The sequence below is a fragment of the Enterobacter asburiae genome (genome assembly GCF_007035645.1).
GTDB classification, from domain to species: Bacteria; Pseudomonadota; Gammaproteobacteria; order Enterobacterales; family Enterobacteriaceae; genus Enterobacter; species Enterobacter asburiae_B.
The window spans coordinates 401,884-459,554 of the sequence record NZ_AP019632.1 but is presented as its reverse complement, the minus strand read 5'-3'; the positions used below and the strand labels follow the sequence as shown (position 1 = coordinate 459,554).

Here is a 57,671-nt window from a genome sequence, read left to right as displayed (position 1 = left end):
CCGAGCCGGCGGCACCTTTGATTTTGTGTCCTTCTTCGACGATGCCTTTTTGGTCACGAGCCGTCAGGTTTGATTCCAGCACGCTCAGATAGCCCGGCATCATTTTTTCGAACACCGCCAGACCATCGGTAATCAGTTTCGGACCCACCAGATCGATGTACTGCTCCAGCATCGCGGTATCGAGTATCGTTTGGGCTTTTGCGCTATCAACAGACGTCATGGTGCTCTCCTCTTCATCACGGGTATCCCAGAACTTCTTAATCATGGCGGTCAGAGCAGGCACCGCCAGCGGCTTGCTGAGTACATCGTCCATACCGGCATCGAGATACTCTTTTTTGTCTTTCAGCACGTTCGCCGTCAGCGCCACCAGCGGCGGCAGCTCGTCGGCCGCGTACTGACGCGTCAGCTCACGAGAGATATCCAGCCCGGTCATATCCGGCAGCTGGATATCGAGCAGAACAAGATCGTATTCGCCCGGTTTAAACATATCCAGCGCGGCCTTACCGGTCATCGCGACATCCACGCTGTTGCCCAGTTTTTCCAGCACCGAGCGCGCCACAATCACGTTCAGCTCAATGTCTTCTACCAGCAGGACGTGCAGCGCGGGCAGCGGCATGTCGTCGTTTTCAAAGGTATCCTCAACTTCCTCCGCCACCGCCGGCGCATGGACCGTCAGCGTGAAGGTTGACCCTTTGCCCGGCTGGCTGACAACGGTGATATCGCCACCCATACTCTTCGCCAGCCGCTTAGAGACCGCCAGGCCAATGCCCGTTCCTGTCGCCGGTTTCCCGCCGTTGCTGTCCTTCACCTGGTAGTACATCGCGAAAATTTTGTCCTGCTCCTCCTGCGGAATACCCATCCCGGAGTCTTCCACCTCGAAGTGCAGCATATCGCCTTCGTCATAGCGGATGCGCACCGCCACCTGCCCCTTCTGGGTAAATTTCACCGCGTTGCTGATAAGGTTCCACAGGATCTGGCGCAGACGCGTGCCGTCGGTCACCACTTTATGCGGCAGCGGCAGGGTTGGCTCCATGACAAAGCTCAGTCCCTTCTGCTGCGCCTGCAGGCCGGACAGGTTTTCGAGGTCGGCAAGGAAGCTGGTGAAATCAACCGGCTGATTATCAAGCTGAACTTTACGGCGCTCCATCTTATCCATATCAATAATATCGTTGAAGATATTACCCAGCGTGACCGCGGATACATGGATAGTCTTGAGGTATTTTTCCTGCTCTGCGGTCAGGTCGGTATCCAGCAGAATACGGCTCAGCCCGACAATCCCATTAAGCGGCGTACGCAGCTCGTGGCTGATGGTGGAGATAAAGGTAGTCTTGTCGCGGCTGGCGCGCTCCAGGGCATCCTGGTAGCGCTTACGTTCGGTGATATCGCGGCCAAAGCCCATCAGGCCGTGGCGTTTCCCCACGCGGTCATAGTAGGGCACCTTACGGATCTCAAAGCAGGCTTTGCGTCCGTCCGGGTAATCCAGCCACTGTTCATAGGTCAGCGAGACGTTATGGCGGAATACTTTTTCGTCCGTCTCCATGACCTTAGCCGCCGCCTCTTCAGAGTAAACGTCCTGCGGCTTCAGGTTAATCAGCTGCTTCTCGCTTTTCCCGGTGAGCAGCTCCATCGCCCGGTTACAGCCGGAAAACTCTTTATCTTCATTACGGTAAAACACCAGATCCGGCGAAGCATCGAGGAACGACCGCAGGAAAGAGGATTGCTGTTCAAGCTGGATCTGCGTGACCTCGCGCTCTTTCATTTCGATTTTCAGCTGCTCCAGCGTGGCCTGACGCTCGGCTTCCGCCTTCTCACGATCGGAGATCTCCTGATTCAGCTGCGCAATGTTGTCTTTAAGCTGGACGTTGAGCTTCAGGTCGCGCTCGCGCATCTCTTCCAGTTTATCGACCAGTTTTGACAGACGCTGACGGGACTCTTCCAGCTGTTCAACCACCACGGAAAGGAAATAGACCGCCCAGGGCGTAATGAGCAAGCCAAAGAAGATGGAGCGGATGACGTCGATACTCTCGACCTGACCATGCAGAACCATGGTGACGGCCATTTGTACGACAATGGCCAGAACGACCAGCGCCAGCGCAAGCAGCATGGAGAAACGCACCAGCCCAAGCTTCATCATCAGGTCGACGTAATACTGGGCAAGCATTCGAATTTGCTTCATAGAGGATCCCTTCACGACTTTATCGCTCAATAATACTCAAATTCAGGGCGAGGCGTTGAAGGTTGTGAGAAAAAGTGCGGGGTGAAACAGGAGATTAGCCTCGCTCCCGGTTAACCGGAAGCGAGGAGAGGTCAATCAGGAGCGTTTCAACAGCAGCCAGAGGCTGATCAGGAGGAAACTGGCGCTTGGCAGCAGCGCACCAATTATCGGCGGAATGCCATAAACCAGCGTCAGCGGACCGAAGATCTGATCGAGCACGTAGAACACAAAGCCGAAACTGATACCGGTCACGACGCGCACGCCCATCGGCACGCTGCGTAACGGGCCGAAGATAAACGACAGCGCCATCAGCATCATCACCGCCACGGACATCGGCTGGAAGATCTTGCTCCACATGTTGAGCTGATAACGTCCTGCGTCCTGCCCGCTCGACTTCAGGTATTTCACATAGTTGTGCAAACCGCTGATGGAGAGCGCGTCAGGATCCAGCGCCACAACACCGAGCTTATCGGGCGTCAGGTTGGTCTTCCACGTACCGGTTACCGTCTGAGAACCCGTAATCTGTTTCGGATCGGTCAGGTTAGATTCATCAACCTGGGACAAACGCCACTGTTTATGTTCGGCGTCAAATTTCGCCGAAGAGGCGTGGCGGACTGACTCCAGACGGCGCTGGTCATCGAAAGCATAGATGCTCACCCCACCCAGTTCATCATTCCCCTTTACCCGTTCGATGTAGACGAAGTTTTTACCGTCTTTCGCCCATAAACCTTGTTGAGTCGAGAGCAGCGAGCCGCCGTACATGGCCTGCGCACGGTAGTTACGCGCCATCTGTTCGCCCTGCGGCGCGACCCACTCGCCAATCGCCATGGTCAACAGCACCAGTGGGATCGCGGTTTTCATTACCGACAGCGCAACCTGCATGCGGGTAAAACCCGAGGCCTGCATAACGACCAGCTCACTGCGCTGCGCCAGCATCCCCAGCCCCAGCAGCGCGCCCAGCAGGGCCGCCATCGGGAAGAAAATCTGCACATCTTTCGGCACGCTGAGCAGGGTATACATCCCCGCGCCCATCGCGTCATAGCTCCCCTGGCCGGCTTTTTTCAGCTGATCGACAAATTTGATAATGCCGGAGAGTGACACCAGCATGAACAACGTCATCATGATGGTGGTAAAAATGGTTTTACCGATATAGCGATCAAGAACGCCAAACGCCTGCATTAGATGGCTCCTTTACGCGAGAATCGGGCACGTATGCGGCGCACAGGCACCGTATCCCACAGGTTTAATCCCAGCGCCAGTAAGATGTACAGGCTGTTGACGAACCATGTCCAGACCATAGGGTCCAGCTTCCCCTTCGCGCCGTTAGAACGAATCGAGGTTTGCAGCAGGAAATAGATCAGGTAAAGCAGCATCGCCGGCAGCATAGAGAGCACGCGGCCCTGGCGCGGGTTCACCACGCTCAGCGGAACGACAATCAGCGCCATCATAAACACGGTGAAGACAAGCGTAATACGCCAGTGGAACTCAGCACGCGCTCTGTCGGTATCGGTATTCCACAGGGTACGCATGTCCATTTGCTCGGTATCCGTTGGATCGAGCGCCACCGCCTGATGGCCGATAATGGCCTGATAGTTCTGAAAATCCGTAATACGGAAGTCGCGCAGCATGGCTGTGCCTTCGAAACGGGTGCCTTTGTTCAGCGTCACGATCTGAGAACCATCTTTGCGCTGAGCAAGCTGACCGGAGTCTGCAACCACCACGGAAGGACGCGCGTTACCTTTGGGACGTAACTGCGCCAGGAATACGTCGTTGAATTTACTGCCGTCAACGCTCTCAATGAACAGCACGGAGTTGCCGTCGGTCGCCTGCTGGAATTGCCCCTGGGCTAAGGCTGCCATGCCGGGGTTGGCTTTCGCTTCGGCCAGCACTTCGTCCTGATGACGGGAAGACATGGGACCCGCCCACATCACATTCACCGCCGCGACAATACCCGTGAACAGCGCCAGTATCATGGCCGCTTTCACCAGTACTGCTTTGCTCAGGCCACAGGCATGCATCACCGTGATTTCACTCTCGGTGTAGAGTTTCCCAAGCGTCATGAGCAGGCCAAGGAAAAGACTTAGCGGCAGGATGAGCTGCGCCATTTCCGGGATCCCTAAGCCAAGCAGGGAAAGCACCAGATTTGTTGGAATTTCGCCGTCAACGGCCGCACCGAGGATCTTAACCAGCTTCTGACAGAAAAAAATCAGCAGCAGGATGAAGAGAATCGCCAGTTGGCTTTTGAGCGTCTCCCGCACCAGATATCTTATGATTATCACTTTAAATACGCCCGTAAAAACCCGTCTCTTTGCTGGAAAATCGCTTGTTTCATGGCTTAAACGTCATTTATTCTCTTGAGTCGTCGAAATCATCGCTAAGATTAAAACATCCGGCGGATTCACGCTTCAGGACTTTTTCTGACGTGTCGAAACCGTAGTAACGTAAGATTAACACGAAGTCACCACAACAGCGGACATGAGTTACGAAAGGTTTCAATTCTATCCGTAGCTGCCGCCGTTGTCTTTAAGATTCAGGAGCGTAGTGCATGGAGTTCAGTGTAAAAAGCGGTAGCCCGGAGAAACAGCGGAGTGCCTGCATCGTTGTGGGCGTCTTTGAACCACGCCGACTCTCCCCGATCGCCGAGCAACTCGATAAAATCAGTGACGGCTATATTAGCGCCCTGCTGCGCCGTGGCGAACTGGAAGGCAAACCTGGGCAGACGCTGTTACTGCACCATGTTCCGAACGTGCTGTCAGAACGTATTCTGCTGATTGGCTGCGGCAAAGAACGCGAGCTTGATGAACGTCAGTATAAGCAGGTGATTCAGAAAACAATCAATACGCTGAATGATACCGGCTCAATGGAAGCCGTCTGCTTCCTGACGGAGCTGCACGTTAAAGGGCGTAACACCTACTGGAAAGTGCGTCAGGCGGTTGAAACGGCAAAAGAGAGCCTGTACAGCTTCGATCAGCTGAAGACCAATAAAAGCGAGCCGCGTCGTCCGCTGCGTAAAATGGTCTTTAACGTGCCAACCCGTCGCGAGCTGACCAGCGGCGAACGCGCGATCCAGCACGGTCTGGCGATCGCGGCCGGCATTAAAGCGGCCAAAGATCTCGGCAACATGCCGCCTAACATCTGTAACGCGGCATACCTGGCCTCTCAGGCGCGTCAGCTGGCCGACGCCTACAGCAAAAACGTCATTACCCGCGTCATCGGCGAACAGCAGATGAAAGAGTTGGGGATGCACTCTTACCTGGCGGTCGGTAACGGCTCGCAGAACGAATCCCTGATGTCCGTCATCGAGTACAAAGGCAATCCGTCCGAAGACGCGCGCCCGATTGTGCTCGTCGGTAAAGGCCTGACCTTCGACTCCGGCGGTATCTCCATCAAGCCTGCCGAAGGCATGGATGAGATGAAGTACGACATGTGCGGTGCGGCGGCGGTTTACGGCGTGATGCGCATGGTCGCGGAACTGCAGTTGCCTATCAACGTGATCGGCGTACTGGCGGGCTGCGAAAACATGCCTGGCGGGCGCGCCTATCGTCCGGGTGACGTTCTGACCACCATGTCCGGCCAGACCGTTGAAGTGCTGAACACCGACGCCGAAGGGCGTCTGGTGCTGTGTGACGTGCTGACCTACGTTGAGCGCTTCGAGCCTGAAGCGGTGATTGACGTCGCTACCCTCACCGGAGCCTGCGTGATTGCGCTGGGCCACCATATCACCGGCCTGATGTCGAACCACAACCCGCTGGCGCATGAGCTTATCGGTGCCTCAGAGCAGGCCGGTGACCGCGCATGGCGTCTGCCGCTGGGTGACGAGTATCAGGATCAGCTGGAGTCTAACTTTGCGGATATGGCGAACATTGGCGGACGTCCTGGCGGGGCGATCACCGCGGGCTGCTTCCTGGCACGCTTCACCCGCAAGTACAACTGGGCACACCTGGATATCGCGGGCACCGCATGGCGATCCGGTAAAGCCAAAGGCGCAACCGGCCGTCCAGTGGCGCTGCTGTCGCAGTTCCTGCTGAACCGCGCAGGTTTTAACGGCGACGAGTAAGTCAAAACGGCAGTAAACCGTAGGCCGGGTAAGGCGAAGCCGCCACCCGGCTTAAGCATTTAAAGTGAGCACAAGAAGCCCCATATATGAAGAATGCAACGTTCTACCTTCTGGACAACGACACCCATCAGGATGGCCTCAGCGCCGTAGAACAGCTGGTGTGTGAAATTGCCGCAGAACGTTGGCGCGCAGGTAAACGCGTTCTGATTGCCTGTGAAGATGAACAGCAGGCGATTCGCCTGGATGAAGCGCTGTGGGCGCGCCCCCCGGAGAGTTTTGTGCCGCATAATCTGTCGGGCGAAGGCCCGCGCGGCGGTGCACCGGTTGAAATTGCCTGGCCGCAAAAGCGCAACAGCAGCGCGCGCGATATTCTGATTAGCCTGCGGATAGATTTTGCAGATTTTGCCACCGCTTTCACAGAAGTGGTAGACTTTGTCCCTTACGAAGAATCTTTGAAACAACTGGCGCGCGAACGCTATAAAGCGTACCGCCTGGCTGGTTTTAACCTGAATACGGCAACCTGGAAATAATGGAAAAGACATATAACCCACGCGATATCGAACAGCCGCTTTACGAGCACTGGGAACAGCAGGGCTATTTCAAGCCTAACGGCGACGAAAGCAAAGAGTCCTTCTGCATCATGATCCCGCCGCCGAACGTCACCGGCAGTTTGCATATGGGTCATGCTTTCCAGCAGACCATCATGGACACCATGATCCGCTATCAGCGCATGCAGGGTAAAAACACCCTGTGGCAGGCGGGGACTGACCACGCGGGTATCGCGACCCAGATGGTGGTTGAGCGTAAAATTGCCGCTGAAGAAGGAAAAACCCGCCACGACTACGGTCGCGACGCGTTCATCGACAAAATCTGGCAGTGGAAGGCGGAATCCGGCGGCACCATTACCCGTCAGATGCGCCGTCTCGGCAACTCCGTGGACTGGGAGCGCGAGCGCTTCACCATGGACGAAGGCCTGTCCAACGCCGTTAAAGAAGTCTTCGTCCGCCTGTACAAAGAAGACCTGATTTACCGCGGCAAACGCCTGGTAAACTGGGATCCAAAACTGCGCACCGCCATCTCTGACCTGGAAGTGGAAAACCGCGAGTCTAAAGGCTCCATGTGGCACATCCGCTATCCGCTGGCCGATGGCGCAAAAACCGCCGACGGCAAAGATTACCTGGTGGTCGCAACGACCCGTCCGGAAACCCTGCTGGGCGATACCGGCGTGGCCGTTAACCCGGAAGATCCGCGTTATAAAGATCTGATCGGCAAATTCGTGGTGCTGCCGCTGGTAAACCGCCGTATTCCGATTGTGGGCGACGAACACGCCGACATGGAAAAAGGCACCGGCTGCGTAAAAATCACCCCGGCGCACGACTTCAACGACTATGAAGTCGGCCGTCGTCACGCCCTGCCGATGATCAACATTCTGACCTTCGACGGTGATATCCGCGAAAGCGCAGAAGTGTACGACACCAAAGGCAACGAATCCGACGTTTACTCCAGCGACATCCCGGCTGAGTTCCAGAAGCTGGAGCGTTTTGCCGCGCGTAAAGCCATCGTGGCTGCCGTTGACGCGCTCGGCCTGCTGGAAGAGATCAAACCTCACGATCTGACCGTGCCGTACGGCGACCGTGGCGGCGTGGTTATCGAGCCAATGCTGACCGACCAGTGGTACGTGCGTGCCGACGTGCTGGCGAAACCGGCTGTCGAAGCGGTTGAAAACGGCAGCATTCAGTTCGTGCCGAAGCAGTACGAAAACATGTACTTCTCCTGGATGCGCGACATTCAGGACTGGTGTATCTCTCGTCAGCTGTGGTGGGGTCACCGTATTCCGGCGTGGTACGACAACGAAGGCAACGTTTACGTTGGCCGTAGCGAAGACGAAGTGCGTCAGGAAAACAACCTGAGCGCGGACGTTGCGCTGCGTCAGGACGAAGACGTGCTGGACACCTGGTTCTCCTCCGCGCTGTGGACCTTCTCCACCCTCGGCTGGCCAGAAAACACCGACGCGCTGCGTCAGTTCCACCCAACCAGCGTGATGGTCTCCGGCTTCGACATTATCTTCTTCTGGATTGCCCGCATGATCATGATGACCATGCACTTCATCAAAGACGAAGACGGCAAGCCGCAGGTTCCGTTCCATACCGTCTACATGACCGGTCTGATCCGCGACGACGAAGGCCAGAAGATGTCCAAGTCCAAGGGGAACGTGATTGACCCGCTGGATATGGTTGACGGTATCTCTCTGGAAGATCTGCTGGAAAAACGTACCGGCAACATGATGCAGCCGCAGCTGGCTGAGAAAATCCGCAAGCGCACCGAGAAGCAGTTCCCGAACGGGATCGAGTCTCACGGTACCGACGCCCTGCGCTTCACCCTGGCGGCACTGGCCTCAACCGGTCGTGACATCAACTGGGACATGAAGCGTCTGGAAGGTTACCGTAACTTCTGTAACAAACTGTGGAACGCCAGCCGTTTCGTGCTGATGAATACCGAAGATCAGGATTGCGGCTTCAACGGCGGCGAGATGACGCTGTCTCTGGCAGACCGCTGGATCCTGGCGGAATTCAACCAGACGGTGAAAGCGTTCCGCGAGGCGCTGGACAGCTACCGCTTCGATATCGCGGCGGGCATTCTGTATGAATTCACCTGGAACCAGTTCTGCGACTGGTATCTGGAGCTGGCGAAGCCGGTGATGAACGGCGGCACTGAGGCGGAGCTGCGCGGCACGCGCAACACGCTGATTACCGTTCTGGAAGGTCTGCTGCGCCTGGCGCATCCGGTCATTCCATTCATCACCGAAACCATCTGGCAGCGCGTGAAGGTGATTGCAGGCATCAACGCCGATACCATCATGCTGCAGCCGTTCCCGGAATTCGATGCGGCCAAGGTTGATGAAGCGGCGTCCGCGGATACCGAGTGGCTGAAACAGGCGATCGTTGCGGTACGTAACATCCGTGCTGAAATGAACATCGCCCCAGGCAAACCGCTGGAGCTGCTGCTGCGTGGCTGCAGCGAGGCTGCCGTTCGTCGCGTCGCCGAGAACAACACCTTCCTGAAAACCATGGCGCGTCTGGAAAGCATCACCGTGCTGCCTGCGGATGACAAAGGTCCGGTTTCCGTGACCAAAATCATCGACGGCGCCGAGCTGCTGATCCCGATGGCGGGCCTGATCGACAAAGACGCCGAGCTGGCTCGTCTGGCGAAAGAAGTGGCAAAAGTCGACGTGGAAATTGGCAAAATCGAAAGCAAGCTGGCGAACGAAGGCTTTGTCGCCCGCGCGCCGGAAGCGGTCATCGCGAAAGAGCGCGAGCGTCTGGTTGCCTTCGCCGATGCGAAGACCAAGCTGATCGAGCAGCAGGCGGTTATCGCAGCCCTGTAATGCTTTTACCCCTTACGCTTCAGGGCGTAAGGGGTATCCTTCCTGAAAACTCCTCGCTTGCACTCCCCTTTCTGCGGTGCTATTAACAGCAGTTATGTGTCAATTTTTGTAATGAGTAATGCTATGAGCGTGATTACCCCCGTCGCGACGACGATGCGCCGGATCGCTGAGCAGGATAACCCGGCAATCGCCGCCGTTATCCGCACCGTTTCTGCCGAATATGGCCTGACGGCTGACAAAGGCTACACGGTTGCCGACCCGAACCTGGACGAGCTTTACCAGCTCTACAGCCAGCCAGGGCATGCCTACTGGGTAATCGAGCAGAACGGTCAGGTTGTGGGCGGCGGCGGCGTGGCGCCCCTCAGCTGCAGCGAGCCGGATATCTGTGAGCTGCAGAAAATGTATTTTCTGCCAACGGCGCGCGGGCAAGGGCTGGCGAAAAAGCTGGCGCTGATGGCGCTGGACCACGCGCGCAAGCAGGGTTTTACCCGCTGCTACCTGGAAACCACCGCTTTCCTCAAAGAGGCCATCGGCCTGTATGAACATCTGGGCTTTGAGCATATCGATGCGCCGCTGGGCTGTACCGGCCACGTTGATTGCGAAGTCAGGATGCTGAAAAGTCTGTAAGTTTCGTTCCTGCCCTCTTCTGTTAAGCGGCTGTAAACTGAATGCTCTACACTCTCAGTTCACACCACAACGGGGGAAACACGATGTCGAAGATAAAAAGCTACGCCGCACCGCAGGCGGGTGCAGAACTTGAGCTGTACGAGTACGATGCGGGCGAACTAAAAGCAGAAGACGTCGAAGTACAGGTTGATTACTGCGGGATCTGCCACTCGGATCTCTCGATGATCGATAACGAATGGGGCTTCTCGAGCTATCCGCTGGTTGCCGGGCACGAAGTCATTGGCCGCGTCGTGGCGCTCGGTAGCGCCGCGCAGGACAAAGGGCTGAAGGTAGGCCAACGCGTGGGCATTGGCTGGACGGCACGCAGCTGTGGTCACTGTGACGCCTGTATCAGCGGCAATCAGATCAACTGCCTCGAGGGCGCCGTTCCCACTATTCTGAACAAGGGCGGTTTTGCCGACAAACTGCGCGCCGACTGGCAATGGGTGATCCCGCTGCCGGACAGCATTGATATCGAATCCGCAGGTCCGCTGCTGTGCGGCGGTATCACCGTCTTCAAACCTCTGCTGATGCACCACATCACCGCCACCAGCCGCGTGGGCGTCATTGGTATTGGCGGCCTGGGGCATATCGCCATCAAGCTGCTGCACGCGATGGGCTGTGAAGTCACGGCGTTCAGCTCCAACCCGGCGAAAGAGAAAGAAGTGCTGGCGATGGGTGCGGATAAAGTGGTGAACAGCCGCGATCCTGACGCGCTGAACGCGCTGGCTGGGCAGTTTGACCTGATCATCAACACCGTTAACGTCGATCTCAACTGGCAGCCGTACTTTGAGGCGCTGGCCTACGGCGGTAACTTCCACACCGTAGGTGCCGTGATGAAGCCGCTGCCGGTTCCGGCGTTTACCCTGATCGGCGGGGATCGCAGCGTGTCAGGCTCCGCGACCGGTACGCCGTTTGAGTTGCGCAAGCTGATGAAGTTTGCCGGACGCACCAAAGTGGCGCCGACCACCGAACTGTATCCGATGTCGAAAATCAACGAAGCGATCCAGCACGTGCGTGACGGCAAAGCCCGCTACCGCGTGGTGTTGAAAGCGGATTTTTGATGTGACATTGGCGGGGAATGTGCGGCCTGATGCCCTCACCCCAACCCTCTCCCACAGGGAGAGGGCGCACACACTAAAAACGGTAACGGTCGTTACCGTTTTGCATCTACCATGGCCTTAAACACCTCAGCCACCGCGACCGCACCGGGATCCATTACCCCATCCAGATTCTCTTTATTCACATACGACGAGCGCCCCGCACCGGCTTTCGCCATTTTCGCCGTTGCTTCGGCACCGTGCTGTGCTGCCTTCGCCGCTGCCTGAAGATCGCCATTCTTCAATGCTTCAAGCGCCGGCTGCAGTGCGTCGATCAGGGTACGATCGCCTAGATCTGCCCCACCGTACTGCTTCATCTGCGCCAGCCCGCTGAGCAATGCCTCGGGCAGCGGCTGACCATCGTGAAGCTTTTGCCCGGCCGCGGTGAAGAAGATCGACATCAGCACCCCGCTCGATCCGCCCATCACCGTCGCCAGCCGCTCGCCCACCAGCAACAGCAGCGTCGATACGTTATCAAGCGGGAGCTTGCGATCCTCCAGACGCTGCGCAATATCCCGCGCCCCTTGCGCAAAAGTGGAGCCGGTATCGCCGTCGCCCACTTTGGCATCCAGCGCGTTCAGTCGGTTTTCCAGCTGGAGCAGCGTTTTCGTCACCGAGGAGACATACTCGCCCACCCGCAGATTGTCCGACGGAGTGTATTCCACGCGATCGTGAATGGCGGTATGCGCCACGGTGCGCAGTGGCGCAAACGCCACGGGCTTCTGCCAGCCCAGCGTTTCGACCTCGGCGTGAATCGCCTTTTCAAAGAAGTCATTAAGCTTCAGCAGCGTGAGCGAAAAGCCCTTCATGTCCAGCGCGCTCACCAGCGGCGCGGGGCCTATCAGGTACGCGATCTCCTCTTTCAGCGCCGAATGCGCCAGCTCTTTGGTCAGCAGCGCCATCTCCAGCGCCGATACGCCGCCGAGATTGTTAATCAATACCGCAAACCGCCCTTCTCCCGCCTGCGCGCGTAACGGCGTCACCAGCGTGTCGATAATGGCTTTACTGTTCTGCGTATCCACGACGGAAGCACCGGGCTCGCCGTGAATGCCCAGCCCCAGCTCGACATGGCCCTGCTTAATGCGCCCCTCTTCCTCGTCGCTGCCCGGCAGGTTGCACGTTTGCATCGCAACGCCCAGGCTCCAGAGGTTATCGCAGGCCTGTTGCGCAATATCCCGCACCTCGCTTAGCGATTTACCGTGCTCCGCCGCATAGCCCGCAATCTTGTGCACCAGTGCCGTACCGGCAATACCGCGCGGCTGTTTGTTATCCGGCAGCGCGATATCGTCCGCCACGATCGCCATCTCCACCTTCAGGCCGTAGCGTTTGGCCTTTTCTGCCGCCAGACCAAAGTTCAGGCGATCGCCGGTGTAGTTTTTGACGATCAGCAGACAGCCGCGATCGCCCGTGACCGCCACAATGGCGTTCAGCACCGCATCCACGCTCGGCGAGGCAAACAGATCGCCACACACTGCCGCCGTCAGCATCCCTTTGCCAACAAACCCGGCGTGCGCGGGTTCGTGGCCTGAGCCGCCGCCGGAGATCACCGCCACGCGGCTTTTGTCCCAGTCGCCGCGTGCGACGATCCTGATGGCCGGATCGATATCAAGTTTGACGAGGTTTGCGTGTGGCGCAGAAAGCAGTATGCCTTCAATGGCATCGTTGACCAGCTGTTTGCGATCGTTAAAGAAGAATCTGGACATCGTTTCCCACTATTTTTGTGAACCGTATGCAAAAGCATAGTCCGCGCTGGATAATGCGCCGCAAAGTCAGGAATTTACTCAACCAAATTGCGGCCAGATTGCCTATACTCCCCCCAGGACAAAGAGAGGAAGCGCATCATGAGTACACCATTGTTAATTGCCAGGACGCTGGAAAAAGAGCTGTATTTACTGCCCTCGATGGCGAACCGCCACGGTCTCATCACCGGAGCGACCGGGACGGGGAAAACCGTCACCCTGCAAAAGCTGGCGGAGTCGCTTTCGGAGATTGGCGTACCGGTCTTTATGGCTGACGTGAAAGGCGATTTAACCGGTGTGGCTCAGGAAGGTACGGCCTCTGAGAAACTGCTCGAACGGCTGAAGAATATTGGCATCACGGACTGGACGCCGCATAACAATCCGGTGGTAGTGTGGGATATCTTTGGTGAGAAAGGCCACCCGGTGCGCGCTACCGTCTCCGATCTCGGCCCGCTGCTGCTGGCCCGTCTGCTTAACCTCAACGACGTGCAGTCCGGCGTGCTGAATATTATCTTCCGCATTGCCGACGATCAGGGGCTGCTGCTGCTTGATTTCAAAGATCTGCGCGCCATTACCCAGTACATCGGCGATAACGCCAAATCCTTCCAGAACCAGTACGGCAATATCAGCAGCGCCTCGGTGGGTGCCATTCAGCGCGGGTTACTGACGCTGGAGCAACAGGGCGCCGAGCACTTCTTCGGCGAGCCGATGCTGGATATCAAAGACTGGATGCGCACCGACAGCAGCGGCAAAGGCATCATCAACATTCTGAGCTCCGAGAAGCTCTACCAGATGCCAAAGCTCTACGCCGCCAGCCTGCTGTGGATGCTCTCCGAACTGTACGAACAGTTACCCGAAGCGGGCGATCTGGAAAAACCGAAGCTGGTCTTCTTCTTCGACGAAGCGCACCTTCTGTTTAACGACGCGCCGCAGGTCTTGCTGGATAAGATTGAACAGGTCATTCGCCTGATCCGCTCCAAAGGCGTTGGCGTCTGGTTTGTCTCGCAAAACCCGTCGGACATTCCGGATAACGTTCTCGGCCAGCTCGGTAACCGCGTGCAGCACGCCCTGCGCGCCTTTACGCCGAAGGATCAGAAAGCGGTGAAAGCCGCCGCGCAGACCATGCGCGCCAACCCTGCCTTTGATACCGAAGCGGCGATTCAGGCGTTAGGCACCGGTGAAGCGCTGATCTCGTTCCTGGATGCGAAGGGCAGCCCGTCCGTGGTGGAACGCGCCATGGTGATCGCGCCCTGCTCGCGCATGGGGCCCGTTACCGACGATGAACGTAACGGCCTGATTAACCACTCTCCGGTTTACGGAAAGTACGAAGACGAGGTTGATCGCGAGTCCGCGTTCGAGATGCTGCAAAAAGGGGTGCAGGCGACAACGGAGTCGCAGGATGCGCCTGCCGCTAAAGGACAGTCCGTCGCCGTGGATGACGGTATTCTCGGGGGGCTCAAAGACATCCTGTTCGGCAGCACCGGGCCGCGCGGCGGCAAGCGCGACGGCGTGGTACAGACCATGGCGAAAAGCGCGGCGCGGCAGGTCACCAATCAGATAGTGCGCGGCATGCTGGGAAGTCTGTTAGGCGGCCGTCGCCGGTAGACGGGGAACCCACGGACGACCAAGCGCTGAGCCCTGTACGCCGTTCTCCTGCAGATAGCGGTCGATTTCCACCATCCCCGTCCAGCGGTTCTCACACCATAGCGGTGCCAGAAGCGTTGGACGGCGGGCGCTGGCGGAGATGCGGTGGTAAACAATTTCCGGCGGGGTGTGGCGAATCATCTCCCCCGCCGTCACCGTATAGTCCTCAAGCTCAATACCGCTTAACCGTCCGGCTTCCCAGGCTTTCGCCATAATGCTTCCCGTAACGATATGCAGCGGGTGCAGCTTAATGCCGTCCACGCCGGTCTCAACCACCTTTTCCAGCGTCTCCAGGCCGTGCTGCTGCCCTTCACCCGGCAAGCCGACAATCAGATGCGAGCAGACCTTCAGCCCACGCTCGCGGGCCAGGCGCGTGGTGCGCTGGTAGCAGGCGAAATCATGGCCACGGTTAATACGGTGCAGGGTTTTGTCGTGCGCGGTCTGCAAGCCCAGCTCCAGCCAGATCTCGTAGCCTTGTTCTTTGTACTCGCTGAGCAGGTCCAGCACCGCGTCCGGTACGCAGTCCGGGCGCGTGCCCACGCACAGCCCAACGATGTTAGCCTGGCTGACGGCCTGCTGATACATAGAGCGCAGCACCTGCACCTCCGCCCACGTGCTGGTGTAGGCCTGAAAATAGGCCAGATACTGCTTCGCGCGGTTCACCAGGCTCGCCTGATGGGCAAGCTGTTCAGCGATAGATTTATGCTGCTGGGCTTCGTCAGCAAAGGACGCAACGTTACAGAAGGTGCAGCCGCCGCGCCCGATGGTGCCATCGCGATTCGGGCAGCTAAACCCGCCGTGCAGCGTCAGCTTATGAACCTTTTGCCCGTACCGCTGCAAAAGATCCCCACCAAACATATTGACTAATTTCTGTAACTGCATAATCTGATAGACCGTCCCGGAGAAAGGGGACAAGCCTGCCACTTTTAGCCTCTGTCGGCGATGACCTGGATCAATCGTCCCGGACGGCCTTTATCTATATGAATAAATACTCAGGATTACTGCAATTTCATTCACGCCATTCGTGATTACTTTTCCTTATGTTCTGATTGTTTTTTTCATTTGTAGCGCCACCACTGAAAAACAGTGGGTTTATGCGGGTTTGCAGCCGATACCAGATTATTATTCTGCTATAAAACTGCTATTCAGCACGCTACATTGATAATACCGCTTTCATATAGTGAGTCAGATCACACTCCGCTGCGTCCTGCCAGGGCATACATTCAATGTAAAAATAGTTAAATAACATTTACTTTCAAAGACATAAACGCTCTTTAGCACATTTTTGTATAAATAAGATTGCCATTTGACCTGTGTACCAATTCCCGATAAGTTGGAAATCCGCTGGAAGCTTTCTGGATGAGCGGCCTGCTCATCATATTTATGCAGTAATTGAGATTCCCTCTGAAGCAAGTCCTCAAACTTGTTTACCTGCGCGAAAGGATGAAAAAGAGGGCGAATGCGAGGTCCGCGTATGAAACGCAAACCCCGTCGCCATGCTCTTTCTGTGCCTGTGCGCCACGGTAAAGTTCAGTGGGAAGCCCGACGAGCCTGGGGAGGTTCACTGATATGTTGTACGATAAATCCCTTGAGAAGGATAACTGTGGTTTCGGCCTGATCGCCCACATAGAAGGCGAACCTAGCCACAAGGTAGTGCGTACTGCTATTCACGCACTGGCCCGAATGCAGCACCGTGGCGCTATTCTTGCCGATGGTAAAACCGGCGACGGTTGCGGCCTGCTGCTGCAAAAACCGGATCGTTTCTTCCGCATCGTGGCGGAAGAGCGCGGCTGGCGTTTAGCCAAAAACTACGCTGTCGGCATGCTGTTCCTGAATCAGGATCCTGAAAAGGCTGCTGCCTCACGCCGCATCGTCGAAGAAGAACTTCAGCGTGAAACCCTGTCGATTGTCGGCTGGCGCAATGTGCCAACCAACGAAGGGGTGCTCGGTGAAATCGCCCTCTCCTCGCTGCCTCGCATTGAACAGATTTTCGTCAACGCGCCTGCGGGCTGGCGTCCGCGTGATATGGAACGCCGTCTGTTTATCGCCCGCCGCCGCATTGAAAAACGTCTCCAGGACGATAAAGAGTTCTACGTTTGTAGCCTCTCTAACCTGGTGAACATCTATAAGGGTCTGTGTATGCCGGCTGACCTGCCGCGCTTCTACCTGGACCTGGCGGACCTGCGTCTGGAATCGGCCATTTGCCTGTTCCACCAGCGCTTCTCCACCAACACCGTTCCACGCTGGCCGCTGGCTCAGCCGTTCCGCTACCTGGCGCACAACGGCGAGATCAACACCATCACCGGTAACCGCCAGTGGGCCCGCGCCCGTACCTATAAGTTCCAGACGCCGCTGATCCCCGATCTGCACGATGCCGCGCCGTTCGTGAACGAAACCGGCTCTGACTCCAGCTCCATGGATAACATGCTGGAACTGCTGCTGGCGGGCGGGATGGACATCGTGCGCGCCATGCGTCTGCTCGTGCCACCGGCCTGGCAGAACAACCCGGATATGGACCCTGAGCTGCGCGCGTTCTTCGACTTTAACTCCATGCACATGGAGCCGTGGGACGGCCCGGCGGGCATCGTCATGTCCGACGGCCGCTTCGCCGCCTGTAACCTGGACCGTAACGGTCTGCGTCCGGCGCGCTACGTTATCACCAAAGACAAGCTCATCACCTGCGCCTCTGAAGTCGGTATCTGGGATTACCAGCCTGACGAAGTGGTCGAGAAAGGCCGCGTCGGCCCGGGCGAGCTGATGGTGATCGACACCCGCGGCGGGCGCATTCTGCACTCTGCCGAAACCGATCACGACCTGAAAAGCCGCCATCCGTACAAAGAGTGGATGGAGAAAAACGTCCGTCGCCTCGTGCCGTTCGAAGATTTATCGGATGAAGAAGTGGGTCGCCGCGAACTGGACGACGATACGCTTGCAAGCTTCCAGAAACAGTTTAACTACAGCGCGGAAGAGCTGGACTCTGTTATTCGTGTACTCGGTGAAAACGGCCAGGAAGCGGTCGGCTCCATGGGTGATGACACCCCGTTTGCCGTACTCTCCAGCCAGCCGCGCATCATTTACGATTACTTCCGCCAGCAGTTCGCGCAGGTGACCAACCCGCCGATCGACCCGCTGCGCGAAGCGCACGTGATGTCGCTGGCTACCAGCATCGGTCGCGAGATGAACGTCTTCTGCGAGGCCGAAGGCCAGGCGCACCGTCTGACCTTTAAATCGCCGATCCTGCTGTACTCCGATTTCAAACAGCTCACCACCATGAAAGAGGAGCACTACCGCGCCGACACGCTCGATATTACCTTCGACGTGACCGAAGCGAGCCTCGAAGAGACGGTGAATGCGCTGTGTGACAAAGCCGAACAGATGGTGCGTAACGGTACCGTTCTGCTGGTGCTGTCCGACCGCAATATTGCGAAAAACCGTCTGCCGGTTCCTGCCCCGATGGCAGTTGGCGCTATCCAGACGCGTCTGGTCGACAAGAGCCTGCGCTGCGACGCCAACATCATTGTTGAAACCGCCAGCGCCCGCGACCCGCACCACTTTGCCGTGCTGTTAGGCTTCGGCGCGACGGCGATCTACCCGTATCTGGCCTACGAAACGCTGGCACGCCTGGTGGATACCCGCGCGATCGACAAAGATTACCGCGCGGTGATGCTGAACTACCGTAACGGCATCAACAAAGGCCTGTACAAGATCATGTCCAAAATGGGCATCTCGACCATTGCCTCCTACCGCTGTTCGAAGCTGTTTGAAGCGGTCGGCCTGCATGACGAGGTCGCCAACCTCTGCTTCCAGGGCGTGGTCAGCCGCATCGGCGGTGCCGGTTTTGCTGACTTCCAGCAGGATCTGGTGAACCTGTCCAAACGCGCCTGGCTGGCACGTAAGCCGCTGGATCAGGGCGGTCTGCTGAAATACGTTCATGGCGGCGAGTATCATGCCTATAACCCGGACGTGGTGCGCACGCTGCAGCAGGCGGTTCAGAGCGGTGAATACAGCGATTACCAGCAGTACGCTGAGCTGGTAAACAACCGTCCGGCGGCAACGCTGCGCGACCTCATTGCCCTCAATCCGGGCGATGAAGCGGTCAGCATTGACGACGTTGAGCCTGCATCCGAACTGTTCAAACGCTTCGATACCGCGGCGATGTCCATCGGCGCGCTGAGCCCGGAAGCCCACGAAGCGCTGGCGGAAGCCATGAACAGCATCGGCGGTAACTCCAACTCCGGCGAAGGCGGTGAAGACCCGGCGCGTTACGGCACCAACAAAGTGTCCCGTATCAAGCAGGTGGCATCCGGTCGCTTTGGCGTGACGCCTGCGTACCTGGTCAACGCCGACGTAATCCAGATTAAAGTCGCTCAGGGTGCTAAACCGGGCGAAGGCGGCCAGCTGCCGGGTGATAAAGTTACCCCGTACATTGCCAAACTGCGCTATTCCGTGCCGGGCGTGACGCTGATCTCCCCGCCGCCGCACCACGATATCTACTCTATCGAGGACTTAGCGCAGCTGATTTTCGACCTGAAGCAGGTCAACCCGAAGGCGATGATCTCCGTGAAGCTGGTTTCCGAACCGGGCGTCGGCACCATCGCTACTGGCGTGGCGAAAGCCTATGCGGATCTCATCACCATCGCCGGCTACGACGGCGGCACCGGCGCAAGCCCGCTCTCCTCCGTAAAATATGCGGGCTGTCCGTGGGAGCTTGGCCTGGTGGAAACCCAGCAGGCGCTGGTGGCTAACGGTCTGCGTCACAAGATCCGTCTGCAGGTGGACGGCGGCCTGAAAACCGGCCTCGACATTATCAAGGCGGCAATCCTCGGCGCGGAAAGCTTCGGCTTCGGTACCGGCCCAATGGTTGCGCTCGGCTGTAAATACCTGCGTATTTGCCACCTGAACAACTGCGCAACCGGCGTGGCTACCCAGGACGAGAAGCTGCGTAAGAACCACTATCACGGTCTGCCGTTCAAAGTGACCAACTACTTTGAGTTCATCGCCCGCGAAACCCGCGAGCTGATGGCGCAGCTGGGCGTGAAGCGTCTGGTGGACCTGATTGGCCGCACTGACCTGCTGAAAGAGCTGGAAGGCTTCACCGCGAAGCAACAGAAGCTTGAGCTGTCTAAGCTGCTGGAAACCGCGCAGCCGCACCCTGGCAAAGCGGTCTACTGCACCGAGAACAACCCGCCGTTCGATAACGGCGTGCTGAACGCGCAGCTGCTGCAGCAGGCGAAGCCGTACGTGGACGACAAGCAGAGCAAAACGTTCTGGTTTGATATCCGCAACACCGACCGCTCCGTGGGTGCCTCCCTCTCCGGCTACATCGCGCAGACGCACGGTGACCAGGGTCTGGCAGCGGATCCGATTACCGCGCACTTCAGCGGTACCGCGGGTCAGAGCTTCGGCGTATGGAACGCAGGCGGCGTTGAGCTGTACCTGACCGGCGATGCCAACGACTACGTCGGTAAAGGCATGGCGGGCGGTCTGCTGGCGGTGCGTCCTCCGGTTGGCTCAGCCTTCCGCAGCCATGAGGCCAGCATCATCGGTAACACCTGCCTGTACGGCGCGACCGGCGGTCGTCTGTTTGCAGCAGGCCGTGCGGGCGAGCGTTTTGCGGTGCGTAACTCCGGTGCTATCACCGTGGTGGAAGGCATTGGCGATAACGGTTGTGAATACATGACGGGCGGGATTGTTTGCGTTCTGGGTAAAACCGGCGTGAACTTCGGCGCGGGCATGACGGGCGGTTTTGCGTATGTCCTGGATGAAGACGGTGAGTTCCGCAAACGCGTGAACCCGGAGCTGGTGGAAGTGCTGGACGTTGATACGCTGGCTATCCATGAAGAACACCTGCGCGGTTTGATTACCGAACACGTGCAGCATACCGGTTCTTCGCGCGGCGAAGAGATCCTGGCGAACTGGCCAGCGTTCTCTGCGAAATTCGCGCTGGTTAAGCCGAAGTCCAGCGATGTTAAAGCCCTGTTGGGTCACCGTAGTCGTAGCGCAGCAGAGCTGCGCGTGCAGGCGCAGTAAGGAATTCAGATGAGCCAGAACGTATACCAGTTTATCGACCTGCAGCGTGTTGATCCGCCAAAGAAACCGCTGAAGATCCGCAAAATTGAATTTGTTGAAATCTACGAGCCATTTTCAGAAGGCCAGGCCAAAGCACAGGCAGACCGCTGCCTGTCCTGCGGTAACCCTTACTGCGAATGGAAATGTCCGGTACACAACTACATCCCGAACTGGCTGAAGCTGGCCAACGAAGGGCGTATTTTTGAAGCCGCCGAGCTGTCTCACCAGACCAACACCCTGCCGGAAGTGTGCGGCCGCGTGTGCCCTCAGGACCGTCTGTGTGAAGGCTCCTGTACGCTGAACGACGAGTTCGGCGCGGTGACCATCGGCAACATTGAGCGCTATATCAATGATAAAGCGTTCGAGATGGGCTGGCGTCCGGATATGACCGGCGTGAAGCAAACCGACAAGCGCGTGGCAATCATCGGCGCGGGCCCGGCGGGCCTGGCCTGTGCGGACGTGCTGACCCGCAACGGCGTGAAGGCGGTGGTCTTTGACCGCCATCCGGAAATCGGCGGTCTGCTGACCTTCGGTATCCCTGCCTTCAAGCTGGAAAAAGAGGTCATGACCCGTCGCCGTGAAATCTTCACCGGCATGGGCATTGAGTTCAAACTGAACGTGGAAGTGGGCCGCGACGTGCAGCTCGACGACCTGCTGAAGGATTACGACGCCGTGTTCCTTGGCGTGGGCACCTATCAGTCCATGCGCGGCGGTCTGGAGAACGAAGACGCGCCGGGCGTGTACGACGCGCTGCCGTTCCTGATTGCCAACACCAAGCAGATCATGGGCTACGGTGAAACCGCCGATGAGCCGTTCGTCAGCATGGAAGGCAAACGCGTGGTTGTGCTGGGCGGCGGTGATACCGCGATGGACTGCGTGCGTACCTCCATTCGTCAGAATGCGGCACACGTGATCTGCGCCTACCGTCGTGACGAAGAGAACATGCCGGGCTCTAAACGCGAAGTGAAAAACGCGCGTGAAGAGGGCGTGGAGTTCCAGTTCAACATCCAGCCTCTGGGTATTGAAGTGAATGCCAACGGTAAAGTGAGCGGCGTGAAGATGGCGCGCACTGAGATGGGCGCACCGGATGCGAAAGGCCGTCGTCGCGCCGAGATCGTCGCCGGTTCTGAGCACGTGATCCCGGCCGATGCCGTGGTGATGGCGTTCGGCTTCCGTCCTCACAGCATGGAATGGCTGGCGAAGCACAGCGTTGAGCTGGATTCGCAGGGCCGCGTGATTGCGCCAGAAGGCAGCGACAACGCATTCCAGACCAGCAACCCGAAAATCTTCGCCGGTGGCGATATTGTTCGCGGTTCTGACCTGGTGGTAACGGCGATTGCCGAAGGTCGTAAAGCGGCTGACGGGATCCTGAACTACCTGGAAGTGTAAAAAAAACAGGCCCGATTGGGCCTGTTTTTTATTTCACGACGCGAAGAGCCGGACGACCACCGCGCGGAGGCGGATCGTCATCAGGGTCATTGTCGTCGTGACGATCGGGTTTATCACCATCGATAAGTGACATCACCGTGTCGCTTTCGCGCTCATCGGATGCGTTGTCATCATTCAGGCTGGCAACATCTTCATCATACGCCGCTTCCGGCTCGAACATGGTACCCGCACCGTTTTCACGCGCGTAGATAGCCAGCACGGCTGCCAGAGGTACGGAAACCTGACGCGGCACGCCGCCGAAACGCGCGTTGAAGCGCACTTCATCGTTTGCCAGCTCCAGGTTACCCACCGCACGCGGCGCAATGTTCAGTACGATCTGCCCGTCACGCGCATATTCCATAGGAACCAGCACGCCCGGCAACGTCACATCCACAACCAGGTGCGGCGTGAGCTGGTTATCCAGCAGCCATTCATAGAAGGCGCGCAGCAGATAAGGACGGCGTGGGGTAAGTTGTGACATTTCCACAGTCATTAGCCTCGGCCGAGACGCATTTCACGTTCCGGTTCAGTTAAGGATGCCAGGAAAGAGTCGCGTTCAAATACGCGAGTCATATAGCCCTTCAGCTCTTTCGCGCCAGGACCGCTGAACTCTACGCCCAGGGTTGGCAGACGCCACAGCAGTGGTGCCAGGTAGCAATCCACCAGGCTGAACTCATCGCTCAGGAAGAATGGTTTCTGACCAAACACAGGAGCGATCGCCAGCAGCTCTTCACGCAGTTGTTTACGTGCAGCGTCAGCTTCAGAAGCAGAACCGCTGGTAATCACGTTCATCAGCGAGTACCAGTCTTTTTCGATACGCTGCATGTACAGGCGGCTTTCACCACGCGCGACAGGGTAAACAGGCATCAGTGGCGGATGCGGGAAACGCTCATCCAGATATTCCATAATGATACGGGATTCCCACAGGGTCAGCTCGCGATCCACCAGCGTCGGTACGCTTTGGCTCGGGTTGAGATCGATCAGATCCTGAGGCGGGTTATCCTTTTCCACATGCTCGATCTCAAAACTGACACCCTTCTCGGCCAGCACGATACGAACCTGATGGCTATAAATGTCAGTAGGACCAGAAAACAGCGTCATTACCGAACGTTTGTTGGCAGCGACAGCCATGAAAACCTCCAGGTATATTCAGAATTTTTACTGCTACCAGCCCAACAGGGGCCAGCCAGATGTTGTATCGCCCATCCCAGAGAAAACACATTGTTCAAGAAACGAACAAAAATCGAGTATTCACCGATATTTGGGCAGAAAATTGGATGATAGTTTACCAGATTTTGATGGCTTTGTGGTGAGGGGATTCTGGAAATGTGGAAAAAGAGAAGATATATGCATGGATATTGTGGATAACCTGCGCATTATCCATAAAAAAACCCGCCGAAGCGGGTTTTTCGCCAATCGTTCTGCGCAAGCAGAATGGATTAACGTTTGGAGAACTGTGGACGACGACGTGCTTTACGCAGACCCACTTTCTTACGTTCAACCTGACGCGCGTCACGAGTAACGAAGCCAGCTTTACGCAGTTCAGAACGCAGGGATTCGTCGTACTCCATCAGAGCGCGGGTGATACCGTGACGGATCGCACCTGCCTGACCGGAGATACCACCACCTTTAACGGTGATGTACAGATCCAGTTTTTCTACCATATCAACCAGTTCCAGCGGCTGGCGAACTACCATGCGGGCAGTTTCGCGACCGAAGTATTGTTCCAGAGAACGCTGGTTGATTACGATTTTACCACTGCCCGGTTTGATGAAAACGCGAGCTGCGGAACTTTTGCGGCGACCAGTGCCGTAGTATTGATTTTCAGCCATTGCCTATAATCCCGATTAGATGTCAAGAACTTGCGGTTGCTGTGCCGCGTGGTTGTGCTCGTTGCCTGCGTAAACTTTCAGTTTACGGAACATAGCACGACCCAGCGGGCCTTTTGGCAGCATGCCTTTAACCGCGATTTCAATCACACGCTCAGGACGGCGGGCAATCATCTCTTCAAAGGTCGCTTCTTTGATACCACCGATGTGGCCGGTGTGGTGATAGTACACTTTGTCAGTACGCTTGTTGCCGGTTACAGCAACTTTATCAGCGTTCAGAACGATGATGTAATCACCGGTATCAACGTGCGGAGTGTATTCCGCTTTATGCTTACCGCGCAGGCGACGAGCCAGTTCAGTAGCCAGACGGCCCAGAGTTTTACCGGTCGCGTCAACAACATACCAGTCGCGCTGTACGGTTTCTGGTTTAGCTGTAAAAGTTTTCATTAAAAGCTTACCCAAATAAATAAGTTACACGTTGGTGAACACCCAAACGTTTAGTCAGTTGAGGCTCACACGACAAAGTCCGGCAAACCTACCCCTTCGAATAGCACATGCCGACACATAGAAAGTTTTGGGAAAAAAACCTTCTCGTAACGTGGGGTCGCAAGATTATAGAGAAGTTGAGGTCAAAGATCGACCCTTAAATGCGTTTTGGAATGGGTTTTTCGGGGGTGGGTATTGTGCGATCTGGTGCCCTCACCCCCAGCCCCTCTCCCACGGGAGAGGGTGGCATTTGTTACGGCATATGCTCCAGCTTCAGATATTCTTCGCTTTGCATTTCCTGCAGGCGCGACAGGCAGCGCTGGAACTCGAACTTCAGCCGCTCGCCCTGGTAAATCTCATATAAAGGTACCTCGGCGCTGATCACCAGCTTGACGTGGCGCTCATAAAACTCGTCCACCAGCGCAATGAAGCGCCGTGCTTCGCTCTCCATCAGCCGCGTCATCACCGGCACGTCCAGCACCATCACGGTGTGGAACAGACGCGAAAGCGCAATGTAGTCATGCTGGCTGCGGGCATCCACGCAGAGCGTCGTAAAGGAGACCGCCAGCGTTTGGTTTTCGACGCCAAGGGTGGGCAGCGGTCGATGGTTAATCTCGAGTTCCGGGGCGTGCTCGCGTTTTGCTCCCGCCAGCGCCAGCCAGAGTGTATCCATCTCGCGGGTGGTCTCTGCATTTAACGGCGAAAGCCACAGATGCGCCTGGGTCAGCGTGCGCAGACGATAATCGACACCGGCATCGACGTTCATGATATCGCAGTGCTGCTTGATGGCATCGATGGCGGGCAGGAAGCGTGCGCGCTGCAGGCCGTTACGATAGAGTTCATCCGGCGGGATATTCGACGTAGCCACCAGCGTGATCCCGCGGGCAAATAGCGCCTTCATCAGGCCGCCTAGCAGCATGGCATCGGTGATGTCAGACACAAAAAATTCATCGAAGCAGAGCACGTCCGTTTCCGCCTTGAACCTGTCGGCCACAATCTCCAGCGGATCGCTTTTGCCCTGCAGTGCGGTCAGCTCTTCATGCACCCGCAGCATAAAACGATGGAAGTGCAGACGCTGTTTACGTGCGCCAGGCAGGCTCAGATAGAACATGTCCATCAGCCAGGTTTTTCCGCGACCGACCCCGCCCCACATATATAAACCGCGCACCGGCGCGTGAGCCTGTGGCGCTTTTTTACCGAGCAACCGCCCAAACGCCGCCTTTAGCCCACCGTTCTGTTCGACTTCAGCGGGTTTTGCCGTGAGCTCCTGATAAATCATCTCCAGACGGTTTACCGCCTCACGTTGAACCTCATCAGGCTGATGAGTGCCCTCGTTAAGGGCCAGTTGATATCGCGATGCAGGGGACAGGTTTTGCATAATCTTATTGTTATTCCTTCAATTAACGCTCACCAGCAGACGTGACTGATGAAAAAAAGGCCGTTCTACACTACGCGATGATACGTCAGGATTCCACTTCTGCAGAAATAGCGGTTATAGTGGCATTATCAGGCACAGGCAGGAGCCGAGCCAACACCCTACGGAACAACAAGACAACGGGAGAAGTTCATGACCTGGGAATATGCGCTAATCGGTTTAGTCGTCGGCATCGTCATTGGTGCTGTGGCCATGCGTTTCGGTAATCGCAAATTGCGTCAGCAGCAGTCACTGCAGTACGAACTGGAAAAGAACAAAGCCGAGCTGGAAGAGTATCGCGAAGAGCTGGTCAGCCATTTTGCCCGTAGCGCCGAGCTGCTGGACAACATGGCAACCGACTATCGTCAGCTGTACCAACATATGGCAAAAAGCTCCAGCAGCCTGCTGCCGGAAATGACCGCGGAAACCAACCCGTTCCGCAACCGTCTGGCTGACTCTGAAGCCGGTAACGATCAGGCGCCCGTTCAGATGCCTCGCGACTATTCCGATGGCGCGTCCGGCCTGCTGCGCGGCGGTGTAAAACGCGATTAATCGCACAACCTGAATTTATTTTACGGGCGCAGCGATTGCGCCCGTCCTTTCCTGATGACCCCAGCTATCATTTAGTTAAACACCTCATTGTTCAGCGGTTTAAAATTCAATAACATCAACGTGTTTTTAGGGCCGTTTTTCCTTTATTCCAGGTTACGAGAGTCAACATCGATGAAGAAAAAAAACCAGCTGTTGAGCGCTATCGCGTTAAGTGTCGGGTTATCTCTCTCGGCGTCCGTCCCTGTATTTGCCGCCATTCCCTCCCAGGTGCCTGGCCAGGCGGCCATTCCAAGCCTCGCGCCTATGCTGGAAAAAGTGTTGCCGGCGGTCGTCAGCGTTCAGGTTGAGGGCACCGCAGTACAAAGCCAACGCGTCCCTGAAGAACTGAAAAAATATTTTGGCGATGAGTCTCCCGACCAGCAGGCTCAGCCTTTTGAAGGCCTGGGTTCTGGCGTCATTATTGATGCGGCAAAAGGCTATATCCTGACCAACAACCATGTCATCAGCCAGGCCGATAAGATCAGCGTCCAGCTGAACGATGGCCGTGAATTTGATGCCAAACTGATCGGCGGCGATGACCAGAGCGACATCGCGCTGCTGCAGGTGCAAAATCCGAGCAACCTGACCCAGATTGCCATCGCGGATTCCGACAAACTGCGCGTCGGCGATTTTGCCGTCGCCGTAGGCAACCCCTTTGGCTTAGGGCAGACCGCCACCTCCGGGATCGTCTCGGCGCTCGGGCGCAGCGGCCTCAATCTGGAAGGGCTGGAAAACTTTATCCAGACCGATGCCTCAATCAACCGGGGTAACTCCGGCGGAGCGTTGCTCAACCTTAACGGCGAGCTGATTGGGATTAACACGGCGATTCTGGCCCCGGGCGGCGGCAGCATCGGGATCGGTTTTGCTATCCCCAGCAATATGGCCAAAACCCTGGCGCAGCAGCTGATCCAGTTCGGTGAAATCAAACGCGGGCTGCTGGGTATTAAAGGTATGGAGATGAGCGCGGATATCGCAAAAGCGTTCAATATCAACGTACAGCGCGGGGCGTTTGTCAGTGAAGTGCTGCCAAACTCCGGCTCGGCAAAAGCGGGCGTGAAATCGGGAGATGTGATCGTCAGCCTGAACGACAAACCGCTGAATAGCTTTGCAGAACTGCGTTCGCGGATTGCCACAACGGAACCAGGCGCCAAAGTGAAGCTGGGCCTGATACGTGACGGTAAGCCGCTTGACGTTGAAGTGACGCTGGATAAGAGCACCTCTTCCTCGGCCAGCGCGGAGCTTATCGCCCCGGCGCTACAGGGGGCTACGTTGAGCGACGGGCAGCTGAAAGACGGTACGAAAGGCATTAGCATCGACACCGTCGAGAAGAGCAGCCCTGCCGCACAGGCCGGATTGCATCAGGATGACGTGATTATCGGTGTCAACCGCAACCGCGTGCAGTCTATTGCCGAACTGCGCAAGGTGCTGGAAAGCAAACCAGCGGTTATTGCCCTGCAGGTCATGCGTGGCAATGAGTCTATCTATATTCTGTTGCGCTAAGCATTTGCGACCCGGACATCACCGCTGCGTGTGATGTCCGGATAACTCATGTTATGCTGCAAATCGTTCCTTTTTTAACGACACGCGCATCATGCTTTTAAAGCTCTTACGTTCTACTGTCATCGGTTTGATTGTCGCTGGCCTGCTGCTGCTGGCGCTGCCGTCTTTACGTCAGTTCAATAAACTGTCGGCTCCCCAGTTCGATAGCACGGATGAAACGCCGGCCACCTATAACCAGGCCGTCCGCCGTGCCGCACCTGCCGTGGTTAACGTCTATAACCGTGGTCTGAATACCTCAGCCCATAACCAGCTGGAGATCCGTACCCTCGGCTCCGGCGTGATCATGGACGAGCGCGGCTACATTATTACCAACAAGCACGTGATTAACGATGCCGACCAGATCATCGTCGCCCTGCAGGATGGCCGCGTGTTTGAGGCGTTACTCGTTGGGTCTGACAGTCTGACCGACCTGGCCGTTCTGAAAATTAATGCCACGGGCGGTTTGCCGGTCATCCCGATCAACCGTAAACGTACCCCGCATATTGGTGACGTCGTACTGGCTATCGGTAACCCTTACAACCTGGGCCAGACCATCACCCAGGGGATTATCAGCGCGACCGGTCGTATCGGTTTGAACCCCTCCGGGCGGCAGAACTTCCTGCAAACCGATGCCTCCATCAACCACGGTAACTCCGGCGGGGCGCTGGTCAACTCGCTGGGCGAGCTGATGGGCATCAACACCCTCTCGTTCGATAAGAGTAACGACGGTGAGACGCCGGAAGGGATCGGCTTCGCCATTCCGTTCCAGCTGGCGACCAAAATCATGGATAAACTGATCCGCGACGGACGCGTGATCCGCGGCTATATCGGTATCGGCGGGCGCGAAATTGCACCGATGCATACCCAGGGCGGCGGTATCGATCAGATTCAGGGCATCGTGGTTAACGAGGTGGCACCGGGTGGTCCGGCGGCTAACGCGGGGATTCAGGTAAACGATGTCATTGTGTCGGTCAACGGCACCCCAGCGGTCTCTGCGCTGGAGACGATGGATCAGGTGGCAGAAATTCGCCCGGGTTCTATCATCCCTGTTGAGGTCATGCGCAACGATAAGAAACTGACGCTGCACGTGACGATTCAGGAATACCCGGCCACTAACTGACAGGCATAAAAAAACGGAGCGATAAGCTCCGTTTTTTTTACCGGGAGACGGTTCGTATTACTTGTTAACGAACTCTTCGCCCAGGGTGATATCTTTCTTCAGCGTATCCAGCATGCCTTCCATCGCGTGTTGTTCAAACGCGCTCAGCGTACCAATGGATTTACGCTCTTCGATACCGTTTTTACCCAGCAGCAGCGGCTGAGAGAAGAAGCGAGCGTGTTCACCATCGCCTTCAACGTAAGCGCATTCAACAACGCCTTTCTCGCCCTGCAGAGCGCGAACCAGTGACAGACCAAAACGCGCAGCCGCCTGGCCCATAGACAGGGTTGCAGAGCCGCCACCCGCCTTCGCTTCCACCACTTCGGTGCCCGCGTTCTGGATGCGTTTAGTCAGGTCAGCCACTTCCTGCTCGGTGAAGCTCACGCCTGGGATCTGCGACAGCAGAGGCAGGATGGTGACGCCAGAGTGACCGCCGATTACCGGTACTTCTACTTCTGTTGGCTGCTTGCCTTTCAGCTCAGCAACAAAGGTGTTGGAACGGATGATATCCAGCGTGGTTACGCCGAACAGTTTGTTTTTGTCGTAAACACCCGCTTTCTTCAGCACTTCTGCCGCGATAGCCACGGTGGTGTTCACCGGGTTAGTGATGATCCCGATGCATGCTTTCGGGCAGATTTCTGCAATCTGCTGCACCAGGTTTTTCACGATGCCCGCGTTGACGTTGAACAGGTCTGAACGATCCATGCCTGGCTTACGCGCCACGCCTGCAGAAATCAGCACCACGTCGGCACCCTGCAGCGCAGGACGTGCATCTTCACCGGAGAAGCCTTTGATTTTTACAGCAGTCGGGATGTGGCTCAGGTCAACCGCCACACCTGGGGTTACCGGAGCAATATCGTACAGGGAGAGTTCTGAGCCTGAAGGCAGTTGGGTTTTCAGTAGTAGGGCAAGCGCCTGGCCGATACCACCAGCAGCGCCGAGGACTGCGACTTTCATCCTAAACTCCTTATTATGGTTAACTTAAGTATCTGTAAATCCGTTGCGGCGACCATAATTCAGCAAGTAAATAATTACAATTTTCGTAGCTAAAGAATTTGAGGTCACGCGACTTTATCTCTCACCAGAAGACTATCTGACGACAGAGGGCAACGCATTAAGAGGTGGTTACAATACACCCTGCCCCGCCACCAAAACAACATCATTTTGATAACATTTAATTTACTTTTAAGCTTATTTGCGCGGCGTGACCCAGGCATGTTTTCTGATAACGAAATCTGATAAAATCACTCCCTTTCATAACATTATTTCAGCCTGGCGCTGAGTAGATAATTTGCATAAAAATTCATCCACATGCATAATAATGTTGTTTCTATCGTCATATTCCGGGTGACTTATGCGAAGCTCGTCTAAGCAAGAAGAATTAGTAAAGGCGTTTAAGGCGCTACTCAAAGAAGAGAAATTCAGTTCTCAGGGAGAAATTGTTCAGGCGCTGCAGGAACAAGGCTTCGATAACATCAACCAGTCGAAAGTCTCCCGCATGTTAACGAAATTTGGCGCGGTGCGTACGCGTAACGCCAAGATGGAGATGGTCTATTGCCTGCCGGCAGAACTTGGCGTGCCGACCACCTCCAGCCCGCTCAAAAACCTGGTTCTGGATATCGATCATAACGACGCCGTCGTGGTGATCCACACAAGCCCGGGTGCCGCGCAGCTCATTGCCCGCATGCTGGACTCGCTGGGTAAAACGGAAGGTATCCTCGGGACTATCGCCGGCGATGACACCATCTTTACCACACCGGCTAGCGGTTTCTCCGTGAAAGATCTCCACGAAGCCATTCTGGTACTGTTCGAACAGGAACTCTAATCCCCTCTCCCCGTAGCGCCGCTGCGGGGATCGTTCTGCTTCTGCTGCGTTCTCCCCTCTTTTCTACTGCCCTTCACTTTGACAAATAGTGCTTTTTACCACCTATTAACATTCATCTGGTGAATGCTAAATCAAAAAATCGCACAAAAAATCAAAAGCTGATATCCATATGATTTTATTAGATATAACCAACTAAAATGAACAAAAAACGCCCAATATTATGCGATTTGGTTATAAAAAAAAGACTGGTTAACACGTAATAACAATAGAAACCATTAGTCTGGTATTAATTTTTACCGTTATTAGTGTATACTTGATTTTGTGATGAGGGTCACGAAACAAGACCCCACTAAAAAATTCGACGAGGTAAAAATCATGAAAATCAAATCAACTGTAGCGGCGCTCAGCGTCCTGTCCGTCCTGTCATTCGGTGCTTTCGCAGCTGACTCTATCAATGCTGACCAGGCGCAATCCCGTCAGGCCATCGGTACGGTTTCTGTCGGCGCGGTCGGCACATCGCCAATGGACATGCATGAGATGCTGAACAAAAAAGCGGAAGAACAGGGTGCGTCATCCTATCGCATCATCGAAGCGCGTTCCGGTGACCACTGGCACGCCACCGCTGAGCTGTACAAATAAGTTTTAGTAATAGCTGAAAACGAAAATCTCCACTCAACGGCACCAGGCATAAAAATAGCGGCTCAACCCTTCTCGCCGTTGAGTAAAAAACCCTATTCAGGAGTAAAGACTATGAAAACCAAATTGATCATCGCAACCCTCGGTCTGGCATTCGTTCTCTCTTTCGGCGCAAGCGCAGCCGTACAGCAGGTGAATGCCGACCAGGCACAAAATCTACAGCGTATGGGCAGCGTCTCCGTAACGTCTGTCACCGGTTCACCGATGGATATTCGTCACGAACTTGCCGCCAAAGCTGAAAAAGCAGGCGCCAGCAGCTATCGCGTCACCGAACTGAATCAGGGTGACCACTGGCATGCAACGGCAGAGCTGTATAAATAAACCCTCGTCGTATCTCATCATACGACTTGCCCCTGGCCTCATGGTCAGGGGCTTTTTTCATTCAATGCCGCGCGTTAAAGCGCAGTTGCCCTTCAAGCTCTTCTTCCGCTTCATCGAACAGCAAGATCAGCGCGCCAAAACGTCTTCGCAGCTTATCGGGCAAATGGATGAACTCAATTTCCAGCGGTAGCGGCAACTGACTGCTGGTGACCACGTCCCACAGCGTATCCAGATTTGTCACGCTTTCCCGTTCAAGATCAAACGCCCGGATAAATTCACGGTAGAAGTCTTCCTGACTGTCGATCTCGTCAAAATCAAACGTATAGGTTTTCATTGCCAGCCACCCAGTCCAGGCGAGCGGCAGATGCCGCCCTGTCTATTATAATCCCCCAATATGCAGGGTTTTAACTTCCAGATACTCTTCCAGCCCCAGCACGGAGCCCTCTCGTCCAAGGCCTGACTCTTTTACGCCGCCAAAGGGCCCAAGCTCCGTGGAGACGGCACACTCGTTGATGCCGATCATCCCGCTCTCGATGGCCTGTGAAACGCGGAAGACCCGGGAAAGATTCTGGGTATAGAAGTAAGCCGCCAGCCCATAGGGCGTGTTGTTGGCGCGCTGGATGACTTCATCTTCCGAGGTGAAACGGAAGCACGCCGCCACCGGGCCAAACGTCTCTTCTTCTGCCAGCTTCATGCCTTCATGGCAGTCGCCCAGCACGGTTGGCATCCAGAAATTTCCGCCAAGCGGATGGGGCTTACCCCCAGCCAGTACGGTTGCGCCCCGGGCAACGGCGTCGTCGACATGCTCACGCACCTTGTTGACCGCCGAAGGTTCAATCAGCGGCCCGACGACCACCCCCTCTTCGAGACCATTACCCACCTTCAGCGCCTTCACCGCATCGGCAAGTTTATTCACAAATTTGTCATAGACGGTTTCCTGAATATAAAAACGGTTCACGCTGACGCAGACCTGCCCGGCATTGCGGAACTTGTTGGCGATCGCGCCCTTAACCGCTGCGTCGATATCCGCATCCTCAAAAACGATATACGGGGCATTTCCCCCCAGCTCCATCGAGACTTTTTTCATGGTTTCTGCGGCGTTACGCACCAGCGTTTTGCCGACGGAGGTTGAGCCGGTAAAGGAGATTTTACGCACGTCGCGGCTTGCCATGATCGCATCGCTGATTTCATGCGTATTCCCGGCGACGGCGTTGAGAACACCGTCGGGCACACCGGCCTGTTTCGCCAGCGTAAGCAGCGCAAATGCGCTGAGCGGCGTGTTATTGGCCGGTTTAATGACCCCGGTGCATCCTGCTGCCAGCGCCGGGCCTAACTTGCGGGTGAGCATGGCCATCGGGAAGTTCCACGGCGTAATCGCCGCGACCACACCAATAGGTTCACGGGTCGCCAGAATGCGTGAGCCGGGTTTTATCGGCGGAATAATTTCACCGTTCGCGCGTTTGGCCTCTTCGGCAAACCACTGGATAAAGCTGGCGGCGTACTCGACTTCTCCCTCCGCTTCTTTCAGGGGTTTGCCCTGTTCGGTGGTCATCAACCGCCCGAGCCAGCTTTTATTCTCAATAATCAGTTCGTACCAGCGGTAGAGAATCGCCGAGCGTTCTTTCGCGGTTTTGGCACGCCATGCCGGGAAGGCCTGGGTAGCCGCTGCAATAGCGTCTTCGGTTTGCGCTTTACCCGCTTTTGCGACTTTAGCAATGACCTCGCCTGTCGCGGGATTCAGCACATCAAAGGTTGTATCCAGCGTTTTCCAGATTCCGTTGACCAGATAACCGGTCTGAAAAAGGATGTGGTCCTGAAGCGCCTGGGTCGTCATGTGTTCTCCCTTTCTGAAATGTAAGAACGTGCTGGAATAAGTATAGCCACAAAAAAACCGACGCTTTTGGCGTCGGTTTTTTTACTTCAGTCAGTTATCCGTGAGGGCATTCTGGTAGCGATGCAGCATAAACACCAGCCGTCCCACCGGCTCGGTCACCTGAGGCGGCGCCTCCCAGTGCTTGAGCTTTTCCTGATAGGTATCGAGCTCTTCAAGCAGCTGCGTAAAGTAGCGACGCCGTTTGTCATCGCTGCTGGCAGAAAGCACGTGATCGGCGGTACGACGCAGCTGGCGGTGGTATGCCGACAAATCGTCGTTGATCGGCACGGGCGCGTTACGCAAACGCTGGTGCGCAATGATCATGGTTAACGCCAGGCGGAACTTCGCGATATCGCCCGGGAACTTGTTCAGCAGCAAAAACAGCTGCTGGTAGAGCGCGGGCAGGTGGTTCTCTTTACGGCGCGCGGTATTGGTTGTCAAAGATGACACGGCAGCCGACACGAACTGGTTCAGCAGCACGCGGCCCGTTCTTGCCTGCGAGTTATCCCGCACCAGCAGTATCACCATCATGGCCAGGAAGCAGCCCACCAGCTGGCCTAACGCGCTGTCGAGGAACTGGCTGAAATGGAAGGTCATCGGGTTATCGAGCACGATGATGTTAATCGTACTCGCCAGCGCCCCCAGCGATCCCAGACGCCGCTTTTGCACTTCAATGCCGATAAAGAACGCCATTACCGCCAGGCTAATACAGAGCAGCAGCATACTCTGTTGCGTCGACGGGATGATGACCAGGAAATAGAGCGCGCCTACCGGCAACGCGGCAATCGTGCCGTAAAGGAAATCAATGGCGACCATACGCGGATTAGGCAGACGCATCGCCAGTGCGGTCACAACGGCAATCATCACCATCGCGCCGCTGCCGGACGTCCAGCCCGTCCACAGCCAGAACAGCGTGCCGAGCATGCAGGCAAGCGTCGTACGCCAGAAATTGACCATGGCGTGATGGCGCTCGGCGGATTCCGCCTTGATCACCACTTCACCCTGCAACACCTCTTCTTCCGCCGCGCTGATTTTGGTGTTACCGATCACGCCGCGCTTCAGAAGCAGATAGCGCGTCGCGGCGCCGACCCAGGTGTAGATGGTTACCGGCGTGTCGCGCTCCCCGGTCCAGGCAATCACCCGGCGCATGCGCTTAAGCTGCTTATGCACGTCCTGTACGGTTTCCACCGGCTCGGCAAACAGTTCGCGGAACGTATCGGTGACCGCTTCCGGCCGGGTGTTCTGAATCAGATAAGTTTCACAGGCTTGGGTAATCAGCGTCAGAGAGACGGTGTTAAGGGCTTTAAGGCGTCGATTCGCGCGGGCCCAGCGCGACGACTCCATATTAAGGTTGCTGCGCATTCCTTCCAGCGCCTGCGTACGACGTACCAGCCCGCTCCAGGCTTTATCCACCTCTTCGCTATCGCCATGCTTAATGCACAGCTGCATCAGCTGATACTGGGCAACGATCAGCGCGTCAAGCTCACGGTCGACTTCCTGCTTGATGGAGCGCGGGGAGAAAAGCAGGTCAGCGACGATCGCGCTGACAATACCAATCACAATCTCGCTGCAGCGCTCAACCGCAAACTGCGGGGCGAGCAGCGGTTCACTTTGGATAGTGATGACAATAATCAGCGCGGTATAGCCCGCCAGTCCCCAGGCGTAGGAGTTCTCCACTTTCACCAGAGACGAGAGCCAGGTGCAGAAACCCGCCCAGATACAGCACACCATCAGCATCAGCAGCGGGGTGCGGATCATCAAAATAATAATGGTCAGCGCCGCGAAACAGCCGATAAACGTCCCGATGATACGCAGCATCCCGCGATAGCGGATCGCGCCAGAATAGGGCTCACCGCCCGCGGCAAAGGCCGGGCCCGCTGCAACAATCGCAGCCGTCAGCACTGCCCAGCGAGGGGTTTCAAGCTGGAAGTGAAAGCCAACAAACAGCGCCAGCACGATGGCGCACGCCAGCTTCACGGCGAAGCGAATGTGCTGGCTGGCGATGGAAAAGATACCCATGGCGATTAACCAAACTCGCGAAGGCGGTGGGCAATTTTACGGAAGAACGAGTCCTGGCTGGCATCCCGGTCCTTTTCACCGGTGATCACCACCGTCGCCGTGGTACCCGCGGGCCACAGATTTCCCTGCTGTTCATCCAGATGAATACGTACCGGCACGCGCTGGGCCAGACGCACCCACTCCAGGTTAGAATCTACCGTCGCCATCCCTTTGGCATCGTTAGAGCTGCTGGAGTTAGTCACCCCTGCAGCAACGCTGTCGACGGTGCCTTTAAAGACGCGGTTGCTGCCGAGCGGCGTAATTTCAGCCCGATAACCCGGGCGCACGCCTTCCAGCTTGGTCTCTTCCATATAGGCGAGCACGTAGAAGGAGTTCTGTTTAACCAGCGCCACGGCGGTAGAGCCACGGGTAATGAATTCCCCGGCATAGACGTTAAGGTTGGTCACCCAGCCATCGGACGGCGCGCGGATCACGGTGCGCTCGAGATCGAGCTTCGCCAGATCGCGCGTTGCCTGCGCTTTCGCCAGCTGGTGCAGCACGGTTTGCAGCACGTTGTTGGACTGGTCAATCTCTTCACGGGACATTGCCTGAACGCCCAGCTGGTTACGCCGCCCTGCCTCGCGGCGTTTCTCCGCAGCGAGCGCCTGATAATAGGCCACGTCCGCTTCCGCCTCTTCCAGCGCTTTCTGGTAACGAGGCTGGTCGATGGTGAACAGGACCTGATCTTTCTTCACCAGCTGATTATCGTGGACGTTGACCGCAGTGATAAGGCCGGCCACGTCAGGGGCTATTGCCACCACATCGGCGCTGAAGCGTGCATCACGCGTCCACGGTGATTCGGTGTAATAAACCCAGGCGCGGAAAATAGCGATGAAGGCGAGGATAACCAGCGCCATTGTGATGGCAGTGCGGGAGATTTTTCTTGTTAGCGTTTTCACATCAACCTCAGACAAACATGCGCGATATCAGATAAAACAGGCAGCAATACAGCGCGGTATTGAACAATGCAGGGTGCCAGACGAAATCGTAGATCCCGGTAGGGACCAGCACCTTGCGCACCAGCCAGAAGATCGCCAGTGATAAAAGAAGCTCGAAAAATATCGGTGGGAACGACAGACCGAACACCACGATAACGGGAAACAGACTCATGTTGACCTTGATAAGAGAGAGTGCAGGCTTCAGAATTTTTTAGCGCACGCCACCGCAGGAGAGCAAGAAACGCCGGGCGAGAATGGCGCAGCCGTTATGTAATTAATAATATATTAACGTAACTGTTATGCTGTTATCTATAATATGTGATCTAAATCACTTTTAAGCCAGAGTGAACAATGGAACGTTTAAAACGCATGTCGGTCTTCGCCAAAGTGGTTGAGCTGGGCTCTTTTACCGCCGCTGCACGCCAGCTTCAGATGAGCGTCTCATCCATCAGCCAGACGGTGTCCAAACTGGAAGATGAGCTTCAGGTCAAGCTGCTCAACCGCAGTACCCGCAGCATTGGGCTGACCGAAGCGGGTAAAATTTACTATCAGGGCTGTCGCCGTATGCTGCTTGAAGTGCAGGATGTTCACGAACAGCTCTATGCCTTCAACAACACCCCCATCGGCACGCTGCGCATCGGGTGTTCTTCAACTATGGCACAAAATGTTCTCGCTGCCATGACGGCGGATATGCTGAAAGAGTACCCCGGTCTTACGGTCAATCTGGTGACGGGTATCCCGGCGCCGGATCTGATTGCCGACGGGCTGGACGTGGTGATCCGCGTCGGCGCGTTGCAGGATTCCAGCCTGTTCTCGCGACGGCTGGGCAGCATGCCGATGGTCGTCTGCGCCTCGAAAAGCTATCTGGCGCAGTACGGCGTTCCGGAGAAGCCCGCCGATCTCACCAACCACTCGTGGCTGGAGTACAGCGTGCGGCCCGATAATGAATTTGAGCTGATTGCCCCGGAAGGGATTTCTACCAAACTGCTGCCGGAAGGGCGGTTTGTCACTAACGATCCGATGACGATTTCACGCTGGCTGGTGGCCGGCGCCGGGATCGCCTACGTGCCGTTAATGTGGGTGATCAACGAGATCAACAGCGGCGTGCTGGAGATCCTCTTCCCGCGCTACCAGTCCGATCCGCGCCCGGTGTACGCCCTGTATACCGAAAAAGACAAACTCCCGCTCAAGGTTCAGGTGTGTATTAACTATCTGACCGAGTATTTTGTGGACGTGGCGGAGCTGTTTCAGGGGATGCGGGGGAGAAGGAAAGAGTAGGCCTTTTTCCATAAGGACGCGGGAGAAAAGACAGCGTGGAGCAGTACCCTCTCCCCTTTGGGGAGAGGGTCAGGAAATTACGCCGTGCCGCCCACCGTTAGGTTGTCCACCTTCAGCGTTGGCTGGCCCACGCCAACCGGCAGGCTCTGGCCCTCTTTACCGCAGACGCCCACGCCGTTATCCAGCTTCAGATCGTTACCGACCATGGAAATCTGCTGCATGGCTTCAATACCGGAGCCAATCAGCGTCGCCCCCTTCACCGCTTTGGTCACTTTACCTTTCTCGATCAGATACGCTTCTGACGTGGAGAAAACAAACTTACCGGAGGTGATGTCCACCTGGCCGCCGCCAAAGTTTGGCGCAAAGATACCGTAATCGACGGATTCGATAATCTCCTGCGGCGTCGATTTGCCCGGCAGCATGTACGTGTTGGTCATGCGCGGCATCGGCAGATGCGCGTAAGATTCACGGCGTCCGTTGCCCGTCGGCGCGACGCCCATCAGGCGCGCGTTGAGTTTGTCCTGCATGTAGCCTTTCAGCACGCCGTTTTCGATCAGCACATTGTACTGCCCTGGCGTACCTTCATCGTCGATAGCCACCGAGCCGCGACGATCGCGCATGGTGCCGTCATCCACCACGGTGCACAGCTCAGAGGAGACAAGCTGCCCGATCTGACCGCTGAACACGGACGTCCCGCGACGGTTAAAGTCGCCTTCCAGGCCGTGGCCTACGGCTTCGTGTAACAGTACGCCCGGCCAGCCGGCGCCCAGCACCACCGGGAATGAACCCGCCGGCGCCGCGACGGCATTCAGATTCACCAGCGCCATGCGCACGGCTTCTTTCGCCCACGCGTCGGCGCGTGCTTCACCATCAACGTCGCCCAGGAACCAGTCATAGCCGAAACGACCGCCGCCGCCGCTTGAGCCGCGTTCGCGTTTGCCGTCGTCATCGACCTGCACGCTGATAGAGAGGCGCACCAGCGGGCGAACGTCTGCCGCAAGGGTACCGTCCGTTGCCGCAACCAGAATCAACTCATACACGCCGCTCAGGCTGGCTGAAACTTCCTGCACGCGTTTATCCGCCGCGCGGGCGACTTTGTCCACGCGACGCAGGATATCCAGCTTCTCTTCACGGCTCATACTCTGCAGCGGATCGATGCTGGTATAAAGCGCTGAGTGCTGCACTTCTCCCAGGGTTTTCACGCGACCATCGCCGGTATCACGCACAATGGTACGTGCGGCCTGGGCGCTCTGCTCGAGTGCGGTGAGGCTAATCTGATCGGCATAGGCAAAACCGGTTTTCTCGCCGCTGACGGCACGGACGCCGACGCCCTGGTCGATGTTGTAGGAGCCATCTTTGATGATGCTGTCTTCTAAAACCCAGGATTCGTGATAGCTCGACTGGAAATAAAGGTCGCCGTAGTCGAGACGGCGTTCGGTCAGTTGACCAAGAATGGAGAACAGGTCCTGATGGCTCAGGCCGTTCGCTGCGAGCAAATGTTCACTTACCAGGTTCAGACTCATCGTATTGCTACTCGTTCGTTGCCGCCCGTGGCGGTATAAAGATCGTATTTATTGAGAGTGAGGCAATTACCTGCCCACGTCAAATCATTGCTGTGCATCTTTGCGCGGCTGGCGCAGCACCTCGTTAATCTGCGGTTTATCGACCGGACCGGTAATGCGGTAGCGCAGAATGGAGACCTTGCTCCACAGCGGACCCAGCACTTTGCTGGCGGCAAACACCGCCGCACCGACAATCGGGTTCACCACAAAGGCCGCCGCCACGCCCACGCTCGCGGAAATTTCCGGCGCAACCACGGCTTCCATATCCAGCTCGCGACGCACGAGGTTGACGGAGCCTTTCATGGCGATATCCGCTTCCAGGCCATCCACCAGCGTGTCGTCCGTATGCAGAACGCCGTCCTTGATCCACGCCGTGCTGCGGATGGAATCGTAGTAGAAACCTTCGCTGAAGGTATCGCTGAAATCGAAGCGCAGCTTGCGCAGCAGCGCATCAAAACTCAGCAGGCGCAGGATCTGCCCGGCGCGCCCCGTGCTCACGTCGGCAATTTCACCTTTGCCGAAGCGGGTTTTCAGAATGCCGTTCAGCGAGGCCTCATCCGGCTTCCACGGGGCGTCACGCCAGTGAAGATCGTAATCGACGTCAAACGACGAGCCGCGCAGCGGCGTGCTGATTCCAAAGAAATTGGCTGCCGCATCCAGCTTGTTGCCTTTAATGTCGCCCTTCAGGGACGTTCGCTGCTCGCCCGGGTTGTTCACCCATTCCCCTGCGGCCGTCATGCGGCCAAAACCGGTATCAACCAGGCCGCCGGAGAGCGTAAGCGTGTTGGCCTGAATAGTGAAATCACCGTCAATACGGCCGTATTTCTGCCCCCACAGCCAGCACTCCGCGCAGCGCAGCTGGAGATCGGGCCAGCCGCTAAAATCGACGCGGGAGACATTGCTCAGCGGCGAGGCTTCTGCCGGTTTATCTTTCCCGCTCGCGGCGCTTGCCGGGTTGTAGTAGAGGTAGCGGATCGCCGCCTGCCACGGCGCGTGATTGCGCATGGTCAGCGTGCCGTTGATCTCTCTGCCCTGGGCCTCCACCTTCGTGCCGTTAGCGCCTGGCTGTGAAACCAGGCTCAGGTTGTTCCACTGCTGCCCACCCAGCATCAGCGACGGCGTGCGTACGGTAATGGCTTGCGGGAACTGGGCGGTTTCATCAACGTTTTGCCCAACGCCTTTCTGGAACAGCGCCAGCCACTCTGCACCGTCCATCGGCGGGAGATTCAGCTCAATGCCCGACTGCTCCGGCAGAGGCGGCGTGGAGCGGCTATCCGTTGTCCAGATGGCTTTGTCGAGGGTGAGCTTGCGGTTAAGCAGCCAGCGGCTGTTGAAGTGGTTTGTCCCGCCCGCGCTTCCGGTCAACGCGAAGCTGTTCAGGTTGCCATCGACGTTCAGCTTTACCGGCAGCGGCTGTCCGGCCTGTTTATCCAGCGGCGCAGGCAGCTGGCTCTGAAGGTTTTTCAGATCGCCCGTGATGTCGACCTTATACTGAGCACCCGCGTGATATGGCAGGTCGATTGCCACTTTACCCTGCCAGGCGACTGCGCCCTGCACTGACGCCTCAATGGGCTTCGGCAGGACCTCCATGCGCGCTGGCTGCCAGTTACCGTCCAGATTGACGGCTACCTGATAAGCCTTTTCACCCTCGGTGGTCGTGAAGTCGATATTAACGGGCTGATTAAACCAGCTGGCCGTAAGCGGCTCGCTCTTCAGGTTTCCGTTGTCAAAGCTGAACTGCCCGCTGAGATTTTTCAGCGTGCTCTCAAGGGGTTTGATGAACAGGCTGTTGTTCTTAAGGCGGACGTCACCTTTGGCGGTGGTCATCTCGCCGTCCAGCGGGATATCAAGATGTAAGCGAGCATTCACATCGCCATCGAGCTGTAGCTGCTGGAGCGTCGCCGCCAGCGACTCTTTCAAGGGCGTCTCCTCAAAGTACGGCCCCACCGCTTTGCCCGGGCCATTGATGTCGGCATCAATCAGCAGCTTCTCTTTGGAGTAATCCGGGATGTTGGCCGTCAGGTTGCTGGCCGTCACGCCGCCCAGCGCCACGCTGTCGGACTTCATCCATAGTCCGTCATTGAGGAAGTTGAGCTCGATATCCAGATCTTTCAGCGCGGGCCAGCCGGGCTGGAACGCAAAGGTCGCGTTATGCAGCGGCACCAGCACCTGGAACTGGCCTTCATTGTGTTTGTACGGGAAAAGATGCGGATTACCGCCGTACACCAGCGTGGCATTGTCCGCCTGACCGCCCTGAATCGCGCCGCTGAGATAGTCCACCAGGGCTTTTCCCATCAGGTTTTCCGGGAAGTAGCGCCAGGCCTGAGAGCCGTCATCGGTGCTGATCCCGGCCAGAATACCCAGCCACGGCTCGTCACCTACAGGCTGCAGATAGCGGAAATCGCCGCGCGCGTGCACCGCTTTGGCTTTCACGTCGATATGGCGGCCATCAAGCTGGAAGCCCTTGTCGTTACGGAGCCAGTTAAGCACCGCGCTGCCCTGTTCGATTTCCAGCGGCGCGCGGAAGACCGTCTCGTAAGGCATTTTGGCATCGTGCATATCAACCGTCAGCCTGCCGTTTTCCACGCTGCCTTCCAGCTTGCCGCTAAAGTGCTCCGCCCCCGGCAGCAGCTTCCACTGCTTCCAGGCAAGATCTTTCCACGTTGCCTGGAAGCGGGTTTTTTCCGTCGTCTGGAGCGGAATATCCAGCGCCAGAGCGTCTATTTTCCCGCTCGGCTGCGTTGCCAGCCAGATCTCGCCCAGGTCCGGAGAGAGTTTTGCCGCCATCGAGCGCAGGCCCTCAATGGCCGCCAAATCGAGGTTGCTGGCGCGGATGCGCAGCTCGTCGCTGCGTTTACTGGCCGTGCCGCCGACGTCCTGCTCCGGCATCCAGGCCAGCGTCAGCGCACCGCGCGGCCACGGCTTGCCATCCATGGTGATGCGCGTATCCGGAATGGCAAACTGCCAGCCCTCTTTCTCCTGGGTCACGTGCGCGGTGAGATTATCGACGGAAAGCTGATGCTGCTGTTTTTCGCCTTTCCAGCTGGCGCCCCCCTGCTTGAGCCAGATATCGCCGCTGGCAAATTCGCCTTTGGTCAGGGTCAGCCAGCCTTCAAGGCTGAAGCGGGCAGTCTCCAGCTGCATATTTTGCTGCAGCCAGTCGCCCAGCCACGGCTTCACGTCAACATCGTCGGCCTGCAGCCAGACTTTGCCGTTGTTTAACAGACCGTCATCGTCCCGCAGATCCATCCGTACCTGCATCACACCGTGCTGGCCATTCAGGCTTGAGAGATTGACCTGCCCCTCGGCGCGGTGACGTTCTTTACCGTTGAGCCAGGTCAGCTGGGGGATCGCCAGTTCGGCGCGCTGGCCGGAAAGGGTAATGAAGCTCACTTCGCTGTCGCGCAGATCGAAGTGATCGAACTGACGGAGGAAAAGATCGCTGAAGCGGTTGGCTTCCAGACCCTGACCGCTATCGCCGCCGGACAGAGGCGTATTGGTCAGGAACTGGAGTTGATAAAAGGTGAGATCGCGAAACTGCCAGCGCAGATGCAGCAGGCTTTGCCAGACGTCCAGCGCCAGGGTCACGCGTTTGATTTTCAGGTGGCCGCCATCTTTGAGGCTGGCGTTTATATCCCGGACATCGAGCGTCGGGCCAAAATTCTGCCAGTTAGCGCTAATCTGGCTTACGTTCACCGGCACGCCGGTGGTGGATTCGATTTTAGCCAGCAGCTGCGGACGCCAGCTGTCCAGATGCGGTAATACGAGGCGTAGCCCGCTCACGAGCAACGCGACAATCACGACCAGCGTTGCCCCTGTAAGCAATAAAATCCCCGGCAATCGCCTCACGCATCTCTCCTTGTCAGCTTTCGTCACGCAGCGTACTGCGTCTTACATCATCACGACGTCAAACTGCTCCTGGTTATAGAGCGGTTCAATTTGTACTTTTACCTGTTTGCCGACAAAGATTTCCACTTCCGCCAGCGCGTGCGACTCTTCACCTTTCAGCGCTTCAGCCACCGCAGGGGAAGCATAGACCAGAAAACGATCGGAGTCGTAGGCATGATGGACACGAACGATTTCACGCATAATTTCGTAGCAGACGGTCTCAACCGTCTTTACCGTTCCGCGCCCATGGCAGGTTGGGCATTCATTACACAGCACATGCTCAACGCTCTCGCGGGTACGCTTACGCGTCATTTCCACCAGCCCCAGCTGCGAGAAGCCGTTGATGCTGGTTTTCACGCGGTCTTTGCTCAGCGCCTGCTCAAGCGAGTGCAGCACGCGGCGACGATGGTCTTCATTACTCATATCGATAAAGTCGATGATGATAATGCCGCCCAGATTGCGCAGACGAAGCTGGCGCGCAATCGCCTGCGTGGCTTCGATGTTGGTGTTGAAGATGGTGTCATCGAGGTTGCGATGGCCGACAAACGCGCCGGTGTTGATATCGACGGTGGTCATCGCTTCGGTCTGATCGATGATCAGATAGCCGCCTGACTTCAGCTCAACCTTACGCTCCAGCGCGCGCTGGATCTCGTTTTCGACATCATAGAGATCGAAGATCGGCTGACGCCCTGAATAATGCTCCAGCAGGCCAGGCATCTCCGGGATATATTCGGCGGTAAACTCCAGCAGCGCTTCATAGGTCAGACGCGAGTCCACGCGAATGCGGTCGAGCTGGGCATCAGCAAAGTCGCGCAGAACGCGCTGAGCAAGGGCCAGCTCACCGTAGAGCTGGTAGCGGGTCTGGTTGCGTTTTTTACGCTCCATCACCTTGGTCCAGACGCGCTTCAGGTAAGCCGCATCCGACGCCAGGTCTTCTTCGCTGATCCCTTCCGCAGCGGTACGGATGATAAACCCGCCCTGTTCATCGCAGTAGGCGCTGACCACTTTCTTCAGACGCTCGCGCTCGGTTTCGCTCTCAATACGCTGCGAAACGCCCACGTGCGACGCGCCGGGCATAAAGACCAGATAGCGGGAAGGTAAGGTGATGTCGGTGGTCAGACGGGCGCCTTTGGTACCGAGGGGGTCTTTCACCACCTGCACCATCAGATCCTGTCCCTGACGTACCAGTTCAGAAATATCGCGCACGGCAAACTGCTTTTGCTCTTCGCCCGCGACGCACTCGGTGTGCGGCATGATATCGGAGGCATGTAAAAATGCCGCCTTATCCAGTCCAATATCTACAAAAGCCGCCTGCATACCCGGTAGTACACGACTGACACGACCTTTGTAGATATTGCCTACTATTCCGCGCCGCGCTTCACGCTCAATATGAATTTCCTGAAGAATACCACCATCAATATAGGCCACACGGGTTTCCGATGGCGTTACGTTTACCAACAATTCAGCCGTCATAATTATCCCTTCCCTCACGCAGTGAGTTAAAATTGCTCAGCAACTCATACGTTTCCACCAGCGGTAAGCCGACTACGGCGTGATAGCTGCCATTAATCTTCCTGACAAAACAGCCACCCAGCCCCTGAATACCGTATGCACCTGCTTTATCCATTGGTTCACCGCTGGCAATATAAGCGGCGATGTCGTCGTCGGTAAGTACTCTGAACGTCACTTCGGTCACCACCAGGCAATCCAGCACGTGCTGGCGGTCAGCCAGGGCGACGGCCGTCATCACCTGATGCGTTTGTCCGGACATTTTGTGCAGCATGCGCGCCGCATGATCGGCATCGCGCGGTTTCTCAAGCACTTCACCGTTCAGAATCACGATGGTATCTGCTCCCAGCACGGGAAGATCGCGTGGCACACTGGCCACGCCCGCCTGCGCTTTCTCGCGCGCCAGGCGAGACACGTACTGTTGAGCGCTTTCGCCCTCAGCACGTTTTTCTTCAATGCCGGTAACGATGCGTTCAAAAGAGACGCCTAGCTGCGTCAGGAGTTCCTGACGGCGCGGGGAGCCGGAAGCGAGATACAAAGACGTCATAGAAACCTTTTATTGCACAGCAAACTGCTGGCGAACCTTACGCATCAGCAGGAATAACCAAGGCCAGAGCACACCGTTTACTACACTACTCCAGAACACTTCCGGTCGGAAAGAGACGTTGATCACTAAAAACTCTGCCCAGAAAACAACGATATCCGCAGCGAGCGACAATAGCATCACCACCAAGGCCTGTTGCCAGAGCGCAAGGTTACGAAAGAGCTGGAATTTGAGTGCGACGAGGTACGCAATAATGCTCATGGACAAGGCGCGCACGCCAAGCGTAGAGCCGCTAATGAGATCCAGTATGGCACCCATCACGAAACCTGTGCCGACATTTACGCGATGCGGCAGGGCAAGGATCCAGTAGAGTAAAATGAGCAATACCCAGTTTGGCCGGAAAACGAGAATATCATCCGGCCAGGGCATCACTTGCAGTAACAGTGCAATGAGAAAAGAGAGCCAGATGACCCAGCGTCCCTGGCTACGATAGCTTGCCACTACTGCCCTCCCGAAGAGAGTTTAGGCGGTGGCGGCGCATCCGGCAGCGGCTGCGTTAACCCGGTTGCCGGCGCCGGTACTGGCGCAGGCGGCCCCATGGAATCCGCAGGCGGGAGAACCTGCGGCATCATCTGCATCAGGCGCTCGTTCGCCACGCGATGCACCTCTTCAGGCGTCATCGGATTAGAACCGTTACGATCGGCGCCCCACAGCAACAGCAGATAGCGCAGACGCTGCAAACCGGCGGTTGGGCGGGCCTGAATCACGGTATAGGCACGCTGGGTGTCCAGCTTGACCGAAGAGACCACCGCAACCGGATAACCTTCAGGGAAGCGTCCACCCAGGCCGGACGTCACCAGCACGTCGCCCACGCGAATATCCGTGTTAGCAGGCAGGTGTTCCAGCTGCAGGTCGTCCGTACAGCCGTTACCGGCCGCAATCACGCGGATGTCGTTGCGCAGAACCTGGATCGGCAGCGCATGCGTGGCATCGCAAATCAGCAGCACGCGGCTGGTCAGTTTAGCCACGGCAACAACCTGGCCCACAACGCCTTTATCGCTGATAACAGGCTGACCTTCATACACCCCGTTCACACTCCCTTTGTCGATCACAACCTGATCGCTGTAGGGGTCGTTCACGGTGGAGATCACCTGCGTGACCATTTTCTGCTCATCCTGACGCAGCGGCGAGCCGAGCAGCTCACGCAGACGCGCGTTTTCCTGCTTGTATTGCCCCAGCATCAGCAGTTCGCTGTTTTTCAGCAGCAGTTCCTGACGTAATGCCCGGTTTTCGAGTTCGAGTTGGTCACGCGAAGACAGCGTTTGAGAAACGGAGTCGAGCAGTTCACGGGGACCATTTGAAACAAAGTAGAAAGGACTGACGGCGGTATCCATGTACGTTCTGATCTGGCTGAACGTACCGAGGCGGCTATCGGCAATAATGACCCCAAGCGCAACCAGAACCGCCAGAATAAGGCGAAACTGTAGCGATGGGCCACGGCTAAAAATTGGCTTCATAGGCTATGCGTATTCTCGCGTCAGAGAGAAAGGGTAGCAAATTGCTACCCTCTCAAACTCGACTACTCTTCGCTGAACAAATCGCCGCCGTGCATGTCGATCATTTCCAGCGCCTTGCCACCACCACGGGCGACGCAAGTCAGTGGATCTTCTGCAACTACGACAGGAATACCTGTCTCTTCCATTAACAGGCGGTCGAGGTTACGCAGCAGCGCACCACCACCGGTCAGAACCATACCGCGCTCGGAGATATCGGACGCCAGCTCTGGTGGGCACTGTTCCAGCGCAACCATTACCGCGCTCACGATGCCCGTCAGTGGTTCCTGCAGAGCTTCCAGAATTTCGTTGGAGTTCAGGGTGAAACCGCGTGGAACACCTTCAGCCAGGTTACGGCCACGTACTTCGATCTCACGCACTTCATCGCCCGGATACGCAGAGCCGATTTCGTGTTTGATACGCTCTGCGGTGGCTTCACCGATCAGAGAGCCGTAGTTACGGCGCACATAATTAATGATGGCTTCATCGAAGCGGTCACCGCCGATACGTACGGAAGAGGAGTACACCACGCCGTTCAGAGAGATAACGGCCACTTCCGTGGTACCACCACCGATATCCACCACCATAGAACCGGTAGCTTCGGAAACAGGCAGGCCAGCACCGATGGCCGCAGCCATCGGCTCTTCAATCAGGAACACTTCGCGTGCACCTGCACCCTGGGCAGATTCACGGATTGCGCGACGCTCTACCTGGGTTGCACCAACCGGCACACACACCAGAACACGCGGGCTTGGACGCATGAAGCTGTTGCTGTGAACCTGCTTGATGAAGTGCTGAAGCATTTTTTCAGTCACGAAGAAGTCGGCGATAACGCCGTCTTTCATTGGGCGAATGGCGGCGATGTTGCCAGGGGTACGACCCAGCATCTGCTTCGCGTCATGACCCACTGCAGCAACGCTTTTCGGCGAGCCTGCACGATCCTGACGAATGGCCACAACGGAAGGCTCATTCAATACGATGCCTTGTCCTTTTACATAAATAAGGGTATTCGCGGTACCCAGGTCAATGGACAGGTCATTGGAAAACATGCCACGAAATTTTTTCAACATACTAAGGGATAATCCTGAAAGCTGGGGCGGAAAACAAAATCCGCTTACTTTACCAACCACACGCAGCAGCGACAAGGCGCAAAAATCATCTGCAACGGTGAAAATTTGTGCAGTACGTTTCCTGATGTTACAAAATCATCCCCTGATTCCCTCAGGGCTGAGTAAACAGTAGCGTTCCCCACTGACGTTTGTAACCCGTTACAGGTCGTTCACTGGCTTTTTGCTCGACATACTCAAAGCTACAGGCGCGATATTCTACGTGAAAACAGCGTAAACGGCAGGTCAAACAGAGTATCTTTGCAAATATTTTTTCACGTTGGTGTCAAGCGGTTGAGAGGCAGCAAAAAAATCCCCCTGACCGCCCATCACGCCGCGCGCTGTTAACATCTGCCATTCGCTTCTGGAGCGCACGCCCGTGGCGAATACTTGTGTTCGCGTACCCTTGCACGCTTCTACCAGACTCTGTACCAGCAGCTGGTTTTCCGTACGCTTCTCAATATTCCTTACCAGCCCCGGATGTAGCTTTAATAACTCCACATCCAGTTCCTTGATCCAGCTGGTGCTGACCAGCGTTAAACCTGCCTGCGTCACAGCGATACGTGCACCGAGCGCATTGATCAAACGTACCACCGGACGTAACCGGCTGATGTGTTGACCTACATCGGCCTCAGCAAGTTCAAAAATAATGTGTTTACGTTGCGATTTTTCGCATTGCATTAGCGTATCACGTAGCCAGCGCTGAAAACGTGGGCGTATTAACGACTCCACGGTGACCTGTAACGCCAGGTTTTCTTCAGGCCAGAAGGATAAAAACGGAATCAGCCGGGTAATTTGCTGGCGGTCATACTCTTCGGACAGGCCAAATTGCAGCACCATCGGCAGATATTCCGCAGAGATGACCTCTTCGGTACCGTCAAAAATACGACACATCAGTTCACGGTGATGAACGTTGCCGTTTTTCATGACCGCGGGTTTTTGATAAATACGTGGCCCGCCGCGGCTGAGCATTTGCTCAATCAGCGTGCGCCAGCGCACGTTGCCGCGCCCTTTTTCCGGCAGCGAGTCATCATAAACCGCCCATCCGTTGGCCCCCTGCAACACGGCGTTGCGGGTAGCGGCTTCCGCGTGCTCCATCACCTGTTCAGTCGATTGTCCGCCACGCCAGGCGCAGATCCCCATGTGGACCATATCGTCCCTGTCGAGCATTTTGCTCTGCGGCAGCGCATCTACCGCCTTCAGCAGCTGGCTGGCGATGCTTTCGGATTCCTTCAGCGTACGGTGAGGCAACAGCACGGCAAAGTCGCTGCGGTGATAGCGGGCCAGCAGCGCGCCCGGGTAGCGCATAATAAAGGTGGAGAGCAGGTTGATCAGCGTAAAGAGGTTTTCTTCTGCGACCCGCTGTCCCCAGGTGTCGCGCAGAAGATCGAAATCGGGCAGGCGAATCATCATCACCACCCCGTGTGTCCCCACTTTTTCTGAATCGTCGAGCAGCGTGGCGAGCTGATTATCAAAGAAAAGACGGTTGTTAAGGCCAGTTTTATTATCCTGCGCCGCGTAAGAGCGGATCAGCGTATCCATACGGCTGCGCTGGTCGCTGGCAAACTGGATTTCGGAGAGCAGGGTATCGAGCGCGCTGCTGGCGCGTGACGGCCACTCGTGGACAGAGCCACGCACCTGCGGGCCGCGTTCACCGTTCAGGATACGTACGGATCGCATCTCCAGCAGCTCCTGACCAGAGAGCTGGCGGCGCAGCCAGCGGACCGCGAGAAAGATCAGCAGGACGATAAACGCAACGGCGACGGTGAGCGGCGCGGTGGTCATCATGGAACGGAAATAGCTGGCCATCGGATCGAGGTAGACCATGTGTATGGTCATCCCCGGATTTTTAAGGGAATGCACCGTCACTTCCCGATACTGGCTTACCACGCCCGTGGGGCGATAGCTTCCCGGTCGTTCATGGCTTAAAACACGATGCTTTCCCTGCAGAATGTCGATCTGAACGATATCAACAGGTACCATCAACTCATCAAGCTCACGGGAGAGCGCCGGTAGGGGCGTCGTCAGCAGACGCGTATCAATCACCGAGGCAACAGACTGTACCCGGTTGACCAGCTTGTCCTGAATGGCGGTGTAAAAACTCAGGGAACAGCCCAGAAGCGTGACAAAAATGGTAAGCCCCGTCAGCAAGGTGATAAAAGCTGAGAACTTCGTCGTTAATCGCATCCTTGAGATTACTCCGTGGGTTGATGGGGTAGCGAGTAAGCGCTAACTTGCATTTCAAATGCGGCATACTACCAAATCGGGCGTATCTGGCAATTTATTGCGTTAAATCGGCACTGCGTTTCCCTGAGCGAGTATAGTCTTCAGAAATTATTTTCCAATCATCTGAGTCGTGAGGACCCCGTATGCAGGCTTTGATCTTAGAACAGCAGGACGGCAAAACGCTTGCCTCAGTGCAGGCGGTTGAAGAGAGTCGCCTGCCGGAAGGCGACGTAACCGTCGACATCGACTGGTCCAGTTTAAATTATAAAGATGCGCTGGCTATTACCGGTAAGGGTAAAATCATCCGAAATTTCCCTATGGTGCCGGGGATCGATTTCGCTGGGCGGGTTCATACCAGCGAGGATCCGCGCTTCCATCCGGGCCAGCATGTGCTGCTCACCGGCTGGGGCGTGGGTGAAAATCACTGGGGCGGGCTGGCAACGCAGGCGCGCGTGAAGGGCGACTGGCTGGTGCCTGTGCCGAAAGGCATGGATGGCCGCAAGGCGATGATCGTCGGCACGGCAGGCTTTACCGCCATGCTGTGCGTGATGGCGCTGGAAGATGCGGGTATTCGCCCTGAGTCAGGGGAAATTGTCGTCACCGGCGCCAGCGGCGGCGTGGGCAGCACGGCAGTCACGCTGCTCCACAAGCTGGGCTATCAGGTCGCTGCGGTTTCCGGCCGAGAAAGCACCCATGACTATCTGCGCCAGCTCGGCGCCAGCCGCATTCTCAGCCGCGACGAATTTGCCGAAACCCGTCCGCTGGAAAAACAGGTTTGGGCTGGGGCGGTGGATACCGTCGGTGATAAGGTGCTGGCAAAAGTCCTGGCGCAGATGAACTACGGCGGCTGCGTGGCAGCCTGCGGTCTGGCGGGCGGATTTGCCCTGCCAACCACCGTGATGCCATTTATTCTGCGTAACGTACGCCTGCAGGGTGTGGATTCCGTGATGACCCCGCCGGCCCGTCGTCATGAAGCCTGGGAACGGCTGGTGCGCGATCTGCCGGAATCTTTCTATACCCAGAGCGCAACGGAGATAACCCTCAGCCAGGCGCCGGAATACGCCAGTAAGATCATGGACAACCAATTCCACGGCCGCGCGCTGGTGAAAATCGCCTAATCTTCAAATTTTCGTGACATATTCGCGCGAATCCCTCTCCTCCGTCATGCTTAGAAAAACGCATGACGGAGGATGCCATGAAAAACCGAAAACTGACGGAAGCTGACGTAACGTCTGAGTCTGTCTTTATGTTACAGCGCCGCCAGATCCTGAAAATGCTTGGCATCAGCGCCACAGCCCTGACGCTCTCTCCCGCGGCACACGCCGACCTGCTCGACTGGTTTAAAGGCAACGATCGGCCAAAGGCCCCATCCGGCGCCCCGCTCACCTTTACGAAACCGGCCGAATGGCAAAACAAGCTGACGCTCACGCCGGAAGATAAAGTTACCGGCTACAACAACTTCTACGAATTTGGTCTCGATAAGGCCGATCCTGCCGCCAACGCGGGGAGCCTCAAAACCGATCCGTGGACGCTGAAAATTGATGGCGAAGTGGCGAAACCCCTGACGCTGGATCACCACGATCTTACTACCCGTTTCCCGCTCGAAGAGCGTATCTATCGCATGCGCTGCGTGGAGGCGTGGTCGATGGTGGTGCCCTGGATTGGCTTCCCGCTGCATAAACTGCTGGCAATGGTTGAGCCCACCAGCAACGCAAAATATGTCGCTTTCCAGACGCGCTATGCGCCGGACGAGATGCCCGGGCAGAAAGATCGGTTCATCGGCGGCGGGCTTGAGTATCCGTATGTGGAAGGGCTACGTCTCGACGAAGCTATGCACCCCCTCACCCTGCTGACCGTTGGCGTTTATGGCAAAGCGCTTCCGCCGCAGAACGGCGCCCCCATCCGTTTAACCGTACCGTGGAAATATGGCTTCAAAGGGATTAAATCTATCGTCAGCATTAAGCTTACCCGCGAACGTCCGCCAACCACCTGGAATCTGGCGGCCCCGGACGAATACGGCTTCTTCGCCAACGTGAACCCGCACGTGGATCATCCGCGCTGGTCGCAGGCAACCGAGCGATTTATCGGTTCCGGCGGTGCGCTGGACGTAAAGCGCCAGCCGACGCTGCTGTTTAACGGCTATGCGGATGAAGTGGCCTCGCTTTACCGTGGCCTCAACTTACGGGAGAACTTCTGAGTGCGTTTAACGGCAAAACAGATTACCTGGCTGAAAGTGCTGCTGCACCTGGCCGGGCTGCTTCCTTTTATATGGCTGTTCTGGGCCGCAAGCCAGGGGCTCTTTAGCGCAGACCCGGCGAAGGATATCCAGCATTTTACCGGTCGGATGGCTCTGAAATTTTTGCTGGCCACCTTGCTCGTCTCGCCGCTGGCGCGCTACGCTAAACAGCCCTTATTGATACGCACCCGTCGCCTGTTAGGGCTCTGGTGTTTTGCCTGGGCGACGCTGCACCTCACCAGCTACGCCCTGCTGGAACTGGGAATTAACAATCTGGCGCTGCTTGGCCGCGAACTGGTGACACGTCCTTATCTGACGCTGGGTATCGTGAGCTGGGTGGTTTTACTGGCGTTAGCGCTGACATCCACGCAATATTCGCAGCGAAAACTGGGCAGGCGCTGGCAGCTTCTGCATAACTTCGTCTATCTTGTCGCGATCCTCGCTCCCATTCATTACCTGTGGTCGGTGAAGATCCTCTCGCCGCAGCCGATCCTTTATGCACTGGCGGCCGTGGCGCTTTTGGCATGGCGTTACAAGAAGTTCCGCCAGTGGTTGCGATAGTTCGCGAAACTGTGCGTTTTCCCGCAGATTACCCGTCAACCGCAAATCTTTTTCGGATAGCGGTTGATAATCTTCCCTGATAAGACCAGTATTTAGCTGCTAAATGCTACGAAATCGTTATAATGTGCGACCTTGGTTCGCCTGACAGCGGTTTTAAGCCTCTGAAAAGGTGACATTTGCGTTTCGAAGGTATATTTTGTTTTTTACCCGGAAATCGCAGGAGATAGCGGCATAATGACTGATAAGTTCCATATCTTAGTTTTGAACGGACCGAACCTGAACATGCTCGGCACCCGTGAGCCAGAGAAGTACGGCACGCTAACATTGAGTGAAATTGTTAACCGTCTGGGAACGGAAGCAGCGTCACTGAATGTGGATTTGGATCATTTTCAGTCGAATGCGGAGTACGCACTCATCGACCGTATTCATCAGGCTAAAGACAATGTGGACTATATCCTGATCAATCCGGCCGCGTTTACGCACACCAGTGTTGCTATCCGCGACGCACTGCTCGCGGTGAGTATCCCGTTTATCGAGATCCACCTGAGTAATGTGCACGCCCGAGAGCCGTTCCGTCACCATTCGTATCTGTCGGATATCGCTGCTGGCGTTATCTGTGGACTGGGCGCAGACGGCTATTCATACGCTTTACAGACAGCGGTAAAACGCTTGTCACAATCACACTAAACAAGAGTACGGAACCCACTCATGGATATTCGTAAGATTAAAAAACTGATCGAGCTGGTTGAAGAATCAGGCATCTCCGAACTGGAAATTTCTGAAGGCGAAGAGTCTGTACGCATCAGCCGTGCAGCCCCAGCCGCTAGCTTCCCGGTAATGCAGCAAGCTTATGCTGCGCCAGTGCAGCAGCCTGCGCTCTCTGCAGCCGTTGCGCCAGCAGCTGAAGCCGCACCTGCCGCTGCAGCAGAAATCAGTGGTCACATCGTACGTTCCCCAATGGTTGGTACTTTCTACCGCACCCCGAGCCCGGACGCGAAGGCGTTCATCGAAGTGGGTCAGAAAGTCAACGTAGGCGATACCCTGTGCATCGTTGAAGCGATGAAAATGATGAACCAGATCGAAGCAGACAAATCAGGTACTGTGAAAGCGATTCTGGTCGAAAGTGGTCAGCCGGTTGAATTTGACGAGCCGCTGGTCGTCATCGAGTAACGAGGCGTACATGCTGGATAAAATTGTTATCGCCAACCGCGGCGAGATCGCACTGCGTATTCTTCGTGCCTGTAAAGAACTGGGCATCAAGACCGTCGCTGTGCACTCAAGCGCGGATCGCGATTTAAAACACGTATTGCTGGCGGATGAGACGGTCTGTATTGGCCCGGCTCCGTCCGTAAAAAGCTATCTGAACATCCCGGCTATCATCAGCGCCGCTGAAATCACCGGCGCGGTGGCAATTCATCCGGGTTACGGCTTCCTCTCTGAGAACGCCAACTTTGCTGAGCAGGTTGAACGCTCTGGCTTCATCTTCATCGGCCCGAAAGCCGACACCATCCGCCTGATGGGCGACAAAGTGTCTGCAATCACCGCGATGAAAAAAGCCGGTGTTCCAACCGTACCAGGCTCTGACGGCCCTCTGACCGACGACATGGATGCTAACCGTGCTCATGCTAAACGCATTGGCTACCCGGTTATCATCAAGGCGTCCGGCGGCGGCGGCGGTCGCGGTATGCGCGTTGTGCGTAGCGATGCTGAACTGGCGCAGTCCATCTCCATGACCAAAGCAGAAGCGAAAGCCGCTTTCAGCAATGACATGGTGTACATGGAAAAATACCTGGAAAACCCACGCCACATCGAAATTCAGGTGCTGGCTGACGGTCAGGGTAACGCGATCTATCTGGCAGAACGTGACTGCTCCATGCAGCGTCGTCACCAGAAAGTGGTCGAAGAAGCACCAGCACCGGGCATTACCCCGGAACTGCGTCGCTACATCGGCGAGCGTTGCTCCAAAGCGTGTGTCGATATCGGCTATCGCGGTGCAGGTACCTTTGAGTTCCTGTTCGAGAACGGCGAGTTCTATTTCATCGAAATGAACACCCGTATTCAGGTTGAACACCCGGTTACCGAAATGATCACCGGCGTTGACCTGATCAAAGAACAGCTGCGTATCGCTGCAGGCCAGCCGCTGTCCATCAAGCAGGAAGAAGTTGTGGTGAAAGGCCATGCGGTAGAGTGCCGTATCAACGCCGAAGACCCGAACACCTTCCTGCCAAGCCCGGGTAAAATCACGCGTTTCCACGCGCCGGGTGGCTTTGGTGTGCGCTGGGAGTCTCATATCTACGCCGGTTACACCGTACCGCCGTACTATGACTCAATGATCGGCAAGCTTATCTGCTACGGCGAAAACCGTGACGTGGCGATTGCCCGCATGAAAAACGCCCTGCAGGAGCTGATCATCGACGGTATCAAAACCAACGTTGATCTGCAGATGCGTATCATGAGCGACGAGCACTTCCAGAATGGTGGAACCAACATCCACTATCTGGAGAAAAAACTCGGTCTGAACGAGAAGTAAGAGACCTGTGTTGCTAAAAGGCCGGATTATCCGGCCTTTTTTATTTCTGGGGCCTGGAAAGCCTCATCATGTACAATCCCCGCTTTCTTCATCCACAAGGGACAAAAAATGGACAAACGTTTTGTTCAGGCCCATAAAGAAGCGCGCTGGGCGCTGTGGCTGACCCTTCTCTATCTCGCAGCATGGTTAGTAACTGCTTACTTACCTGACTCCGCTATTGGCATCACCGGCCTGCCGCACTGGTTCGAAATGGCGTGTCTGCTGGTCCCGCTGGTCTTCATCCTGCTCTGCTGGGCAATGGTGAAATTCATTTATCGCGATATTCCGCTGGAGGACGATGATGCAGCTTGAAGTCATTCTGCCGCTTATCGCTTACTTGTTAGTGGTGTTTGGTTTATCCGTTTACGCCATGCGTAAAAGAACGACGGGCACCTTCCTGAACGAGTATTTTCTGGGTAGCCGCTCGATGGGCGGCGTCGTGCTGGCCATGACGCTGACCGCGACCTACATCAGCGCCAGTTCGTTTATCGGCGGACCCGGAGCAGCCTATAAATACGGGTTAGGCTGGGTGCTGCTGGCGATGATCCAGCTTCCTGCCGTCTGGCTCTCGCTGGGCATACTGGGTAAAAAATTTGCCATTCTGGCGCGCCGTTATAATGCCGTGACGCTCAACGATATGCTGTTTGCCCGCTATCAGAGCCGTTTACTGGTGTGGCTGGCCAGCTTAAGCCTGCTGGTGGCCTTTATTGGCGCAATGACGGTGCAGTTTATCGGCGGGGCACGCCTGCTGGAAACGGCGGCAGGTATTCCCTACGAGACAGGCTTGATCATCTTTGGAGTCAGCATTGCGCTGTATACCGCGTTTGGCGGATTCCGCGCCAGCGTGCTGAACGATACGATGCAGGGCATGGTTATGCTTATCGGCACTATTGTCCTGCTGGTCGGCATCGTCCACGCCGCGGGCGGCCTGAGCCATGCGGTTGAAACGCTCGAGACGATCGATCCAAAACTGGTTTCGCCGCAGGGCGCGGATGACATCCTTTCGCCAACCTTTATGACCTCGTTCTGGGTGTTGGTGTGCTTTGGGGTGATTGGCCTGCCGCATACCGCCGTGCGCTGTATCTCTTACAAAGACAGCAAAGCCGTGCACAGAGGTATCATTATCGGCACTATCGTTGTCGCAATCCTGATGTTTGGTATGCACCTGGCGGGCGCGTTAGGTCGGGCAGTTATTCCTGACCTTACCGTACCCGATCTGGTTATCCCAACCCTGATGGTTAAAGTGCTGCCGCCATTTGCCGCCGGGATCTTCCTCGCCGCACCGATGGCCGCCATTATGTCGACCATCAACGCTCAGCTGCTGCAAAGTTCCGCTACGATCATAAAAGATCTCTATCTGAACCTGCGTCCTGAGCAGGCAGAGAATGAACGGCGCCTGAAGCGCATGTCGGCCGTTATTACTTTGGTGTTAGGGGCATTGCTGCTGTTAGCCGCGTGGCGCCCGCCAGAGATGATCATCTGGCTGAACCTGCTGGCATTTGGTGGGCTTGAAGCGGTATTCCTGTGGCCGCTGGTGTTAGGGCTCTACTGGGAGCGCGCGAATGCCGCCGGTGCGCTGAGCGCGATGATTGTCGGCGGCGTGCTTT

The 57,671-nt window shown here is 56.4% G+C and carries 47 protein-coding genes (2 of these 47 only partly in view); 23 read left to right on the top strand and 24 right to left on the bottom strand.

What is annotated here, in order from left to right; translation table 11 throughout:
* The 3 genes from arcB to lptF form a co-directional block, all read right to left on the bottom strand.
* A protein-coding gene (gene arcB / locus FOY96_RS02100) for an aerobic respiration two-component sensor histidine kinase ArcB (RefSeq protein WP_143346430.1) crosses the window boundary here: on the bottom strand, positions 1-2,176 show its 5' portion. Its footprint begins 158 nt before the window's first position; 2,176 of the gene's 2,334 nt are visible here — the first part of the coding sequence; it begins with the start codon at positions 2,174-2,176; its stop codon lies off the left edge, out of view.
* 135 nt (positions 2,177-2,311) lie between these two features.
* Positions 2,312-3,394: an LPS export ABC transporter permease LptG gene (lptG, locus tag FOY96_RS02095; protein ID WP_024906346.1), complete on the bottom strand. Its 1,083-nt coding sequence runs from the start codon at positions 3,392-3,394 to the stop codon at positions 2,312-2,314.
* Positions 3,394-4,494 (bottom strand): LPS export ABC transporter permease LptF, encoded by a 1,101-nt coding sequence (gene lptF, locus FOY96_RS02090; RefSeq protein WP_024906345.1) that lies wholly within the window; start codon positions 4,492-4,494, stop codon positions 3,394-3,396. Before lptF ends, lptG begins: the two co-directional genes overlap by 1 nt.
* Positions 4,495-4,760: 266 nt before the next feature.
* Here lptF and pepA point away from each other — a divergent pair, with 266 nt between their 5' ends.
* The 5 genes from pepA (at position 4,761) to ahr (ending at position 11,387) form a co-directional block, all read left to right on the top strand.
* The gene (pepA, locus tag FOY96_RS02085; RefSeq protein ID WP_023309366.1) at positions 4,761-6,272 is read left to right on the top strand and encodes a leucyl aminopeptidase; all 1,512 of its coding nucleotides are present in this window, start codon (positions 4,761-4,763) and stop codon (positions 6,270-6,272) included.
* An 86-nt stretch (positions 6,273-6,358) separates the two neighbouring features.
* Positions 6,359-6,802 (top strand): DNA polymerase III subunit chi, encoded by a 444-nt coding sequence (gene holC / locus FOY96_RS02080; RefSeq protein ID WP_008502815.1) that lies wholly within the window; start codon positions 6,359-6,361, stop codon positions 6,800-6,802.
* Positions 6,802-9,657 (top strand): valine--tRNA ligase, encoded by a 2,856-nt coding sequence (locus tag FOY96_RS02075; protein ID WP_143346429.1) that lies wholly within the window; start codon positions 6,802-6,804, stop codon positions 9,655-9,657. Before holC ends, FOY96_RS02075 begins: the two co-directional genes overlap by 1 nt.
* Positions 9,658-9,780: 123 nt before the next feature.
* The gene (locus FOY96_RS02070; protein ID WP_039260409.1) at positions 9,781-10,284 is read left to right on the top strand and encodes a GNAT family N-acetyltransferase; all 504 of its coding nucleotides are present in this window, start codon (positions 9,781-9,783) and stop codon (positions 10,282-10,284) included.
* An 83-nt stretch (positions 10,285-10,367) separates the two neighbouring features.
* Positions 10,368-11,387, top strand: coding sequence for an NADPH-dependent aldehyde reductase Ahr (gene ahr / locus FOY96_RS02065; protein ID WP_033146757.1), 1,020 nt, complete (start codon positions 10,368-10,370; stop codon positions 11,385-11,387).
* Between the two features lie 92 nt (positions 11,388-11,479).
* Here the strand turns inward: ahr and FOY96_RS02060 are convergent, their stop codons facing one another.
* The gene (locus FOY96_RS02060) at positions 11,480-13,126 is read right to left on the bottom strand and encodes a dihydroxyacetone kinase subunit DhaK (protein ID WP_045888044.1); all 1,647 of its coding nucleotides are present in this window, start codon (positions 13,124-13,126) and stop codon (positions 11,480-11,482) included.
* 138 nt (positions 13,127-13,264) lie between these two features.
* Here FOY96_RS02060 and FOY96_RS02055 point away from each other — a divergent pair, with 138 nt between their 5' ends.
* Positions 13,265-14,767, top strand: coding sequence for a helicase HerA-like C-terminal domain-containing protein (locus FOY96_RS02055; RefSeq protein WP_033146759.1), 1,503 nt, complete (start codon positions 13,265-13,267; stop codon positions 14,765-14,767).
* Here the strand turns inward: FOY96_RS02055 and mnmL are convergent.
* On the bottom strand, positions 14,747-15,688 hold the full coding sequence (gene mnmL, locus FOY96_RS02050) for a tRNA modification radical SAM protein MnmL/YtqA (protein ID WP_101744690.1): 942 nt from the start codon (positions 15,686-15,688) through the stop codon (positions 14,747-14,749). The genes FOY96_RS02055 and mnmL overlap by 21 nt on opposite strands.
* 687 nt (positions 15,689-16,375) lie before the next feature.
* On the opposite strand from mnmL, the gene gltB reads away from it, so the two are divergent.
* Both gltB and gltD read left to right on the top strand, forming a co-directional pair.
* Positions 16,376-20,836 (top strand): glutamate synthase large subunit, encoded by a 4,461-nt coding sequence (gene gltB / locus FOY96_RS02045; RefSeq protein WP_048981173.1) that lies wholly within the window; start codon positions 16,376-16,378, stop codon positions 20,834-20,836.
* A 9-nt stretch (positions 20,837-20,845) separates the two neighbouring features.
* The gene (gene gltD / locus FOY96_RS02040) at positions 20,846-22,264 is read left to right on the top strand and encodes a glutamate synthase subunit GltD (RefSeq protein ID WP_023309377.1); all 1,419 of its coding nucleotides are present in this window, start codon (positions 20,846-20,848) and stop codon (positions 22,262-22,264) included.
* A 28-nt stretch (positions 22,265-22,292) separates the two neighbouring features.
* On the opposite strand, the gene sspB is transcribed toward gltD, so the two are convergent.
* From sspB to zapE, 5 genes are all read right to left on the bottom strand, one after another.
* The gene (gene sspB, locus FOY96_RS02035) at positions 22,293-22,790 is read right to left on the bottom strand and encodes a ClpXP protease specificity-enhancing factor (RefSeq protein ID WP_029740078.1); all 498 of its coding nucleotides are present in this window, start codon (positions 22,788-22,790) and stop codon (positions 22,293-22,295) included.
* Between the two features lie 5 nt (positions 22,791-22,795).
* Positions 22,796-23,434, bottom strand: a complete 639-nt coding sequence (gene sspA, locus FOY96_RS02030; protein ID WP_014885418.1) for a stringent starvation protein SspA — start codon at positions 23,432-23,434, stop codon at positions 22,796-22,798.
* Between the two features lie 308 nt (positions 23,435-23,742).
* The gene (rpsI, locus tag FOY96_RS02020) at positions 23,743-24,135 is read right to left on the bottom strand and encodes a 30S ribosomal protein S9 (protein ID WP_003860436.1); all 393 of its coding nucleotides are present in this window, start codon (positions 24,133-24,135) and stop codon (positions 23,743-23,745) included.
* 15 nt (positions 24,136-24,150) lie between these two features.
* Positions 24,151-24,579, bottom strand: coding sequence for a 50S ribosomal protein L13 (gene rplM / locus FOY96_RS02015; protein ID WP_006178824.1), 429 nt, complete (start codon positions 24,577-24,579; stop codon positions 24,151-24,153).
* A 292-nt stretch (positions 24,580-24,871) separates the two neighbouring features.
* Entirely contained in the window at positions 24,872-25,996 is a 1,125-nt protein-coding gene (gene zapE, locus FOY96_RS02010; RefSeq protein ID WP_143346428.1) for a cell division protein ZapE, read from the bottom strand.
* Between the two features lie 189 nt (positions 25,997-26,185).
* Between zapE and zapG the strand changes: the two genes are divergently transcribed.
* The 3 genes from zapG (at position 26,186) to degS (ending at position 29,282) form a co-directional block, all read left to right on the top strand.
* Positions 26,186-26,584 carry a Z-ring associated protein ZapG gene (zapG, locus tag FOY96_RS02005; RefSeq protein ID WP_008502832.1) on the top strand — a complete coding sequence of 133 codons (399 nt, stop codon included), beginning with the start codon at positions 26,186-26,188 and terminating at the stop codon, positions 26,582-26,584.
* A gap of 171 nt (positions 26,585-26,755) precedes the next feature.
* Entirely contained in the window at positions 26,756-28,123 is a 1,368-nt protein-coding gene (gene degQ / locus FOY96_RS02000; protein WP_023309385.1) for a serine endoprotease DegQ, read from the top strand.
* A 91-nt stretch (positions 28,124-28,214) separates the two neighbouring features.
* Positions 28,215-29,282 carry an outer membrane-stress sensor serine endopeptidase DegS gene (gene degS, locus FOY96_RS01995; protein WP_023309386.1) on the top strand — a complete coding sequence of 356 codons (1,068 nt, stop codon included), beginning with the start codon at positions 28,215-28,217 and terminating at the stop codon, positions 29,280-29,282.
* A gap of 57 nt (positions 29,283-29,339) precedes the next feature.
* On the opposite strand, the gene mdh is transcribed toward degS, so the two are convergent.
* Positions 29,340-30,278, bottom strand: coding sequence for a malate dehydrogenase (mdh, locus tag FOY96_RS01990; protein ID WP_023309387.1), 939 nt, complete (start codon positions 30,276-30,278; stop codon positions 29,340-29,342).
* A gap of 397 nt (positions 30,279-30,675) precedes the next feature.
* Between mdh and argR the strand changes: the two genes are divergently transcribed.
* From argR to yhcN (FOY96_RS01975), 3 genes are all read left to right on the top strand, one after another.
* Entirely contained in the window at positions 30,676-31,146 is a 471-nt protein-coding gene (gene argR, locus FOY96_RS01985) for a transcriptional regulator ArgR (RefSeq protein ID WP_023309388.1), read from the top strand.
* Between the two features lie 375 nt (positions 31,147-31,521).
* The gene (gene yhcN / locus FOY96_RS01980) at positions 31,522-31,785 is read left to right on the top strand and encodes a peroxide/acid stress response protein YhcN (RefSeq protein WP_023309389.1); all 264 of its coding nucleotides are present in this window, start codon (positions 31,522-31,524) and stop codon (positions 31,783-31,785) included.
* Positions 31,786-31,896: 111 nt separating this feature from the next.
* Positions 31,897-32,163: a peroxide/acid stress response protein YhcN gene (gene yhcN / locus FOY96_RS01975; protein ID WP_143346427.1), complete on the top strand. Its 267-nt coding sequence runs from the start codon at positions 31,897-31,899 to the stop codon at positions 32,161-32,163.
* Positions 32,164-32,224: 61 nt separating this feature from the next.
* On the opposite strand, the gene FOY96_RS01970 is transcribed toward yhcN (FOY96_RS01975), so the two are convergent.
* From FOY96_RS01970 to aaeX, 5 genes are all read right to left on the bottom strand, one after another.
* A complete protein-coding gene (locus FOY96_RS01970) occupies positions 32,225-32,497 on the bottom strand; it encodes a barstar family protein (protein WP_143346426.1) in 273 nt (90 codons plus the stop codon).
* A 45-nt stretch (positions 32,498-32,542) separates the two neighbouring features.
* Positions 32,543-33,997, bottom strand: coding sequence for an NAD-dependent succinate-semialdehyde dehydrogenase (locus FOY96_RS01965; RefSeq protein ID WP_032659670.1), 1,455 nt, complete (start codon positions 33,995-33,997; stop codon positions 32,543-32,545).
* Between the two features lie 90 nt (positions 33,998-34,087).
* Complete coding sequence (aaeB, locus tag FOY96_RS01960; RefSeq protein ID WP_143346425.1) at positions 34,088-36,055, bottom strand: p-hydroxybenzoic acid efflux pump subunit AaeB; 1,968 nt, start codon at positions 36,053-36,055, stop codon at positions 34,088-34,090.
* A gap of 5 nt (positions 36,056-36,060) precedes the next feature.
* Entirely contained in the window at positions 36,061-36,993 is a 933-nt protein-coding gene (aaeA, locus tag FOY96_RS01955) for a p-hydroxybenzoic acid efflux pump subunit AaeA (RefSeq protein ID WP_023309394.1), read from the bottom strand.
* A 7-nt stretch (positions 36,994-37,000) separates the two neighbouring features.
* Complete coding sequence (gene aaeX / locus FOY96_RS01950) at positions 37,001-37,204, bottom strand: p-hydroxybenzoic acid efflux pump operon protein AaeX (RefSeq protein ID WP_003860416.1); 204 nt, start codon at positions 37,202-37,204, stop codon at positions 37,001-37,003.
* Between the two features lie 179 nt (positions 37,205-37,383).
* On the opposite strand from aaeX, the gene aaeR reads away from it, so the two are divergent.
* Complete coding sequence (gene aaeR / locus FOY96_RS01945) at positions 37,384-38,310, top strand: HTH-type transcriptional activator AaeR (protein WP_023616809.1); 927 nt, start codon at positions 37,384-37,386, stop codon at positions 38,308-38,310.
* 77 nt (positions 38,311-38,387) lie between these two features.
* Here the strand turns inward: aaeR and tldD are convergent, their stop codons facing one another.
* The 8 genes from tldD to csrD form a co-directional block, all read right to left on the bottom strand.
* The gene (gene tldD, locus FOY96_RS01940) at positions 38,388-39,833 is read right to left on the bottom strand and encodes a metalloprotease TldD (protein ID WP_029740073.1); all 1,446 of its coding nucleotides are present in this window, start codon (positions 39,831-39,833) and stop codon (positions 38,388-38,390) included.
* A gap of 84 nt (positions 39,834-39,917) precedes the next feature.
* A complete protein-coding gene (gene yhdP, locus FOY96_RS01935; RefSeq protein WP_143346424.1) occupies positions 39,918-43,721 on the bottom strand; it encodes an AsmA2 domain-containing protein YhdP in 3,804 nt (1,267 codons plus the stop codon).
* A gap of 42 nt (positions 43,722-43,763) precedes the next feature.
* Positions 43,764-45,233, bottom strand: coding sequence for a ribonuclease G (gene rng, locus FOY96_RS01930; RefSeq protein WP_010436156.1), 1,470 nt, complete (start codon positions 45,231-45,233; stop codon positions 43,764-43,766).
* Positions 45,223-45,816 carry a Maf family protein gene (locus FOY96_RS01925; RefSeq protein WP_023309398.1) on the bottom strand — a complete coding sequence of 198 codons (594 nt, stop codon included), beginning with the start codon at positions 45,814-45,816 and terminating at the stop codon, positions 45,223-45,225. Before FOY96_RS01925 ends, rng begins: the two co-directional genes overlap by 11 nt.
* A gap of 9 nt (positions 45,817-45,825) precedes the next feature.
* Positions 45,826-46,314, bottom strand: coding sequence for a rod shape-determining protein MreD (mreD, locus tag FOY96_RS01920; RefSeq protein WP_023309399.1), 489 nt, complete (start codon positions 46,312-46,314; stop codon positions 45,826-45,828).
* Positions 46,314-47,330 carry a rod shape-determining protein MreC gene (mreC, locus tag FOY96_RS01915; RefSeq protein ID WP_033146767.1) on the bottom strand — a complete coding sequence of 339 codons (1,017 nt, stop codon included), beginning with the start codon at positions 47,328-47,330 and terminating at the stop codon, positions 46,314-46,316. The genes mreD and mreC overlap by 1 nt, the downstream gene beginning before the upstream one ends.
* A 62-nt stretch (positions 47,331-47,392) precedes the next feature.
* Entirely contained in the window at positions 47,393-48,436 is a 1,044-nt protein-coding gene (gene mreB, locus FOY96_RS01910) for a rod shape-determining protein MreB (RefSeq protein ID WP_000913396.1), read from the bottom strand.
* Positions 48,437-48,718: 282 nt separating this feature from the next.
* On the bottom strand, positions 48,719-50,659 hold the full coding sequence (csrD, locus tag FOY96_RS01905; RefSeq protein WP_143346423.1) for an RNase E specificity factor CsrD: 1,941 nt from the start codon (positions 50,657-50,659) through the stop codon (positions 48,719-48,721).
* A 182-nt stretch (positions 50,660-50,841) separates the two neighbouring features.
* On the opposite strand from csrD, the gene acuI reads away from it, so the two are divergent.
* From acuI to panF, 8 genes are all read left to right on the top strand, one after another.
* Positions 50,842-51,816, top strand: coding sequence for an acrylyl-CoA reductase (NADPH) (gene acuI / locus FOY96_RS01900; protein ID WP_032659658.1), 975 nt, complete (start codon positions 50,842-50,844; stop codon positions 51,814-51,816).
* 77 nt (positions 51,817-51,893) lie between these two features.
* Positions 51,894-52,895, top strand: a complete 1,002-nt coding sequence (msrP, locus tag FOY96_RS01895) for a protein-methionine-sulfoxide reductase catalytic subunit MsrP (protein ID WP_029741739.1) — start codon at positions 51,894-51,896, stop codon at positions 52,893-52,895.
* The gene (msrQ, locus tag FOY96_RS01890) at positions 52,896-53,495 is read left to right on the top strand and encodes a protein-methionine-sulfoxide reductase heme-binding subunit MsrQ (protein ID WP_143346422.1); all 600 of its coding nucleotides are present in this window, start codon (positions 52,896-52,898) and stop codon (positions 53,493-53,495) included.
* 234 nt (positions 53,496-53,729) lie between these two features.
* On the top strand, positions 53,730-54,182 hold the full coding sequence (aroQ, locus tag FOY96_RS01880; RefSeq protein ID WP_023309405.1) for a type II 3-dehydroquinate dehydratase: 453 nt from the start codon (positions 53,730-53,732) through the stop codon (positions 54,180-54,182).
* 21 nt (positions 54,183-54,203) lie between these two features.
* Complete coding sequence (gene accB, locus FOY96_RS01875; protein WP_010436174.1) at positions 54,204-54,665, top strand: acetyl-CoA carboxylase biotin carboxyl carrier protein; 462 nt, start codon at positions 54,204-54,206, stop codon at positions 54,663-54,665.
* A gap of 10 nt (positions 54,666-54,675) precedes the next feature.
* Complete coding sequence (gene accC, locus FOY96_RS01870; protein WP_023333644.1) at positions 54,676-56,025, top strand: acetyl-CoA carboxylase biotin carboxylase subunit; 1,350 nt, start codon at positions 54,676-54,678, stop codon at positions 56,023-56,025.
* A gap of 108 nt (positions 56,026-56,133) precedes the next feature.
* Positions 56,134-56,376, top strand: coding sequence for a YhdT family protein (locus tag FOY96_RS01865; protein WP_006178860.1), 243 nt, complete (start codon positions 56,134-56,136; stop codon positions 56,374-56,376).
* Positions 56,366-57,671 carry the 5' portion of a sodium/pantothenate symporter gene (panF, locus tag FOY96_RS01860; RefSeq protein ID WP_143347745.1) on the top strand. Its footprint extends 146 nt past the window's final position, so 1,306 of the gene's 1,452 nt are visible here — the first part of the coding sequence; its start codon is at positions 56,366-56,368; its stop codon lies off the right edge, out of view. The genes FOY96_RS01865 and panF overlap by 11 nt, the downstream gene beginning before the upstream one ends.

What these genes read in the sequence shown, in the direction of transcription:
- lptG (WP_024906346.1), bottom strand. Translation starts at nt 3,394, where the DNA reads ATGCAGGCGTTTGGCGTTCTTGATCGCTATATCGGTAAAACCATTTTT.
- pepA (WP_023309366.1), top strand. Translation starts at nt 4,761, where the DNA reads ATGGAGTTCAGTGTAAAAAGCGGTAGCCCGGAGAAACAGCGGAGTGCC.
- holC (WP_008502815.1), top strand. Translation starts at nt 6,359, where the DNA reads ATGAAGAATGCAACGTTCTACCTTCTGGACAACGACACCCATCAGGAT.
- FOY96_RS02075 (WP_143346429.1), top strand. Translation starts at nt 6,802, where the DNA reads ATGGAAAAGACATATAACCCACGCGATATCGAACAGCCGCTTTACGAG.
- FOY96_RS02070 (WP_039260409.1), top strand. Translation starts at nt 9,781, where the DNA reads ATGAGCGTGATTACCCCCGTCGCGACGACGATGCGCCGGATCGCTGAG.
- ahr (WP_033146757.1), top strand. Translation starts at nt 10,368, where the DNA reads ATGTCGAAGATAAAAAGCTACGCCGCACCGCAGGCGGGTGCAGAACTT.
- FOY96_RS02060 (WP_045888044.1), bottom strand. Translation starts at nt 13,126, where the DNA reads ATGTCCAGATTCTTCTTTAACGATCGCAAACAGCTGGTCAACGATGCC.
- FOY96_RS02055 (WP_033146759.1), top strand. Translation starts at nt 13,265, where the DNA reads ATGAGTACACCATTGTTAATTGCCAGGACGCTGGAAAAAGAGCTGTAT.
- mnmL (WP_101744690.1), bottom strand. Translation starts at nt 15,688, where the DNA reads ATGCAGTTACAGAAATTAGTCAATATGTTTGGTGGGGATCTTTTGCAG.
- gltB (WP_048981173.1), top strand. Translation starts at nt 16,376, where the DNA reads ATGTTGTACGATAAATCCCTTGAGAAGGATAACTGTGGTTTCGGCCTG.
- gltD (WP_023309377.1), top strand. Translation starts at nt 20,846, where the DNA reads ATGAGCCAGAACGTATACCAGTTTATCGACCTGCAGCGTGTTGATCCG.
- sspA (WP_014885418.1), bottom strand. Translation starts at nt 23,434, where the DNA reads ATGGCTGTCGCTGCCAACAAACGTTCGGTAATGACGCTGTTTTCTGGT.
- rpsI (WP_003860436.1), bottom strand. Translation starts at nt 24,135, where the DNA reads ATGGCTGAAAATCAATACTACGGCACTGGTCGCCGCAAAAGTTCCGCA.
- rplM (WP_006178824.1), bottom strand. Translation starts at nt 24,579, where the DNA reads ATGAAAACTTTTACAGCTAAACCAGAAACCGTACAGCGCGACTGGTAT.
- zapE (WP_143346428.1), bottom strand. Translation starts at nt 25,996, where the DNA reads ATGCAAAACCTGTCCCCTGCATCGCGATATCAACTGGCCCTTAACGAG.
- zapG (WP_008502832.1), top strand. Translation starts at nt 26,186, where the DNA reads ATGACCTGGGAATATGCGCTAATCGGTTTAGTCGTCGGCATCGTCATT.
- degQ (WP_023309385.1), top strand. Translation starts at nt 26,756, where the DNA reads ATGAAGAAAAAAAACCAGCTGTTGAGCGCTATCGCGTTAAGTGTCGGG.
- degS (WP_023309386.1), top strand. Translation starts at nt 28,215, where the DNA reads ATGCTTTTAAAGCTCTTACGTTCTACTGTCATCGGTTTGATTGTCGCT.
- mdh (WP_023309387.1), bottom strand. Translation starts at nt 30,278, where the DNA reads ATGAAAGTCGCAGTCCTCGGCGCTGCTGGTGGTATCGGCCAGGCGCTT.
- argR (WP_023309388.1), top strand. Translation starts at nt 30,676, where the DNA reads ATGCGAAGCTCGTCTAAGCAAGAAGAATTAGTAAAGGCGTTTAAGGCG.
- yhcN (WP_023309389.1), top strand. Translation starts at nt 31,522, where the DNA reads ATGAAAATCAAATCAACTGTAGCGGCGCTCAGCGTCCTGTCCGTCCTG.
- yhcN (WP_143346427.1), top strand. Translation starts at nt 31,897, where the DNA reads ATGAAAACCAAATTGATCATCGCAACCCTCGGTCTGGCATTCGTTCTC.
- FOY96_RS01970 (WP_143346426.1), bottom strand. Translation starts at nt 32,497, where the DNA reads ATGAAAACCTATACGTTTGATTTTGACGAGATCGACAGTCAGGAAGAC.
- FOY96_RS01965 (WP_032659670.1), bottom strand. Translation starts at nt 33,997, where the DNA reads ATGACGACCCAGGCGCTTCAGGACCACATCCTTTTTCAGACCGGTTAT.
- aaeB (WP_143346425.1), bottom strand. Translation starts at nt 36,055, where the DNA reads ATGGGTATCTTTTCCATCGCCAGCCAGCACATTCGCTTCGCCGTGAAG.
- aaeX (WP_003860416.1), bottom strand. Translation starts at nt 37,204, where the DNA reads ATGAGTCTGTTTCCCGTTATCGTGGTGTTCGGTCTGTCGTTCCCACCG.
- aaeR (WP_023616809.1), top strand. Translation starts at nt 37,384, where the DNA reads ATGGAACGTTTAAAACGCATGTCGGTCTTCGCCAAAGTGGTTGAGCTG.
- tldD (WP_029740073.1), bottom strand. Translation starts at nt 39,833, where the DNA reads ATGAGTCTGAACCTGGTAAGTGAACATTTGCTCGCAGCGAACGGCCTG.
- rng (WP_010436156.1), bottom strand. Translation starts at nt 45,233, where the DNA reads ATGACGGCTGAATTGTTGGTAAACGTAACGCCATCGGAAACCCGTGTG.
- FOY96_RS01925 (WP_023309398.1), bottom strand. Translation starts at nt 45,816, where the DNA reads ATGACGTCTTTGTATCTCGCTTCCGGCTCCCCGCGCCGTCAGGAACTC.
- mreC (WP_033146767.1), bottom strand. Translation starts at nt 47,330, where the DNA reads ATGAAGCCAATTTTTAGCCGTGGCCCATCGCTACAGTTTCGCCTTATT.
- mreB (WP_000913396.1), bottom strand. Translation starts at nt 48,436, where the DNA reads ATGTTGAAAAAATTTCGTGGCATGTTTTCCAATGACCTGTCCATTGAC.
- csrD (WP_143346423.1), bottom strand. Translation starts at nt 50,659, where the DNA reads ATGCGATTAACGACGAAGTTCTCAGCTTTTATCACCTTGCTGACGGGG.
- acuI (WP_032659658.1), top strand. Translation starts at nt 50,842, where the DNA reads ATGCAGGCTTTGATCTTAGAACAGCAGGACGGCAAAACGCTTGCCTCA.
- msrP (WP_029741739.1), top strand. Translation starts at nt 51,894, where the DNA reads ATGAAAAACCGAAAACTGACGGAAGCTGACGTAACGTCTGAGTCTGTC.
- aroQ (WP_023309405.1), top strand. Translation starts at nt 53,730, where the DNA reads ATGACTGATAAGTTCCATATCTTAGTTTTGAACGGACCGAACCTGAAC.
- accB (WP_010436174.1), top strand. Translation starts at nt 54,204, where the DNA reads ATGGATATTCGTAAGATTAAAAAACTGATCGAGCTGGTTGAAGAATCA.
- accC (WP_023333644.1), top strand. Translation starts at nt 54,676, where the DNA reads ATGCTGGATAAAATTGTTATCGCCAACCGCGGCGAGATCGCACTGCGT.
- FOY96_RS01865 (WP_006178860.1), top strand. Translation starts at nt 56,134, where the DNA reads ATGGACAAACGTTTTGTTCAGGCCCATAAAGAAGCGCGCTGGGCGCTG.